This is a genomic window from Longimonas halophila, from assembly GCF_002554705.1.
GTDB classification, from domain to species: domain Bacteria; phylum Bacteroidota; class Rhodothermia; order Rhodothermales; family Salinibacteraceae; genus Longimonas; species Longimonas halophila.
Genome location: NZ_PDEP01000006.1, coordinates 115,343 through 173,013, shown reverse-complemented (window position 1 = coordinate 173,013; position 57,671 = coordinate 115,343). Strand labels below are relative to the sequence as shown.

Annotated in this window: 45 protein-coding genes and 1 tRNA gene (2 of these 46 running past the window's edge); 16 read left to right on the top strand and 30 right to left on the bottom strand. The window is 59.2% G+C overall.

The window, feature by feature from the left end; genetic code table 11:
• The 6 genes from CRI93_RS07970 to CRI93_RS07945 all read left to right on the top strand — a co-directional run.
• Window positions 1–2,620: the 3' portion of a tetratricopeptide repeat protein gene (locus CRI93_RS07970; protein ID WP_098062095.1), read on the top strand. 353 nt of this gene lie to the left of the window's left edge; the window shows 2,620 of its 2,973 coding nt (coding positions 354–2,973); its start codon lies beyond the left edge, outside the window; the stop codon is at window positions 2,618–2,620.
• A gap of 121 nt (window positions 2,621–2,741) precedes the next feature.
• Window positions 2,742–4,370 (top strand): TonB-dependent receptor, encoded by a 1,629-nt coding sequence (locus tag CRI93_RS07965; protein ID WP_141491623.1) that lies wholly within the window; start codon window positions 2,742–2,744, stop codon window positions 4,368–4,370.
• Between the two features lie 216 nt (window positions 4,371–4,586).
• Window positions 4,587–4,805: an HU family DNA-binding protein gene (locus tag CRI93_RS07960; protein WP_098062093.1), complete on the top strand. Its 219-nt coding sequence runs from the start codon at window positions 4,587–4,589 to the stop codon at window positions 4,803–4,805.
• Between the two features lie 15 nt (window positions 4,806–4,820).
• Window positions 4,821–6,275, top strand: a complete 1,455-nt coding sequence (locus CRI93_RS07955; RefSeq protein ID WP_176521777.1) for an SPOR domain-containing protein — start codon at window positions 4,821–4,823, stop codon at window positions 6,273–6,275.
• A 74-nt stretch (window positions 6,276–6,349) separates the two neighbouring features.
• The gene (locus tag CRI93_RS07950) at window positions 6,350–7,048 is read left to right on the top strand and encodes a MotA/TolQ/ExbB proton channel family protein (RefSeq protein ID WP_098062091.1); all 699 of its coding nucleotides are present in this window, start codon (window positions 6,350–6,352) and stop codon (window positions 7,046–7,048) included.
• A gap of 59 nt (window positions 7,049–7,107) precedes the next feature.
• Window positions 7,108–7,506, top strand: a complete 399-nt coding sequence (locus CRI93_RS07945; protein ID WP_098062090.1) for an ExbD/TolR family protein — start codon at window positions 7,108–7,110, stop codon at window positions 7,504–7,506.
• A 427-nt stretch (window positions 7,507–7,933) separates the two neighbouring features.
• Here the strand turns inward: CRI93_RS07945 and CRI93_RS07940 are convergent, their stop codons facing one another.
• The 8 genes from CRI93_RS07940 to CRI93_RS07905 all read right to left on the bottom strand — a co-directional run bounded on the left by CRI93_RS07940 (window position 7,934) and on the right by CRI93_RS07905 (window position 18,995).
• Window positions 7,934–8,578 (bottom strand): hypothetical protein, encoded by a 645-nt coding sequence (locus tag CRI93_RS07940; protein WP_141491622.1) that lies wholly within the window; start codon window positions 8,576–8,578, stop codon window positions 7,934–7,936.
• 476 nt (window positions 8,579–9,054) lie between these two features.
• Window positions 9,055–10,092 carry a GldM family protein gene (locus CRI93_RS07935; RefSeq protein ID WP_141491621.1) on the bottom strand — a complete coding sequence of 346 codons (1,038 nt, stop codon included), beginning with the start codon at window positions 10,090–10,092 and terminating at the stop codon, window positions 9,055–9,057.
• Window positions 10,093–10,432: 340 nt separating this feature from the next.
• Complete coding sequence (locus tag CRI93_RS07930) at window positions 10,433–11,092, bottom strand: hypothetical protein (RefSeq protein WP_098062087.1); 660 nt, start codon at window positions 11,090–11,092, stop codon at window positions 10,433–10,435.
• A gap of 159 nt (window positions 11,093–11,251) precedes the next feature.
• Window positions 11,252–12,427 carry a formylglycine-generating enzyme family protein gene (locus CRI93_RS07925; RefSeq protein ID WP_098062086.1) on the bottom strand — a complete coding sequence of 392 codons (1,176 nt, stop codon included), beginning with the start codon at window positions 12,425–12,427 and terminating at the stop codon, window positions 11,252–11,254.
• A gap of 117 nt (window positions 12,428–12,544) precedes the next feature.
• A complete protein-coding gene (locus CRI93_RS07920; protein WP_098062085.1) occupies window positions 12,545–14,281 on the bottom strand; it encodes a formylglycine-generating enzyme family protein in 1,737 nt (578 codons plus the stop codon).
• A gap of 178 nt (window positions 14,282–14,459) precedes the next feature.
• Window positions 14,460–15,182 carry a hypothetical protein gene (locus tag CRI93_RS07915; protein WP_098062084.1) on the bottom strand — a complete coding sequence of 241 codons (723 nt, stop codon included), beginning with the start codon at window positions 15,180–15,182 and terminating at the stop codon, window positions 14,460–14,462.
• Between the two features lie 743 nt (window positions 15,183–15,925).
• Window positions 15,926–17,473, bottom strand: coding sequence for a YifB family Mg chelatase-like AAA ATPase (locus tag CRI93_RS07910; protein WP_098062083.1), 1,548 nt, complete (start codon window positions 17,471–17,473; stop codon window positions 15,926–15,928).
• Window positions 17,474–17,726: 253 nt separating this feature from the next.
• Complete coding sequence (locus CRI93_RS07905) at window positions 17,727–18,995, bottom strand: patatin-like phospholipase family protein (RefSeq protein ID WP_098062082.1); 1,269 nt, start codon at window positions 18,993–18,995, stop codon at window positions 17,727–17,729.
• A gap of 195 nt (window positions 18,996–19,190) precedes the next feature.
• On the opposite strand from CRI93_RS07905, the gene CRI93_RS07900 reads away from it, so the two are divergent.
• On the top strand, window positions 19,191–20,147 hold the full coding sequence (locus CRI93_RS07900) for an alkaline phosphatase family protein (protein ID WP_176521776.1): 957 nt from the start codon (window positions 19,191–19,193) through the stop codon (window positions 20,145–20,147).
• Between the two features lie 44 nt (window positions 20,148–20,191).
• Here the strand turns inward: CRI93_RS07900 and CRI93_RS07895 are convergent, their stop codons facing one another.
• Window positions 20,192–22,432: a S46 family peptidase gene (locus CRI93_RS07895; RefSeq protein ID WP_098062080.1), complete on the bottom strand. Its 2,241-nt coding sequence runs from the start codon at window positions 22,430–22,432 to the stop codon at window positions 20,192–20,194.
• 261 nt (window positions 22,433–22,693) lie between these two features.
• Here CRI93_RS07895 and CRI93_RS07890 point away from each other — a divergent pair.
• Window positions 22,694–22,777, top strand: a tRNA-Leu gene (locus tag CRI93_RS07890).
• A 418-nt stretch (window positions 22,778–23,195) separates the two neighbouring features.
• Here CRI93_RS07890 and CRI93_RS07885 read toward each other — a convergent pair.
• Window positions 23,196–23,402, bottom strand: coding sequence for a type II toxin-antitoxin system Phd/YefM family antitoxin (locus tag CRI93_RS07885; protein ID WP_098062079.1), 207 nt, complete (start codon window positions 23,400–23,402; stop codon window positions 23,196–23,198).
• A 650-nt stretch (window positions 23,403–24,052) separates the two neighbouring features.
• On the bottom strand, window positions 24,053–24,943 hold the full coding sequence (gene porD / locus CRI93_RS07880; RefSeq protein ID WP_483869237.1) for a type IX secretion system protein PorD: 891 nt from the start codon (window positions 24,941–24,943) through the stop codon (window positions 24,053–24,055).
• A gap of 329 nt (window positions 24,944–25,272) precedes the next feature.
• Between porD and CRI93_RS07875 the strand changes: the two genes are divergently transcribed.
• The 3 genes from CRI93_RS07875 (at window position 25,273) to CRI93_RS07865 (ending at window position 28,699) form a co-directional block, all read left to right on the top strand.
• Window positions 25,273–26,019 (top strand): hypothetical protein, encoded by a 747-nt coding sequence (locus tag CRI93_RS07875; protein ID WP_141491620.1) that lies wholly within the window; start codon window positions 25,273–25,275, stop codon window positions 26,017–26,019.
• Window positions 26,020–26,149: 130 nt separating this feature from the next.
• The gene (locus CRI93_RS07870) at window positions 26,150–28,180 is read left to right on the top strand and encodes a ComEA family DNA-binding protein (RefSeq protein ID WP_176521774.1); all 2,031 of its coding nucleotides are present in this window, start codon (window positions 26,150–26,152) and stop codon (window positions 28,178–28,180) included.
• 135 nt (window positions 28,181–28,315) lie between these two features.
• Complete coding sequence (locus tag CRI93_RS07865; protein ID WP_098062075.1) at window positions 28,316–28,699, top strand: response regulator; 384 nt, start codon at window positions 28,316–28,318, stop codon at window positions 28,697–28,699.
• Window positions 28,700–28,724: 25 nt separating this feature from the next.
• On the opposite strand, the gene CRI93_RS07860 is transcribed toward CRI93_RS07865, so the two are convergent.
• Window positions 28,725–31,676 carry a TolB-like translocation protein gene (locus CRI93_RS07860; protein WP_141491619.1) on the bottom strand — a complete coding sequence of 984 codons (2,952 nt, stop codon included), beginning with the start codon at window positions 31,674–31,676 and terminating at the stop codon, window positions 28,725–28,727.
• A gap of 129 nt (window positions 31,677–31,805) precedes the next feature.
• Between CRI93_RS07860 and ppk1 the strand changes: the two genes are divergently transcribed.
• On the top strand, window positions 31,806–33,998 hold the full coding sequence (gene ppk1 / locus CRI93_RS07855) for a polyphosphate kinase 1 (RefSeq protein WP_098062073.1): 2,193 nt from the start codon (window positions 31,806–31,808) through the stop codon (window positions 33,996–33,998).
• 41 nt (window positions 33,999–34,039) lie between these two features.
• Window positions 34,040–34,648 (top strand): hypothetical protein, encoded by a 609-nt coding sequence (locus CRI93_RS07850; RefSeq protein ID WP_098062072.1) that lies wholly within the window; start codon window positions 34,040–34,042, stop codon window positions 34,646–34,648.
• 24 nt (window positions 34,649–34,672) lie between these two features.
• Here the strand turns inward: CRI93_RS07850 and CRI93_RS07845 are convergent, their stop codons facing one another.
• The 13 genes from CRI93_RS07845 to CRI93_RS07785 all read right to left on the bottom strand — a co-directional run bounded on the left by CRI93_RS07845 (window position 34,673) and on the right by CRI93_RS07785 (window position 46,867).
• On the bottom strand, window positions 34,673–37,447 hold the full coding sequence (locus tag CRI93_RS07845; RefSeq protein WP_098062071.1) for a PAS domain-containing sensor histidine kinase: 2,775 nt from the start codon (window positions 37,445–37,447) through the stop codon (window positions 34,673–34,675).
• Between the two features lie 27 nt (window positions 37,448–37,474).
• Entirely contained in the window at window positions 37,475–37,990 is a 516-nt protein-coding gene (locus tag CRI93_RS07840) for a GTP-binding protein (RefSeq protein WP_098062070.1), read from the bottom strand.
• 62 nt (window positions 37,991–38,052) lie between these two features.
• Entirely contained in the window at window positions 38,053–38,436 is a 384-nt protein-coding gene (locus CRI93_RS07835) for a roadblock/LC7 domain-containing protein (protein WP_098062069.1), read from the bottom strand.
• A gap of 112 nt (window positions 38,437–38,548) precedes the next feature.
• On the bottom strand, window positions 38,549–39,571 hold the full coding sequence (locus tag CRI93_RS07830; RefSeq protein WP_098062068.1) for a DUF2157 domain-containing protein: 1,023 nt from the start codon (window positions 39,569–39,571) through the stop codon (window positions 38,549–38,551).
• A gap of 15 nt (window positions 39,572–39,586) precedes the next feature.
• Window positions 39,587–40,813 (bottom strand): tyrosine--tRNA ligase, encoded by a 1,227-nt coding sequence (tyrS, locus tag CRI93_RS07825; protein WP_098062067.1) that lies wholly within the window; start codon window positions 40,811–40,813, stop codon window positions 39,587–39,589.
• A 98-nt stretch (window positions 40,814–40,911) separates the two neighbouring features.
• Entirely contained in the window at window positions 40,912–41,376 is a 465-nt protein-coding gene (gene smpB, locus CRI93_RS07820) for an SsrA-binding protein SmpB (protein WP_098062066.1), read from the bottom strand.
• 55 nt (window positions 41,377–41,431) lie between these two features.
• The gene (locus CRI93_RS07815) at window positions 41,432–42,316 is read right to left on the bottom strand and encodes an MqnA/MqnD/SBP family protein (protein ID WP_098062065.1); all 885 of its coding nucleotides are present in this window, start codon (window positions 42,314–42,316) and stop codon (window positions 41,432–41,434) included.
• A gap of 57 nt (window positions 42,317–42,373) precedes the next feature.
• Window positions 42,374–42,727, bottom strand: coding sequence for a 50S ribosomal protein L19 (gene rplS / locus CRI93_RS07810; RefSeq protein WP_098062064.1), 354 nt, complete (start codon window positions 42,725–42,727; stop codon window positions 42,374–42,376).
• Between the two features lie 94 nt (window positions 42,728–42,821).
• Window positions 42,822–43,550: a tRNA (guanosine(37)-N1)-methyltransferase TrmD gene (gene trmD / locus CRI93_RS07805; RefSeq protein WP_098062063.1), complete on the bottom strand. Its 729-nt coding sequence runs from the start codon at window positions 43,548–43,550 to the stop codon at window positions 42,822–42,824.
• Between the two features lie 28 nt (window positions 43,551–43,578).
• Window positions 43,579–44,193: a ribosome maturation factor RimM gene (gene rimM, locus CRI93_RS07800; protein ID WP_176521773.1), complete on the bottom strand. Its 615-nt coding sequence runs from the start codon at window positions 44,191–44,193 to the stop codon at window positions 43,579–43,581.
• Window positions 44,186–44,839 carry a 30S ribosomal protein S16 gene (gene rpsP, locus CRI93_RS15610; protein WP_098062061.1) on the bottom strand — a complete coding sequence of 218 codons (654 nt, stop codon included), beginning with the start codon at window positions 44,837–44,839 and terminating at the stop codon, window positions 44,186–44,188. The genes rimM and rpsP overlap by 8 nt, the downstream gene beginning before the upstream one ends.
• Window positions 44,840–44,980: 141 nt before the next feature.
• Window positions 44,981–46,360 (bottom strand): signal recognition particle protein, encoded by a 1,380-nt coding sequence (gene ffh, locus CRI93_RS07790; RefSeq protein ID WP_098062060.1) that lies wholly within the window; start codon window positions 46,358–46,360, stop codon window positions 44,981–44,983.
• A 105-nt stretch (window positions 46,361–46,465) separates the two neighbouring features.
• Window positions 46,466–46,867 (bottom strand): carboxymuconolactone decarboxylase family protein, encoded by a 402-nt coding sequence (locus CRI93_RS07785; protein WP_098062059.1) that lies wholly within the window; start codon window positions 46,865–46,867, stop codon window positions 46,466–46,468.
• Window positions 46,868–46,969: 102 nt separating this feature from the next.
• Between CRI93_RS07785 and CRI93_RS07780 the strand changes: the two genes are divergently transcribed.
• Genes CRI93_RS07780 through ggt form a run of 3 tightly spaced genes read left to right on the top strand, consistent with a single transcriptional unit; the run spans window position 46,970 to window position 50,137 of the window.
• Entirely contained in the window at window positions 46,970–47,581 is a 612-nt protein-coding gene (locus CRI93_RS07780) for a 5-formyltetrahydrofolate cyclo-ligase (RefSeq protein ID WP_098062058.1), read from the top strand.
• A gap of 57 nt (window positions 47,582–47,638) precedes the next feature.
• On the top strand, window positions 47,639–48,298 hold the full coding sequence (locus CRI93_RS15510; protein WP_245850401.1) for a PspC domain-containing protein: 660 nt from the start codon (window positions 47,639–47,641) through the stop codon (window positions 48,296–48,298).
• A gap of 57 nt (window positions 48,299–48,355) precedes the next feature.
• The gene (gene ggt / locus CRI93_RS07770) at window positions 48,356–50,137 is read left to right on the top strand and encodes a gamma-glutamyltransferase (protein WP_098062057.1); all 1,782 of its coding nucleotides are present in this window, start codon (window positions 48,356–48,358) and stop codon (window positions 50,135–50,137) included.
• A 95-nt stretch (window positions 50,138–50,232) separates the two neighbouring features.
• Here the strand turns inward: ggt and CRI93_RS07765 are convergent, their stop codons facing one another.
• The 5 genes from CRI93_RS07765 to CRI93_RS07745 all read right to left on the bottom strand — a co-directional run.
• Window positions 50,233–52,740, bottom strand: coding sequence for a TonB-dependent receptor (locus tag CRI93_RS07765; protein ID WP_098062056.1), 2,508 nt, complete (start codon window positions 52,738–52,740; stop codon window positions 50,233–50,235).
• 76 nt (window positions 52,741–52,816) lie between these two features.
• Complete coding sequence (locus CRI93_RS07760; protein ID WP_098062055.1) at window positions 52,817–54,217, bottom strand: HTTM domain-containing protein; 1,401 nt, start codon at window positions 54,215–54,217, stop codon at window positions 52,817–52,819.
• A gap of 48 nt (window positions 54,218–54,265) precedes the next feature.
• Window positions 54,266–55,408: an imelysin family protein gene (locus CRI93_RS07755; protein WP_176521772.1), complete on the bottom strand. Its 1,143-nt coding sequence runs from the start codon at window positions 55,406–55,408 to the stop codon at window positions 54,266–54,268.
• Between the two features lie 141 nt (window positions 55,409–55,549).
• Entirely contained in the window at window positions 55,550–56,743 is a 1,194-nt protein-coding gene (locus CRI93_RS07750) for a DUF4856 domain-containing protein (protein WP_098062053.1), read from the bottom strand.
• Between the two features lie 397 nt (window positions 56,744–57,140).
• Window positions 57,141–57,671, bottom strand: partial view of a M16 family metallopeptidase gene (locus CRI93_RS07745; protein WP_098062052.1) — the final stretch only. It continues 765 nt past the right edge of the window; 531 of the gene's 1,296 nt are visible here — the last part of the coding sequence; its start codon lies off the right edge, out of view — the gene reads right to left on this strand; it ends in the stop codon at window positions 57,141–57,143.

The following is a 57,671-nucleotide window of genomic DNA, read 5'->3' as shown; positions in this document are numbered from 1 at the left end:
TGGCGACCGCGCCAGCGCCCGCACCTACCTGACGCGTCTGCGCGACCACAGCGATCCCGATGTGTCGGTGCCTGCCACCATGCTGCTGGCGCAAGAGGCGCATCGCGCTGGCGAGACCAGCAGTGCGCTAAGCGACTACATCGACATTGTGCGGTCGCATCCCGACCGCGATGAGGCGCCCGAGGCGGCGTATCAGGCCGGACGCCTGTACCTTGCGCGCGATCAGCACGAGAACGCGGTGCGGGCGCTGCGGCGCGTGGTCGAGCAATATCCGTCGTCACCCTACGCCCATGATGCTCGCGAGCCGCTTGCCCAGGCGCACATGGCCCTGGATCAGCCCGAACAGGCTGCGGCGGTGCTTGCAGGGGCGCCTGATCTGTCGGGGCGGGCCTACACGCTGCTCGGATTTGCTTATCTGGAGACCGAGCAGTGGACGCAGGCTAATCGGGCGTTCTCGCAGGCCCGGCAAAGCGGCGAGACCTCGCCCGTGCTGGCCTATGGCCTGGGGTGGACCGCGTATCACCAGAGCAATCACACACAGGCAGCAGAGTACTTTGCACACGCAGCCCGCGGCAATCATGCGTTAGCGCGCACCGCTCAGTTTGAGGCGGCGCGCAACTACCAACAGGCCGACCAGCTCGATGCGGCTCGCGAGGCTTATGCGGCATACGTGGACCGCGCCCCCTCAGCCAATCGAGCCGATGAGGCCCTCTTTGAGGTTGGACGTCTGTACTACCAGCGCGGTGCCTACAACGATGCCGGGCAGACGATGGAGCGCTTGCTGAGTTCGTATGCCGAGTCGGAGCAGGCCGGACAGGCGCACCTCGTGCTCGGTAATGTGGCGCTGCAACGCAACGACATGGACCGCGCTCTGGAGGCATTCGACGAAGCCAGCGCGCTTGGCGCAGCCCCCGATTCCATCCGCGACGCCATCGAGTTTCAGCAGGCCTGGTCGCTCTACGAAAGCCGCCAGTACCAAGAGGCTGCCGATGCGTTTATACGGGTGCATGAATCTGGTCGTCTCGACCAGCGCAACGAGGCGCTTTTCTGGGCCGGCGAAAGTCTGTTTCAGGGCGAAAACTATTCTTCGGCACGGGCCCGTCTGCAGCGCTACATTGAAGCCGCGCCCAGCGGTCCCTCGGCGCCTGCCGCGCGCTACACCGTCGCGTGGTCGTACTTTAAGCAAGAGCAGTTTGCTAACGCCGCTACCGCCTTTGAGCGCTTCCTGAATACCTACGATACCGACACTCGCATCCCCTACCGCGCCGATGCGCAGCTCCGCCTGGGCGACAGCTACTTTGCCCAGGGCCGCTACGACGATGCCCTCAGCGCCTACGACGCCGTTCGCGATACCGGACGCGACTACGCGCTCTTTCAGATGGGCGAAACCTACGCGCTGCAGGACCGCTTTGAGGAGGCGATTCAGTCGTTCGATACGCTGGTCGACACCTTTCCTGAAAGCCGATGGCATCCCGAAGCCCTCTACCGGCGCGGTGGGGTCTACTTTCAGGCGCAGGACTACGCTGCGGCCCGCGCCTCCTACGAGCAGCTTCTCGACACCTACCCCGACCATCCGCGCGTCCCCCGCACGCAGTATGGCATCGGAGACGCCTACTTCAACATGGGCGACTTAGAGGCTGCCGTCGATGCCTACCAGACGGTGCTCGAAGACTACCCCAACAGCAGCGTATTTGCGGATGCGGCATCCAGCATCCAATACGCATTTGTGGTGCAAGACAACCCCGACGGTGCCCAGGCGCTCATTGACGACATTGCAAACCGCATTGAGGACCCGGAGCGGAGCGATGCGCTGCGCTTCCGCATTGCCGAAGCCACGTACCAGAGCGGCGACACCGAAGCCGCCATGCAACAGCTACGACAGTTCGTTCGAATCGCCGAAACCGATGCGTATCTCCCCGAAGCATACTTTCTGCTCGGACGCGGCTATGCCGATCAGCAGCAGCGACAGGAAGCGCAGACCTTCTTTGGGCAGTTGATCGATTCGTATCCCGACCACCCGCGCGTACCCGAGGCCGCGCTCCGACTGGGCGAGCTGTACGAGCAGAACGAACGGTACAGTGAAGCGCTTAACGCCTTCATGCGTGCTGGCGACCACCCCGAAGCCCCCACCGACGTGGTGGCCCGCGCCCGCTACGGCGAGGCCATGGCGCTCCTTCAGCAGGGTCGCGCCGACGACGCCGAGCAGCTACTGCGCCAGATTGTGCGTACGCAGGACAGCGAGCGCCTTACCGCTTCTGCCCGCCTGGGTCTGGCCCGCATCGCCGAAGAGGACGGCGCGCTCGACGAGGCCCAACGCCTCTATCGCCAGGTGGTCGAGTCCGGGGCCGACGATGAAACCGAGGCCGAGGCGCGCTTTCGGCTGGGGCGCCTGCTGCGCCAGAGCGGTAACCCGAACCAGGCCATCACCGAACTGGAGCGTATCCCGGCCCTCTTCTCGGGCTATCCAAGCTGGATTGCGCGCAGCTATCTCGAACAAGCACGCGCCTACGAGCAGCTCGACCAAAACGGTGAAGCGCAGCGTCTGTACGACCGCGTCATTAATCGGTATGGCGATACGCCTTTTGCCGAAGAAGCCCGCGCGGCTCGCGACGCGCTGTAAGCTGTAAAACGCAGGCCGGTGATGCATGCCGCTGCCTCTCGTTGCTACTCCCTGACTTTGCGAACCCTGTTTACTTCCTATGATGCGTTTTGCTGTGCTTTCGTTGGCGCTTCTCCTTGCTATGCCTGGCCTGACTCAGGCCCAAGACCCCGGGTCAGACCCCACGCTTCCCGAGATTACGCCCCGCGAAATCGAGATTCGTGGCGAATACCGTGTGGTGTTTCCTTCGCTGGAACGGCCCACCCTACAAGAGCTCCAGCCGCGCACTCGCGTACAAGCACTGCCACTTGAAGGACTGCCTGCCGCTTCTCCCATTGGCTTTCGCATCGACGCTCTGCCGCCCCTTAATCTGGACCCGCCCGAGGCCAACTACGAAGACCGCTCGCCGCTGGCTCCCCTTCTTAACGGAATGAACGGCTCGCTCGAAGTGGCTGGTGGACGCTTTACCGAACGCCGCGCGGCTGCCGATGTGCAGCTGCCCATCTCTGCGCGTACGGACCTGCGCCTGCATGGCGACTACGAAGGGATGAACGGCGCTCAGCCTTTTGACCAGCGCGACGTACGTACCGCTTTTGAAACCGGCTCGGGTACGCTCGACCTGTCATATCGAGGCACATCGTGGCGCCTGGTATCCAACGTCGACGGTGCATACCGCCAGTACGATCTGTATGGCTTACAGGACGCTCCTGAACGCACCGTGGCTCGCATTGGCACCGAGCACACACTTCGGGTGTACGACGGGCTGCCGCTTACGTGGACCGTGGGATACGAGGGGCATGATCTGGAAACCAGAGCGTTTAGCTTCTCCACGCAACGCTTTCACAGCAACCTGGAGGCTACTGTCGGACTCTCGGCTATCGATCTACGCATCGAGGGCGCTGCCGAGTTAGCCGGACACCTGGGCAATGCCGCATTCTCGGGCGACAGCCGCTCGGGTACGCTCCATGGCATCGTTCGCCTCGTAGACCGCCCCGACTTACAGGTTGAAGGCGGCGCCAGCATCATAAGCATGACAACCAACCTGGCGCGTCCGGGCACGCCGAGCGGCCACACTTACGGCGCCCCGTATGCCCTTGTCGAGTGGCGTCCCGACACGCGATGGATGCTCTACGCCGAGCAGCGTCCGTCCCTTGCGCTGCACACGCCCATTGATCTTGCCGAAACCAATCCGTACCTGAGCGGGATTCCTGACCTGGGAGGTACAGCTCACACGCTCGATGCCACTGCAGGCGTACAATGGAGTGCAGGAACCGCACAGATTGATGCGCATGCCGGTGTTACACACAGCCCGACCCGCCGCTTCTTTGCGCAGGACAATACCAGTCTGTTCACCCTTCAGTATCTGGAAGCCACAACGTGGATGCTTGGTGCTGATGCCACCTTACAAGCCCTTACCCCTTGGTTTGGCACGGTGTCGCTGCAGTATACCGGCGGTAGCGTAGCCGAAGGCGACGGCCTTCCGCTCGTGGCCCGAACCACGGGCGAAGCTACCATGGGCTACCAGTTTTCCGAACGACAGGCCCGTTTGCAACTGCACCTGCGTGGCCAGAGCGCTCGCGATCTTTCATCTGCGGGCACGGCGACCGCGCCCGGGTTTGTCGCAGTTGGCGTTTCGGGGGATGTGCAGATCACACCCAACATTGAAATTACGGCGTACGTACAAGATATTGGATCGAACGACGCGACTGAGTGGCCCGGCTATCCGCAGCCAGTGGCCCGCGTAGGCGGAGGGCTGCGCCTCCTGTGGTAACCCTGCCTTGTAGAACCGTGTAGCCCTCTTGATTGCGACAGTACCCGTTGTCGCTTTGTGATCGCGATAACTGCTCAGTGCAGCGGATGCCCAGGCTGCTGACTTCATGCTGATTCGCACTGTATCCCCATAAACAGTGAGATTGCATTGAAGATGGTCGTCAAATGTGGTAAGCTACAGTGCCTCGTGTTCATCATACCCTAAGCCCCCCACAATATGGCCCGTCCGTCTCCGAAAGAAGTGCTTAAAGCTTTCTGTGCTGTAGTGCGCGATGAGCTCGCCAACGGCCACGACGTAGACCTACCCGGCCTGGGTACAATTCAGGTAGAGCACGACGCCAGCACGGTGCAAGGTCACGATGACGACGCTATGTGGTCGCCCCCAAAGCGTACAATTACCTTCGTTCCGCACGACGACTCATCCTCTCCTTCATAAATGCCTCGCCGCATTATGTCTGATCGCCTTTTATCTCAACTGGCTGACCGCCTGGGGCTGGATGAGTCGGACGTTGCACCCATGCTCAACGCCCTGCTCAAGCAAGTCCGACAGCGGGCTGGACAAGGCTCAAGGGCCCGCATTCCTACCCTGGGTACATTCACGACCGATGCCAACGGCACGCTTCAGTTTGCCCCCGACGATGATCTCGTCGATGCGGTGAACGAGGACTTCGCTGGCTTGGAAGACGAGCCTGTACCCACCCCAAAGCGTGCCCCAGATACGTCAACATCGCTTGCCGAGGTCCCACCGGCCCCCTCGTCTTCCAAAGAGTCTGCTGCCGATCGGGCGTCTGCCATGCCGACGTCTGACTCATCAGCAACCGAGCAAAAGGCAGAAGATGCAGCCTCCTCTTCGTTTTCTTCCGATGACGACGACGCGACCGAAGAACTGCCTGCATCGGACCCAGCATCATCAACATCGTCTGACACAGGCTCGCTGTGGCCCTCAGAGGCGAACGCACCGACTTCCCCTGATACAGCAGAAACCACAGCAGAAACCGACCCTGACGGTGACGTAGACGACGATGTGGACGACGACTTTTGGAGTCGAGATCGCGAATGGGACTTGTCGAGTGTTGCTTTTGGGGATGTGAATGACCCCGATCCCGAGACAGATGAAGACGCCGCGTCGGCCTCCGCGCCACCTGCCTCCTCATTCACATCGTCGCATGCAGAGGACGTGCCCACAGACTCAGAAGATCGCTCACAAGAAGATGGCGAGGCCGTTCCGTCTCCCGATGTCCCTCCTCAGGATGCTGCGCATAACCAGGCTACGAAACGATCTGGACTCCGTACAACAATCGGAGTATTCGTTGTGCTGGCTGCCCTGATAGGAGGCTGGATTGTTCTTGGCGCACAGGGCACCGTTCCCAGTCCGCGTTCAGTTATCGAAAACGTGCGCACCTCGTTCTCTGGCGATGCAGATGTTCCTGAAGTCACGCCGTCAGATTCCGATCCTTCTTTGGCCTCAGACCCGTCCAGCGAAGCATCTGATCCCTCCGCCCCTGATGAGTCAGCAACAGACGCTACGGACGAACCGACAGCTGAGGAATCCGCAGACAATTCTGCAGGCGATCCCTCTGCCGACACCGACACGCCGAGCACTGCAGAAGCTCCCACAACGAACGATACTCCTTCTACAGCGCCCATTGCTCCTGAAGAGGGCGGGTGGACGCTGGTTGTGGCATCGCGCACAAGTGAGCAAGAAGCTGAAGCAATCCGCGCACAATTTGCAACTGCCCTGCAATCAGCTGGCGTTCCAGTTGACATACTGCCCAGTGAGGGCGGCGATGGAACAACGCGATACCGTGTCATTGTAGGGCAGTTCTCATCGCAGGATGCCGCTCGTCGCCTTCAGCAAGAATACAGCGAATTGGTTCCTGGCGATGCTTGGCCGCTTCGTCTGTAGCACGAATTTTTCGCTGTACGAAGTCAGACCTGTGCTCCGTTTGTATTCTTTTGTACCCACGTATTTCCTCGCTTATGTACCTCCGCCTTCAAGCCGCCCTTTCTCAAGACGCTGCTGAGGATTCACTGACTACTGCTGCAGCCGACGAGGGCGCGCTGTCGGTGCTCGACCTCTTAATTCAGGGCGGCTGGGTGATGATTCCTATCCTGCTGCTTTCATTTGTTGCTGTGTATCTGTTCGTAGAGCGCTTGCTCACAATTCGGCAAGCTGCCAGCAACCCTGACGCAATTACCGATCAAGTGCGCGACTACATCCGCGCGAACGACATTGATGGAGCTCTTGCGTACTGTCAGCGCAAAGACGTTCCCATTACTCGCATCTTGCATTATGGGCTTGAACGTCTCGGGCGGCCTATTTCGGAAATCCAAGATGCAGTCCGTGCAGCGGGTAAACATGAGACATTCTTACTTGAGAAGCGGACCAACATGCTGGCAAGTATTGCAAGTGTAGCCCCCATGCTGGGTTTTTTCGGAACGGTGCTCGGCATGATTCGCGCCTTCCAGGACATTCAGAGTCTGCAGGGCAACGTAAACCCAAGTGTGCTGGCCGGAGGCATCTGGGAAGCCCTCATTACAACGGCAGCAGGCCTACTGGTCGGCATTATTGCTTCGTTGGCATACAACTACCTGCTTGACCGCATTAAACGTCTCACGAACGATATGGAGCGCTCGGCTACCGACTTCATCGATCTGCTGCAAGAGCCGGTGTCGTAGGCACCTGGTTATTGTGGCGTTCGAGCTGCGCTCTTCTATCTTTCCAGATCCTGTACACTATGAGTTTTGATTTTGAGCCCTCGCGTGCTCCTGTCTCGTCAATTAGTTTGGCGGGAATGACGGATGTCGTCCTCTTACTGCTTGTGTTCTTTCTGCTCACATCGAGCTTTGTCCCGCAACTTGGCATTGAGGTAACCCTTCCGCAAGTAGACGCCTCTGCCCCTGTTGAACAGCAATACATCACCGTGTCGGTTACAGAAGACGGGAGCTACTTTGTTGACGGCACACCTGCGTCCGAGGGCCAACTCACCCAGCAGATTCGCGATGCACGCCGGACTGAAACAACAACTGTTGTGTTACGCGCCGACGAGGGGGCCACAATTCGTCAATTTGCAACGGTTGCCTCCGCAGCTCAGGCGCTAAACCTGCGCGTGCTTATGGCTACCGAGCGACGGTGAGTGCTCCATCACCACCAAGCACACACTGCTAAACCAGGACAGACGAAGACTGGATCAGCAAGCACAGACGTCTCCGGCTATAGGCCCATTCCTCCCATCACTTAGCATTGAACCGCCACCTGATTTCTTAACTTGGGCCCCAGGAATACTTCTTCTACCGGCAGCCGTCGGTATCGGGGTGGAAGGGCCCCGAAGGATCATGCTTGTAGTGCCCTTGAACGGGCCAGCCCCGCGACGAGATGACGGGTGTGCATCACAACTGCGTACGCCCTCACCGCAATGTTGCAACCGGATTCGGCATCAGACCCTTCCGAATGTAAAAAGGGCTACCCTCAAAGTGAGGGTAACCCTTTTCTTTGCTGTCGTTTTTGTTGAGAGAGCCGTTGTGTCGCTTGTTACAGCGTCTCTCCGCTTCAGCATTCAAGTGTTAACGAGAAGCGAGGGAGATTTCAATGATCCGATCAACAACCTGCTTTGTACGAAGAGTAACCTCGTCCGCATTAACCGCCTGCCCGTTTACCGCCGTCACGATGGATTGATCTTGCTGGCGCATCAAGCGGCCAAAGAGCAGAATGTCGCGGAAGGGCTGCTGGTGGGCAATGTTTCCTCCCAGACCACCCTGAACGCCTTCACGACGAATGAAATTGCTGAAGAACTGCGAGTTCTCCGTGTCCATGTAGAAGACAGGCACGTCAGGACCTTCGCCATCCTGCTGACGCAAGAAGTTGACCGAAGTAATCTGTTCACGGAATCCGTTACGGCCTTCAGCAAACGTATAGCTGATATACAGCGTGTTGGCGATACTGAGACCGCCCCATCCTTCACTGATCAGTTCAGACTCGATCGAGCTCAGATCTTGCGTCTCCTGATCGCGGCTGCGCCGCTTGATGGCAAGCTCTTGAGCATCTTCGCTCTCTGATTGCTCTCGAACCTCCTCGATGAGAGCGTCTCGGAACGCACTGATGGCGCTTCCACGCTCGACAGGAACTCGAATCTCAATATTTTGCTGCCAGACTGCTTGCGCATTCACCGACTGCATTCCAGCCAAGCTGAGCAGGGCAATCGCAAACACAGCGATCGACTGATGTACGTATGATCTGTGCATAACCGAGTGTATGTATTGTCGAAGGTGTAGTAAACAAAAGCACAGGAGCTCGTAGAAACGCGCCTCCTGAATGCATAGTTACCTCTCGCAAGAACCAAACCAAGCATTGCAAGGTGCCCGTTCGTTCCCCTGCGGTTTCATAACAACGTATTCTGTCCACCATTATAATCAGGCAGTGCCCACCATCACACACTGCCCGATCTTTTCCAAGTTAGAGCTATCACGAGCCGGGCTCAAGCGGTACGAAGCTGTAGGCACATTGCGAGCATGATACAGACACAGTTGTGCCAAACTTCGATCCTCACGATAGAAACCTTGAGGGGTAGCTCTTCGGCTTGTATAGTGCCAGTGGGTCGGAACAGAAGAAGAGGCTAACCGCTTCTCTTTCCACTTTTTGCTGGCTTTCTCTCTGAAGTAGGAAGCCAAAGCCGACCCAGTACACGTTATCCACCGAGTGAAAAGGAGAACGTTTGGCTTGCGCTTCCCAAGTCATTGTCAATCGGAATGCGTTGGCCTGCGTGGTTTACACGTGCTACGTTTTCGAGCTCAAGAAAGATTGTGTCATCCGGCTGGAGTCCTGTGAGCTGTCCAGCAAGATTCAGCTGGTTATTGCTTCCCAGGTCAAAGGTACCCAACTCTTGACTTGCGCCGAGTCCACGGCGGTAGCTCACACGGACCTGCCCAATGCTATAGCGAGCATCTTGCGCATAGCGCGATGCGAACTCTGGATCGGGCTCAAAGTCGAAGCGAACGTTCGGGCGTGCGAGTGAGACGCGGTCGCTCGCTTGCAGCTCATCACCTCCTGCATTCAATACGCGAATGCTCGGAAGCGGAGGCTGAATGACATTAAAGGTGCGTGTGCCTAAGAAGACGTCGTCGCTCCCCTCCTGGATGAGATACGCTTCGACCGACACTTCCTCACCCGACGGGCTCAGTGAGAGCGTCCGCCCTTCTTGACTCTGGCCACCTGAAACCAGCCGCAGCGGCTGCTCCTCAAGGCCGGGCACATCAATCCGAATTTCGTTCAGCGTTTGACGATACAGGGCGTCAGTTGCTACGCTTTGCGCAATGACTTCTGGACGCCGCACTGTGAACTGGCCTGTGACAGGACGCGAAGCGGTCTCTCCGTTGACTTGCTCAAACGTAAGCTCTGCTGTGTATTCGACGACCTGCTCATCTTCTCCTTCGGGGAGCAAACTTCCAGTTTGCATGCTAAGGCGCTCACCATCAATCTGGAGTCTGTCATCGCTTGTCTGGACCCCAATTTCGGTATCTCCAGAGGCCGCGAGGTAGGCTGTTGCCTCATAAGGCTGACCCAAAACTACGTTTTCTTGCCCCACGACGATTGGCTCAACGTCGCGAATGTAGGCTGTGTCTTCTTCGACATCAAAGGTACTGAATGCATAAAGCAGGACAGGAAGATACAGGGCCAGCATAATCTGGTACCTGAGTGTCTTAATCCTGATTGTTGAGTCTTTCATAGAGCGGTCGTCTCGACAAGTATAGACGGTTATTCAGAACGTTCAGCAGCGGCTTCCTTGATGTTCAGAAATCAAGGGTCCCATACTTTCAAAAGCCGAACTTGTACAGACACAAGTTTTAAGAGGCTGAACGATGGTGTGTGACGCACAGGATCGTCTTTCAGAAGACCCGAATTGGATTCCGCACCATCTGCGGTATATCAGTCACAATGCGGTTTTGATTCTGACTTGCACACAGCTTAATTCGTGCGTAGTCAGAGAAGAGAGGCATGAATATACGATCACACCTGCTATCAATCAAAACCGAAGTGAAACAGCCTTCATACAGGAGAGCTTATTTTTAAGAAGCTCCGTTTCCTGCTCCTGGATTATTGAAGGTACGGAAGCGAGAGAGCATCTCGTCCAGATCGCTCCGCATCTCTTCAACCGTTGACCCAGCCCCTTCCATTTCATTTCCGAGGGTACGCATTCCTTCGCCCAAGCGGCCCGCATCTTCGGCGAGTTCTCCACTTGCTACTTCAGAAAGCTTTGTGCGCATGTCCTTCACGGCAACACGGGCACGTTTCATTTCACCTGCCATGTCGTGAATCTCACCCCCAAACTGCTTAATCTCTTTTCCAAGTGCGCTCATCATGACGTTGAGGTCGTCGTTGACCTTTTTTTCCATCATCTTTCGCGCAGAGGCACTCGGAGCCGGACCTTGTGCAGACTGCACGACAGCTGCACCCCCTCCACTTGCAGCGGGTTCACCATCAGCTTCATCTGGGGCATCCATAAAGAAGGCCTGGACTAACTCCAGGATCCCCATGATAATAAATGCTCCAGCCTCTCCAAGGAAGCCAATGATCATAAACGGCTCGGAATACTCGGCAGCCACTGGGTTATCCCAGATCTTGAAGAACACACCAAGGATTGCTGCCGCCCCGAAGACCCCAATGAAGAACCCGAGCACTTTTGTAGTGAACGAGAGAATGTACTCTTTGCGATTGCTGGAAGCCATGAGACTAAAGTTGTTGGTACAAGGTTGATACTCGTAAAAGCATTGCTCTCCTGGTTACCTGGAGAGGCTACGGTATACCGCGCTGCTTGTTATTCTCTACTTACAACACCGCAAACAGGATGCCGCTTAGAGCAGCTACGATCTACTTAAAGGGTTCTGCTACTGCTGCGGCGGCTCATTCTCTGAGCCTTCCTCAGGTTCTTCCGACCCACCTTCTTCAGAAGGGTCAGGGAACATCGGCTCCTCATCGGGAGGCGTTGGTTGACCTTCTTCGCCGGTTTCTTCCTCGCCTTCAGGAGAAGGTGGATTCTCACTCTCGGCAGGAGGGACTACATCCATTGCATCAGGGCCAACATTTCCACTGCTTTCAACCTGGATTGGGTCGGCAGCACACCGGATTCCTATCTGTGTACTTGCCTCATCTTTCTGAGCATAGTCACGCACTCCAACGCCAATCTCAAATCCAGACGAGGCCCACGACCCACCACGCACTACGCGACGGGTATTGCTGGAGTCTCCTCGGACAACGGGCGTTTCTGTTGTCACAGGGAAGTCATCATAGGTCGGCGTATAAGCATCCTCGACCCATTCTGCTACGTTTCCAGCTATGTCATGAATTCCCCATCGGCTGGGGGGGTAGGACCCAACAGGGGCCGTGAACGCATATCCAGTGCGGGCGCGCCCTTCGCTCGGTGCAAAGTTTGCGAGATAGCGCCCCCGTGCATCACTGGTAGATATTCCACGCCAAGGGTAGATTGCCCCTGTACGACCAGAGCGAGCTGCATACTCCCATTCCGCTTCGGTAGGAAGGCGTCGTCCATTCCACTCACAAAATGCTTTCGCATCATCCCACGTAATGCCAACCACAGGATAGTTGCCCCGAGACGAGCTGTAGAAGTAGTTTTCCATCTGGCTTTCTGCCGACTCCCCACTTCCCCATGCCTCTACGCGCGGGGCATATTGCTCTCCTTGCTCGGATACAAACTCTCGGTACTCTTCATTCGTCACCTCAAAGCGATCGATATAGAACGCTGAAACGGTGATTTCACGTCGGCCAGCGGATTGAGCACCATATGGATCCTCATCGGTCAGACCAATGATATAGGTCTCATCGGGAAGCTGGACCATGTCCCCATAATCTCCGGGGGGAGCTGGCACCACATCGCTATGCGACAGAGCTTCGTTCTCTTGTGAACTCTCGACCAGACCATGCTCCCACGGGGCATCCGTTGCAGCAGAGGCGCCAAGCATCACGACGATGCACAGCACTCCTGCACAAATGCCCAGCAGTTGAGCGGCTGATGCGCCGGTATTTTTATTTTTTCGGCTCGCCATGGGTTATTTCAGTAGTAGTTTAAGACAGACAATATAGGCAGATGCAGCAGTGGAACGCCCCTTGCCAGTAAACCTAACTTTCGGTAAAGGCCGACTGACTTGACGTGACACTATACGCTACTTCATAGGGGGCTGAGGCGGCTCCTCATTTTGTGGCTCGGGAAACTCAGGCTCCTGCTGCTCATCGGGCTCGGGAAACTCAGGCTGCTGATCTGGAGCTGGGTCTCCTTCCTGAGCAGGCGGCTGTCCCTCTCCAGTACCTGTTTCAGGTGCTGGAGCCGGCTCGGCCCGCTCTTCTTCTGCACGATCACCTTCGACTTGGCCAATATCGCCGGCGCAGCGAAATCCGGTTTCGGTGTCAGAGTCGCTTTCTTCTTTCGGGGTGCGCACGCCTACGCTAATGAAGAACACTGGGGAGTTCCACGACCCACCACGCACAACGCGGTCGGAACTGGAGGGGTCGTTGATGACCGGATCAAGACGTGAGTGTCCGGCATACGTCGGCGTGTAGGTGTCTTGAACCCACTCATATACGTTTCCTGACATGTCGTAAATGCCCCAGCGGTTGGGTGGGTAGGACCCTACAGGCGACGTAAACACATACTCCTGTGCTTGTCCTTCAGGAGCATAGTTGGCAAGGTACTGACCGTCCGACGTGCGAGCACGGGTGCCAGGCCACGGGTAAATCTCTCCGATGTGGCCGGCTCGACCCGCATATTCCCATTCTGCTTCTGAGGGGAGGCGGTGTCCTCGCCACTCACAGTAGGCATTGGCCTTCTCCCAATCGACGGCAACGACGGGATAGTCACTGTATGTGGAGCCACGGAAGTACGCCGACCAGTTGGTCGTTCGCGCAGCAGACCCCTCCCATGCCGTAGAGTCTGGAGCATACTGTTCCCGCTCACCCGGCGAAAGGTCCTGAAGGAAAGTACGATAGTCTTCGTTAGTAACGAGATTCCGGTCAATATAGAATCCAGAAACCGAGATGCGCTTCCGCCCGGCAGGCTGTCGTCCAAGCGGATCCTCACCGGTATATCCCATCAGGAAGGACCCGCTGGGGAGACGCATCATGTCGCTATGATCTTCGAACTCCGTGATATTTTCGCGCGTCACCGGGCTGCTGTACGGACGTGCACCTGGGTCGGAAAAGAGTGTCTCCCCTTGTTGCACGGTCTCAGGCTCACCACTTTTCAGCTCGCTTTTTGTGTAATCGATTTCAAATTCTTGAGAGGCCCCTGTCGCGTCCAAGCTTCCGAACGGGTTTCCCTCTTCCTGTGAGGCGACGCCAAGGTCATCTTCATCGTCCATCACGCCCTCGCCCGGAATCTCACGTTCAATACGCTGCAGGCGGTATGTGACGCCGATCAGCGGCATGAAGCTGGACACCAGGTCAGGTTGAACCTGCCCCCCATTTACCTCCTCTGTCCACGACCAACGCCCCGCCAATTCAGCCTTAATCCGCACATTCTGATTCACACCATAGTCAAGCCCTACAGCAAGCGGGAAGACTCCACGCTCAGTTTCATCTCCGAAGACGTAATTCCCATATCCAGCATAAAGATATGGACTTACGTCGCTCTCAAGGCCCAAGATATGAAATTCAACGCCGCCTTCTGCCGAGGTCAGATCCTGATACGTCATTCCGGCCCGCAGACGTGCAACGCTGTTCAAATCCAGCATAAGGCCACCAGAGATAGCAGGGTTAGTGCCTCCCAGGTTTGAAATATCAGTGTCCTGGGAAAGGAGCGCACCACCGGAAAGAAAGAGGCGCTGCGAAAGCACCTCGGTAGGTGCACCGGCAAAAACTGCCACCAGCAGAGCTGCAGTAAGTAAGCGCTTAATTTGCATGATCATCTTGGATAACGAAGGTCAAAAAGCGGTCTGAGCGTGCGTGTTTACACGCGCGTCCAACTGATCTTGTTGGTGTTATTGCTACCAATGCTTGCTCTCTACACTTTAGGGGGGCGTACAACGTCGTAAGGCATACTGTAGAATATACCCCCATCAGGCAGGTAAGCGGGGCATTGTCGATCTACCGAAAGTCAAAGCGGTGTGTGACCCCAAAGAATCCCATGTAGTCTACTCCTTTTGCTCCATCAATACCGACATGACCATCCAGGAAATCAGAGGTTGAGACACGCACACCGATACGGAACGTATCGAACATTGATACACCAGCCACCACAGAACCAACTACTCGACTTCCCAAAGGATCAAACCTTTCATCTTCCTCAGGTTCAGGAAAATTTGAGGAGTACGACGGCGATATAACAAACAGTGGCCCACCACCAAGGAATACCCGGAAGAGCCCTTGCCGAATATAAGGAAGATCATAATCAGCCGTGAAGTCAAGACCAACCAGGTTGTTACTAACCTCAAGCGGCTGACTTCCACCTGAGGTTGTCTTACCTGAAATCCGGTGGTACTGCAACTCTGCGTTCAGGCCAAACTGCTGGAACTGACCAAAACGACGGTCGGCTCTCACCAAAACAGATGGAGTCGCTGAACTGAAGTACTTCAGTACGTTGTTATCCGGATTCCGACTCAGATCGCCTTGATACGTACTCATTCCCACGCCAATGGTCAGGCCGTGGACAAAAGGCGTACTCTCCTCCTCAGTCTGGCTTCCCGGAGCGCCTTCCCCCTGAAACGGCTCCCCGAACCCTTGCCCTGCTGCTGAGGCAGGCATGAGGAACAGCACAGAAAGTGCGACGGCAATGGTGGCGAGTGCAATATTGTGTGATGCTTTAGGCATGTACCCAACGCCGTGATAGTTTCAAGAATCGAGTGCTGTGGCTGTGCTCATCGCTCAGTCAGGAGTGCAGGTGTATACTGCATACCCATGGTACGTGTCAGCGTGCTAAGTGACAAACAAAACCAGAGGGATAATGAGAATTTTCCAAACAAGAACGTTTTCCCGCTGCGCTGCACGGCTATGTTTTGAAGAAGCAAACGGTTCTCAGAAGCTCTTTCGTCTGCTTCTCTCACAAACTCGCTTCTAAGAACTAACGTGTCTATAACGTCTCTCCTACACGTTAACCATTTTTAGATTGGTATGCAAAAGGTCTTGCGAACGAAAGCCTTCGCTGGATGCAAGGGATATGCATGTACCTCTCGGACATGTACGGTTCCTTACTGAAGCATCCGGTCTGTCCGGTTTGGACCCTATGTCACCCCTAACTCGCTTTCGTACGATTTGTTACACAGATCGAATGCTCTCGGTACTTCTTCGATCTCTTCTGCGCTATCAATTCGTGTCGTTTGTCTCTTGACTTTCCAGCAAGCAAGCCTGCAGAGGTGGCGGCCCACACTCTGTCAGATCTACTCTCTATGCCAGACAGTCTGTAGCTTCACAGTTGGAGGCACGGTTCATTATCTCGAACTGGCGATTGTCTGCGCATCGTGCCCCCCATTCGACCATGTGGCCTCTTCTGATCCATCGTAGCCCTGAGGCGCTTCAGTGTTCTTAAGTTCACCTGTGACTCACACAAGCCCGGATTAACCGTTCCACCAGTCTCGATCCAGCGTGCGATACTGGATCGCTTCTGATATGTGAGCAGAGCGGATTGACGCTGCCTGGTCGAGGTCGGCAATCGTCCGTGCAACTTTCAGAACGCGCGTGTAGGCTCTCGCACTCAACCCCAGGCGATCAATCGCCATTTTGAGTAGAGCCGTGCCCTCAGAGTCAAGTCCGCAGTGCTCCTGAACAGCGCGTGCGCCCATCTGGGCATTGGCATGCAAACCCTCTCGTCCCGAAAATCGCCCCGATTGCGTGTCTCGAGCGCTCATGACGCGCCCCCGGATGTCTTTTGAACGTTCTGCCCCTCTCGAATCTGACTGTAACTCGTCAAAATCGACAGGTGCTACCTCTATGTGGAGATCAATGCGATCCATAAGCGGACCGCTAATCTTTCCCAAGTAGCGTTGAATCTGAGCCGGACGGCATACACACTCTCGTTTCGGATCGTTGAGGTAGCCACAAGGGCATGGGTTCATACTGGCTACGAGCATAAACCGGGCCGGATATGTAACCGTGGTGCGTGCCCGGCTAATTGTGATACGTCCTTCTTCAATGGGCTGGCGCATGACCTCCAGCACGCGCCGCTGAAACTCGGGAAGCTCGTCCAAGAACAGGACCCCGTTGTGAGCCAGAGAAATTTCACCAGGTGTCGGGTTGGCTCCGCCGCCGCAGAGCCCGGCATCCGAAATGGTATGATGTGGAGAGCGGAAGGGACGCTGTGTCACCAGGCCTTTGGAGGCGTCGAGCGTACCGTGCACCGAATAGATTTTCGTTGTCTCAAGTGCCTCTGACGTCGACAACGGCGGCAATATGCCAGGCATGCGCCGGGCAAGCATTGTCTTTCCCGACCCAGGTGGCCCAACCATAAGTACATTGTGTCCGCCAGCCGCGGCGACTTCAAGCGCACGCTTTACATTGTCTTGCCCGCGCACATCAGCAAAGTCGATGCTTTGCGGGGTGCCGTTTGCTGAGGCTTCAGAAAGTGCATTGTGGCACAATGTCATTCCGTCTGGCCCCTCAACCAGAAAGCGCATGGCATCCTCAACCGTTTCGACCGGGACTGCGGAAAGTCCATCGACCACGGCCGCTTCACGAGCATTTTCTTTCGGCACGATTACATAATCACATCCCTGCGCCCAGGCCTTAATCGCCATAGGCAGCACCCCACGTACCGGTCGCACACTACCATCCAGGGCAAGCTCTCCCATCACCCACGTGCTATGGAGGCGCATTGTATCGATCCGATCGGTGTAGGCCGCCAGCAGGCCCACGGCAAGTGGCAAGTCGAATGCTGCGCCCTCTTTGGGCACATCAGCCGGGGCCAGGTTAATTGTAATACGTCCACGGGGCACCGGCAAACTGCTGTTCTTTAACGCCGAAAGAATGCGGTCCCGGCTCTCACGCACGGCCCCATGCGGCAGCCCCACTACGGTGTACTTGGGCAACCCCGAGTCGATATGTGTCTCCACTTCGATAGGTAACGCATCAACGCCAATGGTGGTGCTACTCCAGACACGGCTGAGCATGGACAAGTCGGAGGATGGTGCAACGAACAAATGCTTCTACATCCTGCTGTACAGCGCTCTGGAAGGAATGGAGCAGGCTGGACGTAACAGGCTGGATAGGAAGGCCCCCAATTGATGCATTTCGTAACGTTGCCCGTTCTTAGACCTTCTATTTCGGGCATCCGCGCCGGAGGCGCTCCCAATTTCCAATCACGGTGCGTTTTCTCTATCGCTACGCCTTCGACCACGTCCCTATATTGTACTGCTCTCTATGCTATGCCGTGTTTGCACCACCTGCCTCAACACGCTCCTCATGAAGGAAAGTAGCGATGCGGTCGTGCTGGCGACGCGCATCATGATATCCGATTTCGAGGACCCGGTCGATATATCCGCGTGCAAAGAGGAGCACGCTGCTCCAGTCATTGCTGCGCATTTCGTGCCCGCCGGTGCTGCTAACCAGATAACGAATGGCTGTGGGCAGTTCGTCGATATATTCATGGGCAAACGTGCTTAAACTTACAGAGGGGCGAATCTGAAGCAAGTCAATCACCCGCTCGCGGGGGCGGGCCGCACCAGCTGTGGGGGTGGACTGCCCGTTGTGGGCGGCACGCTGACGCACCAGCCGGTTGATACGTCGCAAGTTTTCAGCGTCTTGTTCCAGCGCATCCGTAAAAACTGCATTCACGAGCACGCCCATCACTTGCGCAAGCGGAGGGTGCCCCTGCACAGAAGGGCGCTCAGCCTCTTCCTGACTGGGTTTGTATCGATTTGCAATCACCATAATGCGGTTCGCTCCCATGTGCACCGCCGGAGCCAGCGGTGCCATGAGCCGCACACCGCCATCCCCGTACCACGCATCGCCGATACGCACGGGCGGAAACACCAGCGGCAGCGCGGTAGATGCCATCACATGCTCCACAGAAAGCTCGGCTTCGCGCCCAATACGATCCGGCCGCTCCCACTCATCGAACGTGCCGCCCTGCACCCAGGTTACGGTCTGGCCGGTGGTATAACTGGTCGTAACGACGGCTACGCCTTTTAGCCAGCCCGTACGTACGTTCTGATTGATGCCGCGAAGGCTGTTATCGTGCGCAGCCATCTTTTCATATAGAAAAGTTCGCAGCGGGCTGGGGTCGAGCACACCGCGCTGCCGCGCCGCCGCAGCCGAGCGTCCTACTGGTTCGCGGTCAGCAAACAGTTGGCGCATCACAGCAAAACCAGAGTTTACGTCAAACACCCGATCGGCGGTGAGCTCCTCCCAGTTGCTCACCAAGCTGCTGGCGGCCTGCCGAAACGTGCCCACATGATTGGCCAGGTGCGTCGTGTTGATGGCTCCAGCCGAAACGCCCGTGAGTAGCGAGAAGCGAAAGTCAGGAAATGCCTCGGCGATGTAGTTCAACACCCCCACCTGATACGCAGCACGAGCCCCGCCGCCCCCCAGCATAAGCGCAATGGTTGGACGGGTGTCGTCTTCGTTGGACGGCGATTCAGCATCAGCGCCCAGCAGCGTGCGAGGCAAAATGCGACGATACCATGAGGTCATAGGCGTGCGAAGGCTGTTCAGTGGAACATGACCGGCGTGTGTGTCGGATACGGAAGACAACATGCCACCAGATGCCAAACCTACCCAAGCGGCCCTGTTAATGTTGTCCGCCGGTTTCACCTGCAATGGTTGCCCGAAGGCTCTGTGAATGCTTCGGGGTTCTGTCTCTCCTGTTTTCTTGTGTACCGCCGCTTTATGCCTCCCTCGCCTGCACATGTGCTTTTTTTATTCATCGACGGCATTGGGCTGGGCCCCGATAGCTCCACCAATCCGATGGCCGATCTGGGCCCCCACTGGGGCCGGTTGGCCCGCCACACAGGGTGGACCACCCGTACACCTTGCGTTGACCGCGACCGCCATGTGTTTCGTGCCGTTGATGCTACGCTGGGAGTAGATGGCTTACCACAGAGTGGCACTGGGCAGGCGTCGCTCTTTAGCGGAGTCAACTGCGCCAAGCATGCCGGACGACACTTCGGTCCTTTCCCACACTCCTCATCGAAGCCCATACTGGCCACGAACAATCTGTTTCAGCGCGTACACGCAGCTACCCAGAACGCGGAGGCCTGTGCGTTTGCCAACGCCTATCCGCCTGTTTTCTTCGAGAAACGGGCGCGCCGTAACCGGTGGACCGTCACCACACTGTGCAGTCGGCAGGCAGGGGTGCGCCTTCGTTCTACACCCGACGTGCATGCAGGCCATGCGCTTCCTGCTGACTTGGTGGGCGCGGCCTGGAACGAGCATCTGAACATTGCTATCCCCCAGCAAACTGCTGCGGCGGCAGGGCGCACGCTCTATCGCATCATGCAGCGCTATCGGCTTACGCTATTCGAGTACTACGAAACCGACAAAGCCGGTCATGGGCGCTCCCATCTCTCTATTTCCACTATTTTGAGTCGGTTGGATGCGCTGCTTGGCGGTGTTTTGGACAATTTTTCGGCAACGCGCGACCTGCTGCTCATATGCAGCGACCACGGCAATCTGGAAGTTCCTCATCAGAAACCGCACACGCACCACCCGGTGCCGCTGGTGGCCTACGGATGCGGAGCCGCCGCCTTTCGGTCAGCAACCACCCTCACCGATGTTACGCCTGCCCTGGCCGGTCTTTTCGGCGCCTCAACGCCCTCGCCGCTGGACATTCCGTCATCTGGATAACCTTGTTGCACAGCACTATTGCGTAGCGTTTCCTACGCATGCAGTTACGGGCGCGCTGCCACATTTGTATATCCGTCTACCAGTTCTTGCACCAGCGCTTCAGCGTTATACACGTGGCGGAGCGCCGCGATGATGCCGCGGCTGTCTACCGCAATGGCGCGCGCCTGCTCGGTGCGGTATAGAAAGCGATTGGGAAGTGCAGGCTGATTGCTATCAAAGACAACGCCCACCAGCTCCAGATCGGCGTTGACCAGGGGCGAGCCTGAGCTTCCCCCCGAAATGTCGACCGTCGACACCAAGTTAAGCGGAGCAGCCCGCAATGTGCTGTCGGATGCCGCTGCCTGCCAGCGCTCGGGGAGGTCCCAGGGCGCTGCGTTTTTGGTGCGTGCTCGCTCATACATGCCCCCGAACGTTGTATACGCTGGCACCTCGGTGCTGTCGGTAGTGTAGCCGCGCACCCGTCCGTCGCTGATGCGGAGCGTAGACGCAGCGTCTGGAGCTATGTGCTCGGTGCCGAACACGGCCAGGCGAGCCTGATTCAGCCGCGCATTGATGGACTGCTCGGAGGCACGAAAGTCCTGTAGCTGCTCTACGACGCTAAAGTACAACGGGGCAATCGCCTCAACAAGCGATACCGAAGGGTCGTCGCTGTCGCGGTAGCCTTGGCTATACAGGCGCTGCGCGCCGTCTTGGGTACGCAGGCGGCTCTCGCTGGCCAGTTCTTCGGCCCATTCCTCGGGTGTTTTGTCGTCGAACAGGCGCTGCATGGTAGGATCGTTCGGTCCGTATGCTGCCCGTACGTCGGCAAGCCGCTGCGCAATGAGGGTACGCTCTACCTGGACGGGCCAGTCGGCAATGCTGTCGGCTTCGCGACGGGCGGCATCCAGCTGCGCACCAACGCCGCGACTGCTGTTGAGTTGGTCGATGTAGTATCCGTACATAGCCCGCGTGAGCACCCGCGAGCCAACCTGTGTGTTCGCGAATCCATTAAATGCCCGAGCTCGCTGCTCGACCCCACTTTTTGCATTCTGTATCTGTTCCATGTCACGCGTAAGGCCGCGGTAGTGCTGCCGCAACGTGTCAACCGACCGAATCGAGTCCTGCAGTGCTCGTTCGTTGGCTGTGCGGCGTGCAAGCAGATACGCATCGATGCCGTTGAGTTGGCCCTGGAGGCTCTTCTGTGAGTTTTTGAGCGACAGCGCCGTGTTACGCAGCTCAGGCCAGTCGCCCGCATCCGCGTTGGTTAGAAACTGCTCCATCGCCTCAATGCGCGGTTCGATAAACGCCAGCCGGTTCGGAATGCCGTGGTCGCGTTCATACTTAACCTGACTTACCGTTGTAAGGCGGCTGGTTGAACCGGGCGTCCCCACAGCAAAGACTGCACTTCCAGCCTCGCTCCCCTGTGTGCTACTCCACTCAAAATAGTGCTCAGGCGTTACGGGCTCGCCGTCTTCGTAGGCCCGGTAGAACGCCACATCCATGTTGTAACGGGGATACGTAAAGTTATCAGCGTCGCCCCCAAAGAATCCAACCTGCTGCTCAGGCGCCATCACAAGGCGCACATCGGTGTAGCGGCGGTACGTGTATGCCTTGTATCGCGCGCCCTGGTATAGCGCCTCTACGGTTACGCGAAGCGCACTGTCTTCCGATTTTGCCTCTTCGTTCAGGCGCTCCTCCAAGTCGTTTACCCGCTCGGTGCGCACATACGAACGGAGCCGCCGCACGCCTTCGTAGATCTCATCGGTCACGTCGCGCACCTCAACAAGCTGATCAATAAACAGGTTGGGGGTAGTACGCTCTTGGCCTGGGGTAGACGCTACAAACCCACGCTGCCCCAGCGACTCGCCTTCTTCTTCAACGGCTGTGATATGCTCACGGGCGCAGTGGTGGTTGGTGACGACCAGGCCCGTGTTGGAGACAAAGCCCCCTGAGCACGTATCGCTGAAGCGCACGGCGGCATACTGCGCGTGCTCACGCCACTCTTCCGAAGCTGCCACGTCGTATTCATCCTGGAAATAGCTTGTGGGCACGCGGTCAATACTCCACATTTTGCCCAGATCAAATGGGCGTACGCGCACCGTGTCGTATCCAGCCGGAAACGCCGTCAGTGGAAGCGTGGGGAGTTCTGTCTCGGCACTTGCGCCTCCTTCGGTTGAATCGGGCCGCTCCGTGACGGACACGACCTCGCCCGATGGCGTGCAGCCTCCCATCATCGCAGCAATCAGCATTGCTACAATGGCATAGGTGGATAACAACGAATAGCGCCCTACAGAACGTGCATACATACAGCGTTGTGGTCTACCTCTATGATACAAACAGGTGTCTGCCCGAGCATCGCCCCTGTATGGCGGGTGCGCCTTGTTGTGTACGAGCAGACGCTTTGGTACGGATTCTGTACTTCTTACGAATCACCAACGCAGACGTTGTACTTACGCTCCGCCACCCCAGCGCCGCTAATCTTCTATCGCACTACGATCGTTAGTCGCTTGTGAAGTCAGGAGCGCCGGGAACTCCCCAATTTGAAATCGGATATAGGGTTCTCGCTTGCGAAAGTGGCGGAATTGGTAGACGCGCGAGGTTTAGGACCTCGTGCCCACTTGGGCGTGGGGGTTCGAGTCCCCCCTTTCGCACTGATTCATAGCTCCAAGGTCTTCCTACATCTCTACGTCGTACTGGCCAAGTCTCAACCAGTCCGTCTTATCTTATACAGATCCGTCTTATGCAGGCTGACTACCGCATCGCTTTTTCCCGCAAAGCCTGTGCCTTCAGAAAAGTCAGTCTCTTTGGGGAGGCCGCAGCGGCATTTATCCTGTCCAAAGTAGAGATGCGAATTTCTGCACGGCCCGCCATATAAATAAGCAGGAAGCGCGATGCTCCAGCTTGGGTCATTAAACAGAGAAGGCCAGTGCTTAAAACGCACTGGCCCTTTCATTTTCGTCAATCACACTTGTTGCTGTCGGCAACAGCTATCTGACGTGAACCCGATTACAGGCGAGCGATGGCGTCGCCATGCGCCGCCATGCGCACAAGGTGTCTTTTATCTTCCGACTACGCCAGCTCGCGCAACTCGTCGATCCCCAGCTTCTCTTTGATCTTCTTGTATGTCTCCCAGTCAATGAGCACCGCATAGGGGTCGTTGTTTTTCTGGATAAGCACGCCGTTCTGCGTCTTACGGACGTGCTCAATCAGCTCCGAGGTTTCAGAACGCAACTCTGTGATTGTTGCGATCGCATCAACGCCTTCCGTATTGTACATAAACTTCGATGGACTATTGGTAGATGACTTCGTTCTCATGCTGCGTATTGCATTCGGTACGCATTATACAGAACGGAACGCATGTTCATTTTCGTACGACGCTCCGCTGTTGCAGCTTTTGATTGTCGTGTCTGTGACGAAATCATGGTAGGATAGTTACTACCTATGCAATTTTTTTAAACATATGTAGCATGTGTGCAAATAAGTATAGGCTTATTTTAATTACCTTAACTATCGATTCACATTAAAGGAGACTTGCAGACGCTTGAGTTAGCTCCTATCACGTATCGTATTAGCGGATGCCAAACGGAGCGATATCAGCCCCGGCATCCCTTTGCAAAACCCCTCTGTACTTAGTCCCAAAAGGGGCGGGTCTCTCGCAGTACCAGATAGAAACGAGTGATCGCACTGCGGTGGCCCGTAGGGGCGACTTGTTTTGTACTGGGCATCAAACAGTATCTGAAAAGCAAGCGGATACGTAGAAAACCCTTTCGGGTAGCGGTTCAGCGCTAAGTGATGGAAGAAATACACCGGTAGCCGGAGTCTGGAAGCGCCGCCCGGCGCGGACGTCTCTGGCGCGGCTGACGGGAGCGAACGGGGGACCGTTCGCCCCAGGAAAGATTTTTATCAGGCGAGTTTTCAGACGGTGCCTAATTCAGGGTGCTGTTATAGGTCGAAGAGTGAGACGGGTCGACCTGGGTGAGCACACGTCGGGCTTCTTGCTGCATCGCACTACCCTGAAAAAGAGCGGCAAGCTCCTGGTACTTGGAGGAAAAGAAGTGATCGATCACATACGTACGTCCTGCCCGATCGGCAAACGTCTGTATTTCGCGCAGCAGTGCAATAGCCTGCTCACGTGCTGCCTCAGGGTCCTCAATGAATTGGTCAAGCACCTCATAATGATACCGAAACATCATTTCTCGAAATGCACGATGCTGACTATTGAGCAGCGCTTCAATGAAATCGGACCGACTACGATCGGTACCAAACGATTCCCACCCTGAGCTGCTCGGGTCCGAGCGGGCCTGGTCAGAGATTGTGCGACTTTGCTCCAGATAGGCGGTTCCTCCACGCTCGCCGAAGGTGTCGAAGTCCATGCCCAGAATCAGAAACGCATAGAAGTCGAGCACCGACGTGAGTGGATCGTAACGGTTCAGGTTGTACACAAGGCTTTCGCCCCGACTGTAGCTGAACGTCCATTCTGGATCGTTGAGGCGCAGCACCGATGTAGACTGCGCTGTGCCGTAGATAGGTCGCCGTGCTGATACGACCAGGCGGGCCTCGTACTCTCCTGTCGTAGGCTCTCCCTGGACAATGATCTGAAAACTACACCCAATTCGCTCGCTATCTGCCACGCGGTGGGGCGTCCAGTTCTGCCTGTTGAGGTACGTCTGAATGCGGTCTTCGAGTTCGTCGAGCGTTGAGGTATCGGTGCCTGACACTTGCGAGTAGTCAATCTGCACGCGGCAACTGAGCTCTTGGGCCATGCTCAGGATAGGGGTGCTTCCCCAGACTACACACAGCGCCACGAGGCTCAGCATCCCATAAACAATACCCCCTCTGCCAGGCCTGTTGATACGCTGTACGATACTACTCCACACGGTAGTCCCCCACATGGCTCTCGACTGCAGACCAGTTTTTTTGCCAGACGCTTGCATGTATTTTTAACGATACGTAGTATAATACTGCATACCCATTTCACAGAGCGTGCTTTCAGCGCTCTCACATCCGCTTCCGAATCGTGTTCGACTCAATTATGAATTGGTTACTATGCCTGAAGGCGCGTCGTATGCGTGCTCCATACGCATGTATCATACTCGCCTGGATGATCATGCTTCCCCGTTGGGGGCACACCCAATCTCTATTCGACATGCGGGGTTCCACACAAAGCACAGGACTCGCCCACGCAACGACCGCCCGTATCGGATTGACTGGTGTGCACGTAAACCCGGCCTCGTGGGCCGCGCTGGATTCGCGCGCCGCGTCTGTCTACGGCGGGCAGATGTACGGCCTGCCTGAACTGCGCCACGGTGCACTCAGCATACATTGGCCCCAATGGGGCCATACCTTCTCCGCAGGGAGCAGTACATTTGGGTTCGAAGATTACCGCGAAACCTATCTGTCGGTAGGCGTAGCGCGCGCAATTCGCCTGGGCACAACGCGCCGGCTTCATGTGGGAGCCACGGCGCGTTACTATCACGTAGGGGTCAGCCGCTTCGGAAGCGCCCAGACGGTAGGCGTACACCTTGGTGCTATTATGCAAGTGCTGCCGCTTATCCATGTCGGCGCGCATGCCACAAATGTCAATCAACCTGCCTGGACAACCGATGCGCCGCTTCCACGCACATTGAGCATAGGTGCGGCGTACGACGTGTCGGAGCGTGTTGACCTGAGCGCTGACCTATTCAAGGACCTGGACTTCCCCCTTCGCTTTCGATCGGGCATTGAGGCGAACGTGCTGCCCATTCTGGTCTTTCGTGGCGGGATGCAAACGGCTCCATCGGAGTTCGCACTTGGGCTGGAACTGCAGCGCGGTGCCCTGCACCTGGGCGTGGCCGCAGAGCAGCACTGGGAGCTTGGATGGTCGCCTGCTGCTGACATCCGCGTGCTCTGGTAGATTTTGCCTCCGAGCTGTCCGCTTCCGTCACTGCTCCTCTCTTCTCATGCCTGTTTACGACCTCTTTTCTCCTATCCGCTCGTCTCTCCAATGCTGCTGCGCCCTGTTGTTGGCCGCACTGCTTTCCAGCATGAGCATGCGCTCTACCATAGCTCGCCCTACACCTCGACTGCCTGCAGCCGATACTACCGACGCATGGGCGCACCTGCTTCCATATCTGGACGACGAGCCCAACGCTGATGTCCTGGCTCGCTGGCAGGCCTGGATGGATGCTCCGCTCAACCTCAACACAACAACCGCCGATCAACTCATGCAGTTGCCTGGGCTTACGCTGCGCCAGGCGCTCCGCATTGTGTCGTACCGAGGCGAGCACGGCCCATTCGAGCGCGTCGACGAGCTTCAACGCGTGCCAGAACTCTCTGGGGTCACCTACCGCATGATCGCTCCCTTCGTACAGGTGCGTCAACATGAATCAGACGCATCCCGCTCGGCGGGTTCGGCATGGTGGCGTGCCAACTGGCAGATGCGCGGGCTGCTGCGTGCCGGGCGGCGCATTGAGCAGGCTCGTGGATACACCGGCGAGACCTCCGTACCGTATCTCGGCTCTCCCTACCGGTCGGTGCTCCGCCTGCGGGCCTGGAACGACAACTTCGACACGGGCCTCACAACCGACAAGCGTCCGGGCGAGCCCCTTGAATGGGATCCGGGGGCACGCCAGTACGGTGCCGATCACCTCATTGGGTATGTCCAGATGCAGAATCGCGGGCGGCTCCGGCAACTGGTCATCGGAAGCTATCAGGCTGCGTTTGGACATGGCCTGGCGCTGTGGACCGGCACCCGGTTTACCTCGGCCTACGGCACCCCGCACGTTCTCATTCGGCAGGGCAGCGGGCTCCGTCCGTATCGTGGCACAAATCCCCACACGTATTTTCGGGGCGTGGGTGCTACAGTCCGTATCATGCCTCAGGTGGATGCAACGGCCTTCGTATCCCACCGCAACCGCGATGCCACCCTCGACACCTTGCAGCAAGGTGCCGTTGTAGCGCGGTCGCTGCGTAGCACTTCGCTACGGCGTACAACGACGGAGCGGCAGTACCGGCGTGTGCTCCCCACCACGCACGTGGGAGGACATGTGCAATGGAGCAGCCCGCGGTTGCGTGTTGGGCTGCTGGGCCTGTACGCACAGTTTGCCCATCCGCTGCTCCCCGAACCTCGCCCCGACACGCGTTTTCAGTTTGCCGGTCGATGGACGACTCACTGGAGCCTGGCCGCCCACTATGCCCCCACCGCACGCCTCACCCTTGTAGGCGAGGGCGCACTGACTGGATTGCAGGGGCGTACCGCCGTGCTGGGGCTACATGCCGACATGGGACGCGGCGCCACGCTCACGGTACGCGGATACGCAGGCAATCGCCACTACGACCCGCTCGACCTGGGCGGCCTCGATGGCGCAAGCATTGCAGGCACGCAGGGCGCGGAGGCTCGGCTGGCCCTGACGGTGCATCCGCACTGGACGCTCTACGGTGCCCTCCGCCAGACGCACACCCGGGTCCCTCAGTTTCGCACAACACGCCCCGAAACGGCCACCCGGGCTTCGGCATCGATCCACTACGACCCGCATGAACGCTTGCACGTGCGCCTGCAAGGACAATGGCGTACGCACGATCAGCGCGTGTCCGTTACGCGTCCGTATGGACCCACGGTGCCGCAGCATCGCTCGCGCATCCAACACAAGGCGCGTCTCCATATGCGCTATGCCTTCACCAACACCCTGCGGTTGAGCGCACGCACAGCGTGGACACAGGTGCAGCTGTATGACGGCCCAGAAACGGGCACCCTGCTCTGGATCGAAACGGATTACGCCCCCCGTTCGTGGGTATCGGCCAACATGAGGTGGACGCTCTTTGGCACCGATGGATTCGAAAGCCGTCTGTTCGCGTATGAACCCGATGTCCGCTATGGGTTTAGCGTACCTGCGCTTTTCGAACACGGACAACGCGCCCACGCTCTCATCGGCGTGGATCTAACCCAAGCCCTGCATCTTGAAGCAAAGTACAGCGTTATGGCGTTCACTAATCGCGATACCATTGGACAAGGCCGCGCTCAGATCCAGAGCTCCCGCGTGCGCAACTGGCGCGTGCAGTTGCGCTGGACCCTATAACCGGTCGTTTTCGTGGCGCCCGCTTTACAGAAGCCGGTTGATGTACAGGCACCCGCACTCCGTAACACCACCATCGGTTGTAGACCGAACGATGATAGAGCGCTACCCGCTTTTGCTACGTTTTCCCTTGTTGCCATGACCCATACTGCTCCATCGGTCCTCGTCGTTGAGGACAACGCCGAAACCCAGTTGCTTCTGGATCACATTTTGGCTACCAAGTACGACACTACCATCGCAACGTCGGTAGATGCTGCAATTCAAGCCTGCAGTACCACGACGTTTCAGCTGCTTGTCATGGACATTAACTTGGGTGAGCAGCGCACTGGAACTGAACTCCTGCACATCCTGCGAGACCCACCGCATAACGTTACCGCCCCCGCCATTGCCCTTACCGCGTATGCCATGCCAGGCGACCAACAACGCTTTGAGCAAGAAGGGTTCGATGCATACGTGAGCAAGCCGTTCTCGCAAGACGACCTGCTTGGCACCATGGAGACCTGCCTGGCTGCATCCACATGACCGGCTCCAGCGCGATGGGCACCGCCTACCGAAAGGTGCCCCGCCACTCGTCGTCGCGGAAGCGATATGAAGCCCCCACGCGCACGTCAACGGGCAGGTTGTACCCCAAACGCAAGCGGGCGCCCAGCCCCACCGTGGCGCTGGATAACGCGGGCACCTCGCTGTGCACATCACGCAGTGTTTGCGCTGTGCCATACACATAAAACGCATGGGCCATGACGCCAAGCAGCGTGCTGCCCCGGTCTGGATACGCAATGGGCTGCACCACATCGAGGTCGAAGCGGGCGTAGGTGCCCTGCGGCAGCGCCACATCGCTGTACCCTCGGGGCACAAAGGTATCCAGGTCGAAGATCGCGCTGCGGTTCTGGCTCAGCGTCTGTATCCCCACGCGCAGCCCCGTGTTGAATCGGCCGAGCCACGGCAGGTACACGCTGCTGCCCAGGTTAAGCGCCCGCCCCGCCGTAATGCCATCGGTCCACGCATCCACAAAGGGACTGGCCGACACCACCCACCCAGTACGCGGAATGAGATCACGGGTATTCTGCTGGAGGCGATAGGCGTACAGCAGTTGCGGACGCAAGGTGACACGGCTCCGAAGCGGCTGCTCTTCGATGAAGTCCGCAAACAGACGCGTCTGCCGAAACTCGCTGCGCCACTGCACCTGCACCAGCGACCGATGCACGTTTGAGCGCAGCGTGTATGGCTGCCAGAACGCCAACTCAACACCACGCTCCTCTACTCCAGCTTGCCGAGGTACGACGGCGGTAGGATTTTCTTGCCGCACGCTCACTGTGGTGGTGTACGGACGACGGTATGCGCTCAGGCTGGGCTGCCCCCACCAACGACCCGTCTGCAGGCGGGCCTCGCCCCACACATCGCCTGCCTGGTAATACATCTTAGCGCGGTAGGCCCACCGCTGCAGCGGATCGGCCCCGGCTACGCCCATCCCAATGCCCAGTCCCAACTGCGTGCCCGGCGGCGGCGATTCGAGTTCGTCCAGGTCGAACGGGGCCGTGGGGTACACCATACGCGGACGCATATGTCGCCGGGCCCGATACGGTTGATCGTCGGCACGAGCAATATCGTCGTCAATCGCGGATGGCTCTGCCTTTACAGACGCTGCATGTTCAGGGGGATGCGCAGGGGCGTCGTCGTTCCAGAATCCGCCCGACCATTGCGTCCACTCGGTGGGCGCCACCGGCACCGTTACCAGGTCGTGGCGCTGATAGGCATAGCGCACATAGGCAAGGCGCTGTCCAGCAGGATCAAGGGCAGGCTCCAGTGCGCCGTACGGCTCGTTGGTGACACGATGAGCGGTTTCGGTATCCAGTTCGAGCACAAACACGTTAGGCACGCCGGTCGGATCGGCACTGATCGCCAGCCGGTCGCCCTCGGGACCCCAACTCACGTCATAAATCGCCGCATCCTCGAATCGAAACAGCGGCTCAATGTCAATGCGTCGAGCCTCTGCATCATACGTCACGGTGTGGAGTGCATGGTCTCCGGCGTGATTGAGAAGCGCTACGGTCTGGTTTGTCGTGGGATGCGTAGCCACCTGCTGGATGCGCGTGCGCGGTGACAACTCCACGGTGGCAATGGGCTCCGCCTCGGCCTTACTACCAGCGGGCCAGCGCACAAGGCGATGCACCGGCCCGTCAACCTGCGCGGCCCAGAACGCCTCTTCCGAAGTAGGCGCCGGCGCGAACAGACGCGCCCGTTCGGACTGTGACGTGCGTGTGCCCGTGTGCAGATTGATCGTCTCGGCATCTGCTATCGACTGTGTGGGGACGGTGCGGGCCGGGCGCAGCCGACTCATCCACACCGCCTGGCTGTCGGGGGATAGGTGAAGGTGGGCATCGGCGGTGCGGGCGTGGGCGGCCACGCGCTCGGCTCGGCCCGAGGGCACGTGCACACGGTACACGCCTGGCACCGTGCGGTAGCCCGACCGGTAGGCCACAAGCGTATCCGGATGGGTCCACAGCGGACGACGATGGTTCAGCCCGCGCCGCGATGCAGTAACCGGCGTGGCTTGGGTAAGCGTGCCCAGTGCGGCCACGCGCTCGGCCTCGCGGTCTTGCTCCGCCGCAATGAACTCGTCCGACAGACGGCTGATGGGCGTTTTCGTGCCGTACCAGATGGCCGCTCCATATCCCAACAATGGAAACCGGTAGTTCCAGGCCAGCGCGCGGTGGAAGAATGCGTACGGCTCGTCCGGATTGTCGGCGTGCTCCACCAGATGCTGAAAGACCTGTCCGCCGCCCAGATAGTGGCGGTCGAACGGCTGCGTGTAACGGGGCGGATGCAGCGCATGGGCCATCTTCCACGGATCATCGCTTCCCATGGCGGCGCGGTACGGCATAAGCGCCGCGGGCAGCCTCAAACGGCCTGCGCCGCTTCCGTTCTGGCTCTCACGATACACCGCAGCGCCCTCCACCCAGCCACGAGGGGCACTCAAATTCAGCGCACGTGTCACATCCGGGGCAAACCAGTCGATGACACGCCCTACACCAAACCCGCCCCGGTATTCGGCCTGCAGCGCGTGCGTAAGTTCATGAGGGCCCACGGCCTCGAACCAGGATGCATACCGCGCAGTGAGAGACGGCGTGCGCGTGCTCGGAATCTCGATCTCTTGCTTAAACGGCAGCGGACGCACAAATCCGTTGGCGCGGTCGTTGTATCCGTTCAGCACAATGGGCATGGGACGCCGCGGCTCCGCCTGCCCGACAATGTCGTGCGTGGTGGCGGTGCTATCGCGCAGGATCTGTGCCATCTGTTCGGCTTCGTTGCGGGCATCGGCAGGGTAGATGAGCTGGTAGTCGCCTGTTGAAAACGTACGATACGACGCCGAATCGGGCCGCGTAACAACATCGTACACGCCGGGGATGCGCCCAATCTGCTGGCCGTAGCTGGTCTGCACTGCGCCTCCCACAAGCACGGCAACGATGAGGACAGCACAACAGGGGATGCGAGGGCGCATGCGCTTCGAGCAGGTCAGAACGCGCATCACAAGAAAACTGATCATTAAAAGGAACCTTGCTGACAAACGAGCCGCTTTATCTCATACAACAAGATACAAACTGCGTCTCCCAATGTGAACTCACGGCTTATGAACACCGCACCTCAGACGGACCAGACCGACGCCCGCACGTTTCCGCCGTCGGTGGCCCCGCGTGCGGTTTCGCCCGACACGTCTCTCGACGATCCCGCGCTCTTTTTTAACCGCGAGCTAAGCACGCTCGACTTTCATCAGCGCGTGCTGCACCAGGCGCTCGATGAGCGCATCCCCCTGCTGGAGCGCGTGTTCTTCTGTGCCATCACCGGCAGCAACCTCGACGAGTTTTTCCGCAAGCGCGTGGGCGGTCTCAAGCGGCAGCAGGCTGCAGGGGTGTCCTCGCTCTCGACCGACGGACGCACACCCACCGAGCAACTGGCGCTGGTGCACACCGCAGCGCGGCGCCTGTACGACGCACTGGCGCACTGCTGGGAGGACACACTGCGCCCGCTCTTGCGCACCGAGGCTGGCGTGCATGTACACGACTACGACGACCTTACCGACACGGAACAGGCACATGCCGATGCCTACTTCGAAGAGCATGTGTTTCCGGTCCTTACGCCACTCGCGGTAGACCCCGGGCACCCCTTTCCGTTCTTGTCGAACCTGAGCCTGTCGCTGGCCGTGCGCCTGCTTCATCCGGCTACGGGCGAGGACCGCTTTGCGCGCCTGAAGGTGCCCGATAATCAGCCGCGCTGGGTCGAGTTGCCGACGCCGCATCATTACGTGCCGCTGGAGCAGGTCATTGCCCACAACGCCGATGCGCTCTTCAAGGGCATGCAGGTGCAAGGCGTGCACGCCTTTCGCGTGACGCGCAACGCCGACATCCGCCGCGACGAAGAGGAGGCCAACGACCTGCTCAAACTCATCTCCGAAGAGCTGCGCGAGCGCCGCTTTGCTCCCGTCGTACGGCTGGAGGTACAGACCGACATGCCCGAGGCGATGCGCTCGTTCTTAGCGAGCGAGCTTTCGCTGAGCGACGACGCCCTCTACACCGCGCCCGCCCTGCTCGGCCACACCGATCTGATGGCTCTGAGCAGCATAGACGCTCCTGCGCATCATTATCCGACGTGGACGCCCGTTACGCCGCCGCGCCTGCACACCCCGGCCCAGCGCCCATCGCTGCTTCAGGATGACAACTCCTCGGGAAACGACGACATATTCGACATTATTCGGGAGGCGGATGTACTCGTGCATCACCCGTACGAGTCGTTCGATGCAAGCGTGCAGCGCTTCGTCGAAGAAGCCGCCGACGACCCCAATGTGCTGGCGATCAAACAGACGCTCTATCGCACCTCCGACGACTCGCCGATTGTAGCCTCGCTGGTACGCGCTGCCGAACAGGGCAAGCAGGTGGCCGTGCTCGTGGAGGTAAAAGCGCGCTTCGACGAGGCCAACAACATTGAGTGGGGGCGTACGCTCGAAGAATCGGGCGTGCACGTAGCGTATGGCCTGGTCGGACTCAAAACGCACACCAAGGTTACGCTGGTCGTGCGTGAAGAAGGCGAAGCGTTGCGCCTCTATTGTCACATTGGCACGGGCAACTACAACGCAAAAACGGCTCGTGCCTACACCGATCTGGGCCTGTTTACGTGCGCCCCGGCCCTTGGCGAAGACGTGATGAACCTGTTCCACTATCTTACCGGATACGCTCCCGAGCAGTCGTATAACGAACTGCTGATAGCACCGCACACCATGCGGCGCCGCTTTGAAGCGCTCATCGACCAGGAAATTGCGCATCAGCAGGAGCATGGCACTGGGCGCATCGTCGCCAAGATGAATGCGCTGAACGATGCCGACATGATCAGCAAGCTCTATGCGGCTTCACAAGCGGGCGTCTCCATCGATCTGATTGTACGAGGACACTGCCGTCTGCGGCCGGATCTCGACGGCATTAGCGAGAACATTCGTGTGATCAGTATTCTGGATCGCTTTCTGGAGCACACGCGCATCTACTACTTCGGCAATAACGGCAGCCCGCGCATCTTCATGGGCAGCGCCGACTGGATGAGCCGTAACCTGAATCGGCGCGTAGAAGCCATTGTCGAGATTCACGACGAGGCGCTGCGCGAGCGCACCACCCGCATTCTTGATTATGCCTGTAGCGATCAGTATGCTGCGTGGGAGTTGCACGCTGATGGACGCTACGTGCAGCGCACGCCTCCGCCTGACACACCGCGCAAGGCCTCGGCTCTGCAGTGGCGCCTGATGCACGATGCTACACAGCGCACCTCATCCGGCGCGTAGCACCGTCCTTTCTCTTTCTTGATCCCTGTTCCTTTGCTCTTATGGATCGCACGCTGGAACTTCGCTGGTTCATCGACGCAGCCCCTCCCGATGCCGCCCAGGACTGGTTCGACACGCTGGGCAACGCTTCGACCAAGGAGCGGAACGACATGTACCTGCTCACCGAGTCGCCCGCCTGCAACGTAAAGTGGCGCAGCGGCAAGATTCAAACCAAGCGCCGCACGCGTCCCCCTGCACGTGCTCACACCCCTACGGGCTTCGGGGGCTGGCAGGAGTGCTGGCACAAGTGGAGCTTTGGTACCGGTGATGCCCCTCCTGAACGCGACGACAATCTGTGGGTCCCCGTACACAAGACGCGTCAGCAAATCGAACGTGATCTGCCCAACGACATCGTCGTCAAAATTGAGCTGACGCGGGTGGAGGCCTGTGGCGAAGCAGGGTGGAGCGTATGCATTGAGGCAGAATCGGAGTCGCCCACCCAGCCTCTGCAGGATGCGCTCGGCCACGCCAAGTACATGTGGATGGCCCAGGTCCCCGATCTGCCCTTCTCGCATGATACGTCGATGGGATACAGCCGCTGGCTGCACGACGTGGCAGGGCATCCGCTTCCCCCCGTAGCCCCCTCTCCGGCAGATGCGGTCTCGAGCTGACTCGGGAGCAAGCGCCCCCCTCTCCTACAATGCACGCGGTAGAAACACCGCGATGCGCGTACCCTGCCCACGGGTTGACTCGACCTCAATGGCTCCCTCCATGAGGTCCACAAGCTCGCGCACAATGGCGAGGCCAAGCCCGCTACCTTCATGCTCACGCGCAAGCCCCTCCGACTCCTGGGTAAACGCTTTGAACATGCGTGCCTGAAAGTCTTGTGTCATGCCGATACCCGTGTCCGTCACCTCAAGCAGCACAGCCTTCGGCCCCTGGGCAAGATGGATGTCAACGATGCCTCCATGCGTGGTAAACTTAATCGCGTTACTCAGCAGATTATACACGACACGCTGCATTGCTCCACGTCCGCCGTGTGCATGCACTGCTGGCGCGTAGCATGTAAGCTGAAGGGCGATATCTTTTTGGGACGCTTGCTGCTTCTTTTCCTGCACGATGTTTTCCACAAGCTCCTTCACTTTCACGACTTCGAGGGAAAGAACCTCGGTCCCGGCTTCGAGCTTGGCAAGGCGTAACACCGAGTCGAGCGTGGTAAGCAGGCGATCTGCGCTTTTTGTAATGAGATCAGCAAAGCGCCGAGGCTGGCCAGTGGTCTCTTCAGTCAGAATCTCTGCGAACCCCATGATGGAGGTGAGCGGCGTGCGCACCTCATGACTCATATTGGCCAGCATCGCCGTTTTGAGACGCGCTGCCGACTCGGCCTCACGTTTGGCGGTACGCAGCTCCTGCTCTGCCTCTACACGATCGGTGATGTCGGTGACCGTGAACACACCGCCCGCAAATTCTCCATCTTTATCGCGCAGGGGCGCCCCGTTGATGGACACCACCCGCCGCGTGCCATCCGGCCAACGCAGGGCATGCTGCACATCATAGATGGGCTCGCCCTCGGCCTTGATGCGGCGAAATGGCAATCGATTTTCGGGAAAGAGCTCTCCACTGACTGATTCGATCTGCCACGCAGGAGCGTTGTACCTGCGTCCTCGCAGCGTACAAACAGAGAGCCCCAATACCTCTTCGGCCCGCTCGTTCGCCTCTACAATCGTACCACTCGCATCGGCGACGGTGATAGCGGCAGCGCTCGTGTTGAAAATGCGCTCCAGCAGGTCCCGCTCGGCCCGGAGCGTCTGCTCAACCTCGCGTCGGCGCGTGATGTCGCGTACGATCGTCTGCGCAGCCGCCTCGTTATTGTACGTGATAGGCACCGACCGTACCTCAACCGTGCGAGGTGCCTGATCTTTCCACTGAATCACGTACTCAGTGGGCAAGGAGGAACTGGTGCCTTTGTAGACCCGGCGAAGTTGCTCAGCGGCCCGCGTGCGCTTTTCGTCATCAACCACAAACTCGAACAGTTCGCTCCCAATGAGTTGGTCTGCATGAGACGCGCCAAGCACTTGTACCCCTGCCGGATTGATGTACCGAATGCGCCCCTGAGTACTTACCACAATCGGATCGGGGTGGGCTTCCACGAGACGCTCCCACCGTTCGGCGCTGCGCAGGCGGGCCTCTTTAGCTGCGCGATGCTCGGTTACATTGGCAGCCATACCTACGCATCCGACTACCGTGTCCCCATCGTTATACAGCGGCGAATACCACACGTCGAACACATACTCGTTGATGTGAAGCGTGTCGCGCACCTCCTCGCCATTCAGCACCCGCTTCAAACCACGAAGCAACTTCGGGAAGTCCGCATAGCGCTCGAAGATTGAAGTGCCAACCGCGCGATCAGGGTCGAGCCCGATAACAACGCGGTCGCGCCCCTCGGCAAGGAGGATTGTGCCGTCGGCATCCAGCACAAACACAACAGGTTGTGCATTCTCGGCCAGGATGCGAAACAACTCCTCCTGGCGCCGTAGTGCTTGCTCGGTCGCCTGCTGCTTGGTGACATCGCTCACGACCCCGTCGTAGTAGCGCACGTCTCCTTCCGCATCCCGTTTGATTGTACTGCTGATGTGAGCGGTGAAGGTCGTCCCATCGCGACGGCGCAACTCCACTCGGAACTGATTCAGTCCGTTGCCTGCCTGCTCTGCACGTAGCAGGTGCTCTTGCTCTGCAGGGGTGGCATAAAGCGCCGCTGCTGGAAGGGCCAGGATCTCGTCGAGGGTATCGTAGCCGAAGAGGTCGACAAATGCCTGATTGGCGTAGATAATGCCATCTTCGGGTGTGCTTCGATAGAGTCCGCTGTTGAGGTTTGCCGCAACCTGCTGCAGGTGCTCCTCGGTTTGCGTATAGCGAAGCGCATTGTAGCGATGCTGCAGTTCGGTTACAACAAGCGCAGCGCAGTCGTCCAACTGCATAGACAGGCGCCGCTCGCGCGCGGCACTGCTGGAGGCTGCAGCGGAACGGGAAGTCGACGGATTGTTCTTGGAGACGGGCACCATCGCTTCAATAACGCCCAGCGGGGGGACTTCATTGGAAGATGCGATGGGGGCTGCAGCGTGGCGCCAGCGGGCCGTTTCTGAGGTACTCGTGGCATCCATGGTAGCCCGAGTAATTGTCGTTACTGCAACGGGCCGGTATGGCGGTGCCAATACCTGTTGCGTGATAGGTAGAGCACTCGGAGGCGCAACCACGCCAGACGGCGCCGAACCTGCGCGGGCAACAGGGGCCAGTGCATCTCTCTTGACCAGACTGATACGCACGTATGCGTTTCCACACAGCTCTGCGGCCATGCGTGCAATGCGCGTAAGCGCTTCGTCGCCCAATGGCGCCACCGCTTCGTGCCGCCACAGCACATCGAGCGTTAGGTCTGCGGGTAGAAGGGTAGAGGAGGGCGAGCTGGCAGACATCCGTACAGAAAGCAGGCAACGAATCAGCTATTGAATGCCCCATGCATCAACCAGGGCGTGGATGAGCGCCTGTCCATCGCGTTCCGTACGCACATCGGCGGTGAGCACGGCAGCGGCACGCTGTGCAAACGACGCCTCGCGCAGCGCCTCGGGATGCGTGCCTGCTTCATCGCTATGGGTGATTCCCACGACGAACGGCACATCGGCAGCTTCCTTTGCGCGCAGAGTATCCAGCAAATGCTCCGTATCGGTCTCAGCAGTATCATGTCCGGCATGCACCAGCACGATCATCCCGTCAACACCTTCGCCGAGCATCTGCCACATGTAGTCGAAGCGCTCCTGACCCGGCGTCCCAAAGAGCCGCACCGAGCGCTCTTTCAGTGTCATGCGTCCATAGTCAAGCCCAACAGTGGTCTGGTTTTTCCCGATAGCTTCCTGACTATCCACATCGGTCGTAAGGGGCTCGATCTCTGAAATCGTGGATACCAGTGTAGTTTTTCCAGCACCAACGGCTCCTGTAATTAGCACTTTAAGAGGCAACATATGTAACCTGATGGTCCATGGTACGAGAAGCGAACGATGCGACAGGTGGTACGCCACAGGCGCTACGGGTTGGTGTCGCGCAGCAATGGCTCGGCGGATTTGACGACCTTCCGTGCCTGAATATTGATGAGGGCGACATTTGCATCAGCGGCTGTAACGACAGCAAGTGCCCCCTCACTTCCGATCAGATACATCTGAATGCGCCGTTCAGTCGCTGAAATTGCGGTTTCGTTGAGCACACCGGCCCCGAGCCGACGGGCCATGCGTCGACTTACGCCAAGTGTGGTAGCCACCATTGCTGCAATGCGTTCGGCTTCCTCGCTATCGCTGAGGGTTTCGGTGATGAGCAGCCCGTCACGCGAGGCTATGAGACTGCCATGAATCTGTCCTGGAACAGCATCGCTAAGTTCGTACAGCAGATCGTGAAGCGCGTCAGAGGTAGCCATAGCAAAGGAAAAATGTTCATTGGAACACAAGGATACAAAAAAAGACCGGTTGATACCAACCGGTTTTCTGGGCTTTTCAGGCGTGCGGAGCACAGAGTACTGCAACGTTGAACTACGATCCCGCACCTATGAGGCATTTTCCAGCGTCACGGAGTCGTTGACGTACGGCACCCGCGTGACGTTGCCAGGCAATGCCGAGTGCAATGATGCCCAGTCCCAGACACGCAAGCACAAACGGGAACCACATGCTCCCCGCAAACACATCGTAGGCCAGATACGCCAGGTAGCCTGTTAGACCAAGTGCTCCGGTAATGACAAACACATGGCGCTGCATGGCCGCTCCGCTCAAAAGTGCCCCAGCGTTCAATGCCGCGTAGGCAGCGGGCGGAAGCGACTCGTGCAGCGTAAGCATTGAAAGGCTCCCCCACAACAGGAGTCCACCCACAATGTAGGGCCAGAAAGCAAATGCGCTGCGTCCGTACCCGCTGAGCGCAGCAGCGCCGGCTGCAATCAGTGCTCCGAGCCCTGCTGAGGTCCACAGGTAGAACACGTCGGATGCGTTCTCTGCCCCCACTGCAACCGTGGCGCCACTCATCCCAATGTACCAGCCCAGCACCGTGAGAGGAAGCATCAAGAACGAAAGCCGGTAACGCACAAAGGCCGCACCAGCCGTACCAAGGGCAGCCCCTTGCAACGTGAGTGCTCGCTTGTCGAATCCGGCAAAGAACGGGCGGTGTGCCGTCTCGGCGGGCCACCAGCCTGCAAGCAGTTGCACGCCGTACACCGCCAGCGGCACCAGTACCACCGTGAGGGTGGCTGTAAGGCCCGCTGGAACGCGGTAGCCGGTGCGGTAGAGCGCCTCGGTGAGTCCGGCACTAATTGCGGCGTACGCAACGGCAATACTCAGCAAGCCCCACGCGCCAAACGCCTCCCAGCCCAGCGTCATAAAGACTGACATAGCCCCAATGGCCATGCATCCGCCCAGGTAGTACAATAGATGCGTAAGCCGCAGCGAACTGGCACCGGAGGCGGACGGTTTCTGCTCAGCAGCAAGCGCTTTGACTTGCTTAGCCTGCGCACGGGTTATGATACCGCGCTCTATTGCCTCGTTGAGCACTACGCGCAGGCGGTCCATGGGCGTTCAATTTGACTATGCAGATGTGGGCGCTTCGACGCGGGCGTACCGCCGCTTGCCCACCTGCAGCACGAACGGCAGATCGGCATCCAAGTCGACCGAGTGGCGCCAGTTATCGACCGTTTCGTCGTCAATGGTAACGGCGCCCTGCTTGATGAGGCGGCGGGCTTCGCTGTTGGATTCGGTCAGTCCTGCCTCGGTCATCAGGTTTAGCAGCCCCATGGTGCCGTTGCCCGACTCGGGCGTGAAAACGGGGATGTCGTCGGGCGTGTCGCCCTGCACCACCGTTTTCTCAAAATGATCGCGCGCTGCGTCGGCAGCATCTTCGCCGTGGTACATGCGCACGATGGCGTGGGCCAGGTTGTGCTTTGCATCGCGCGGATTCGCCTTGGCCTGCGCCTTTACGTCGGGCAGGGCGTCGAGCGGTGTATCCGTAACGAGTTCGGTGTAGCGGTAGATCAGCGCATCCGGTACGGACATGACCTTGCCGTACATTTCTTCGGGCGCTTCGGTGATGCCAATGGCATTGTCGAGCGACTTCGACATCTTCTCGTGGCCGTCGGTGCCTTCGAGCAGCGGCACCATCAGGCAGACCTGCGGGTCCTGGCCCTCCGCTTGTTGGATATGACGCCCCACGAGCAGGTTAAAGCGCTGGTCGGTGCCGCCAAGCTCTACATCCGACTGGATTTCGACGGAGTCTTGGGCCTGCGCCAGTGGGTACAAGAATTCGTGCACGCTAATCGGCTGCCCGGCTTCGTAGCGCGTCTTGAAGTCTTCGCGTTCCAGCATCCGCGCAACGGTGTGCTGCGCCGCCAGCTCGATGACTTCGCTGAACGACATCTCGTCGAGCCACTCCGAGTTGTAGCGGATCTCGGTGCGGTCGGGGTCGAGCACGTTCGCGGCTTGCTCGAAGTAGGATCTGCCGTGCTCGCGGGTCTCCTTGAGCGTGAGCGCAGGGCGTGTCTTGGACCGGCCCGTGGGATCGCCAATCATGCCGGTGAAGTCGCCCACAATGAGCACCGCCTGGTGCCCCAGATCCTGAAACTGACGCAGCTTGCGCAGCACCACGGTGTGTCCCAAGTGCAAGTCGGGGCGGCTCGGGTCGCAGCCCAGCTTTACGCGCAGCGGCGTGTCGGTTTTGCGGGAGTGCTCCAGCTTCTCGCGGAGCGCGTCTTCAGGAACGAGGTCGGCAACACCGCGCATGAGCACGGCGAGTTGGTCGTCTACAGGGGGGAAGCCCATGGGGAAGGGACAGGCAGGTGGGTAGGATGCGGCAGTGCAACGCGCCTCGGGCATCCGCACGCCCGATGTGGGCGGATGCGCCGGACAGGCGCTATCGGTTAACGGTTAAACTCATGTTTGATGTCACGTAGCTTGCGCTTCGACTCGCGCTCCTTCACAGTCTGGCGCTTGTCGCGCACGTCTTTGCCCTTGGCCAGCCCGATCTTGACCTTGATCCAGCCGTCGCGCACGTACAGCTCCAGCGGCACAATGGTGTAGCCTTTTTGCGCTGCCGCCTCGGCCCAGCGCTCCAGCTCGTGCTGGTGCATCAGCAGCTTGCGCGAGCGACGCGGCTCGTGGTTGAAGTGGCTGGCCTGCTTGTACGGCTTGATGTACGCATTGTGCATCATCATCTCGCCCCGGTTATCGAGCGAGCAGTAGGTCCCGTCGAGGCTGGCCTTGCCGTCTTTGGCCGACTTGACCTCGGAGCCGGTTAGGGCAACGCCGGCTTCGAGCGTATCTTCGATGAAGTACTCGTGCCGGGCTTTCTTATTCCGGTCGAGGGTGCGTACGCCGCTACTCATAAGTGCGAAGGGGTCGAGAGAAGAAGGCAGAACAGGAGCATCGCCCCACGAAGCGTTAGGCCGTAGGAGTTGGGGGATGCGGAGCCCCGTCGCCGCGAGGAGCATCGCCATCGGCCTCTTCGGCATCGTCGTCCTCCTCGCGGGCGCTGTCGGGATCTTCCGACACGAACGGCATATCGGGGATTTCGTCTGCTACGTTGTAGTAAAACAGATACGTGCGGAAGTCGGTGAGGCTGGCGCGTTCGAGACGCCCGATGCCAGTGCGCAGATCGTCGGTGTAGAACTCGCGCAGCGCCTCGGGCGGATTTTCCTGCTCGATCCAGTCGGCCCGATGTGCTTTCGCATGCTTTCCGGCTGCTATCATGGCCTCTACAAGCGCCGTGGTGGCGCGTCCGCGCTTCATGACGAAGAGCCCCCACACCATCGGGTAGTTGGTGAGCTCGTACCACTCGCGGCCCAGGTCCATCGTAAAGGCATCGCCCGCGTCGTAGTGCGCGCCCTGTGGACCGACGATGAGTGCGGCGTCGGCATCGGTCTGATGCAGAGTAGCAGGGTCATCGGTATCCACCGCGATGAACTCGGGGTCTACGCCGTAATGCTCATGCATCACCACGCGGGCTACGAAGCGCTCGGTAACGCGCGACCGCGGGTAGGCGACCGTCTCTGGGAACGCCTGCAGCCCGCCGCTCCACACGAGCCGGGCAAACGGGTACTGCCACGACGACAGCCCCATACCGGGCACCGCGTCGAAGCCGTCGTGGCCCTGCAGCGCCAGATACGTAGGCACAAGCGCGATGTCCACCTCGTCCTGCATCACGCGGGCGGTGCACACCTCGGGCCGATGGCGCTCAATCGCAAAGTTGGCGTCGTCTTGCGCCAGCAGTCCGCCAATGAGGGCGTGAGCGGGCGCGTCGTCCCAAAGGGCAATGCGGGTGGGCATACACCAGAGCTATTGCGTGCAGAAGCTATCGCGGGCCGCGCAGAGGGCGGCGTGCCGTTAGTTCGTTTTGCGGGCACGGATGCGGGCGGACTTGCCGGTGCGTTCGCGCAGGTAGTTGAGGCGGGCGCGGCGCACATGGCCCTGACGCTTCACGTCGATCTGGGCGATGCGCGGCGAGTGCACGGGAAAAATACGCTCTACGCCGATGCCGCTCGAAATCTTGCGCACGGTAAAGGTGGTGTTGGAGCCACTGCCGCGCTTCTGCATCACCACGCCTTCGTACTTCTGGATGCGCTCTTTGTCGCCTTCCACCACGCGCAGGTGCACGACGACCGTGTCGCCGGGCCCAAACTCGGGCAGGTCATCTTTGAGTTGCGTTGCTTCAACAATGTCAAGCAGATTGGTCGCCATGATCTTGGAGTCTTTCAAGGTTAAACAATACGAATGCAGCGGGATGCACCGAGCGCAGTGTGCGCGTGGAGCATCGCTCTGCGGATACAGCAAGTTAGTCGGTAGAAGACGCGGAGGCCTCAGAGGTTGAGGGCGGCGCTTCGGTGTCGTTATTCAGCAAATCGGGACGGCGGGTGCGCGTTTTTTCGAGGCGCTGTTCGTCGTGCCAAGCTTCAATGCGGGCGTGGTTGCCCGAGCGGAGCACGCTTGGCACCTCGTGGCCGCGAAAGACCGCCGGACGCGTGTAGGCCGGGGCATCCAGCAGGCCATCTTGAAACGAATCGGTAAGTGCCGAGGATGCATCGCCCAGTACGCCGGGCACGAGCCGCACCACTGCATCCACCAGAACGAGCGCAGGCAGTTCGCCGCCGCTCAGCACGTAGTCGCCAATCGAAAGTTCGTGGGTGATAAAGTGGTCGCGCACGCGCTGGTCGATACCTTTATAGTGCCCGGCCACCAGAATCAGATGCTCATGCATCGACAGCTGGTTGGCATGGGTCTGCTTCAGCGGCGTGCCGTCGGGCGTCAGGTAGACGACCGCGTCGGCGTTGCCGTCGGGCTGGCACGCTTCGATAGCGCGCACGAGCGGCTCCGGTTTGAGCACCATGCCCGCGCCGCCCCCAAAGGGATAGTCGTCAATCTGGCGGTGTTTGCCTACACCAAAGTCGTGCAGGCTGTGCACCGTGATGCTCACGTGCCCATCATCTTGCGCGCGCCCTACAATGCTGTGCTGCAGCGGCTCGCGCACCAGGTCGGGGATGGCGGCGATGATGTCAATGTGCATGGCAGCAGACCTCGTTCAAAACGCGAGGCTATCGGAGGTCGTCGGGCGGCGTGTTGGGGGCACCGGGCGCATTCGCATCCAGCAGCCCCTCGACGGGGTTCAGGTGGATGCGCTGGGCATCGTCGTCGATGCGGGGCACAAACGCCTCCACAAATGGCACGAGCGCATCGTAGCCCTCAGTCGTTTCAATGACGAGGGCATCGGGCCCAGGGAGCGCCATCACTTCCGTAAGCGTGCCCACGCACTCCTCGCCACTGTAGACGGCATAGCCGACCAGGTCGTGCACAAAGCGCTCTTCACCATCCAGCGCAAAGACCGATTCGGGCACAAACACGTCAAGGCGACGCAGCGCTTCGGCTTCGTTGCGGTCGGTTGCGGTTTCGAGCGAGAGGAGCACCGTGGTGCCCTTCTTGTGCGGTTGAAACCGCACGTCGCGGACCGCATGGGCGGTGGCGCGCTCAGCGTTGCGGCCCACGTACACCGTGTCGAAGGTCGCAAACCGGTCGGGGTCATCCGACAGCGGAATGACCTTCACGGTGCCGTCGAGGCCGTGCGGCTTACCCACGCGACCCACCTGCACGAGCGTGTCGGCAGGCGGTGTGTCGGCAGCAGCGGAATGGTTGGGCGAGGCGGCGTTACGCATCCGACTTCGGGGTGTCATCGCTTTCGTCGGCGGCGTCTTCGTCGGTCGCTTCGGCAGCGTCGGCGTCATCGGCCGCCTCTACTTCAGCGGCGTCGGCATCAGCCGTGTCGGATTCGTCAGCGTCTTCCTCGGCTTCGGCCGCTGCCTTTTCTTCGGCAGCTTTAGCTTCTGCTTCGGCTTTAGCCTTGGCTTCTTCTTCCGCTTTGCGGCGCTCTTCCTCTTCTTTGCGGCGCTGCTCTTCAAGCTCGGCGGCGCGCTCGCGCTCTTCCTCAATGGCCTGGGCGCGGCGCATCTCAGCGGTCATCTTGATGTCTTCGCCCTTCTCTTCCAGGCGCTGGATGTGCTCATCCACCGCTTCGGCAATCTGTTCGGGCGATTTGCCCTTCTTCTTGAGGTGATGATGCAGCATCAGGCCGCGCTTGCTAATGAGGCTACGCACCGTATCGCTCGGCTGCGCACCATTTTCGAGCCAGTAGAGCACGCGCTCTTCGTCCACCTGCACGGTGGCGGGCTGCTCCAGCGGGTAGTAGCGCCCAAGGTCTTCAATGTACCGGCCATCACGCGCATTGCGCGAGTCGGTGGCTACAATGGAAAACACGGGGATCTTTTTGCGCCCCATTCGGCGCATGCGAAGTTTAACGGACACAGGTACGTATCGGGGTTAATCGAAAAGAATAACGGGTGATCAGGAGGCGTTCGCGCCTCCCAACGTAACAGTAATTGGTCATGTAGCCTCGCGAACGCTCTCTTTACTGGAGAGACGAAGCACGGGGATGCCGCGATTGGATCAGCCTGGAAACGGATTGCTTCCGCCTCCGCCAAACCGGCCCATCAGCTTTTTCAGGTTCATGGAACGGCCCTGCCCAGTCAGCTTCGACATGGTCTTCATCATCTTCTTCATGTCGCGGAACTGCTTGATGAGCTGGTTCACATCGCGCACTTCTACGCCGCTGCCTTTGGCAATGCGACGACGGCGCGTGCCGTTCAGAATCTGTGGGTTGGATCGCTCTTCGGGCGTCATGGAGAGAATCATCGCCTCAATGTGCTTGAATGCATCCTCGTCCAAGTCCAGGTCTTTCATCTGCGATCCCACGCCCGGAATCATGCCAATGAGGTCTTTCATCGACCCCATGTTCTGGATGCGCTGCAGCTGGTCGTAGAAGTCTTGCAGATCAAAGTCGTCGGACTTGATCTTCTGCTTGAGCTGCTGAGCCTGCTCTTCGTCGTACTGCTCTTGCGCGCGCTCTACAAACGAAACGACATCGCCCATGCCCAGAATGCGCTGGGCCATGCGGTCGGGGTAGAACTCCGAGAGCGCGTCGAGCTTCTCGCCGGTGGAGGCAAACTTAATTGGCTTCTCGACCACCGTGCGAATCGAGAGGGCAGCACCGCCTCGCGTATCGCCGTCGAGCTTGGTGAGCACCACACCGTCGAAGTCGAGCTGCTCGTTGAACTCCTTGGCGGTGTTGACCGCGTCTTGGCCGGTCATGCTGTCCACAACGAAAAGGATTTCGTTGGGATCAACGGCGCCTTTGATGTCGGCAACCTCTTTCATCATGGCCTCGTCGACATGCATCCGGCCCGCCGTGTCGATAATGACGACATCGCGCGCTTTCTGCTTGGCGTGCGCCACGGCTTCATCGGCCACGCGAACGGCGTCTTGCACGATCTGGCCGTCGTCTTCGACCGAGTAGACCGGCACGCCGACCTGATCGGCCAGGGTACGGAGCTGGTCGACCGCCGCCGGGCGGTAGACATCGGCCGCTGCCAGGAGGGGCGCATGGCCCTTGGAGCGCAAGTGCTTGGCCAGCTTTGCCACAAACGTAGTCTTGCCCGAGCCCTGCAGCCCAGCCACCAGAATAACGGTGGGCGGGTGGTCGGCCATGTTGAGCCCGACATGCTCGCCGCCCAGCACGCGCGTAAGCTCGTCGTACACGATCTTGGTAAGCTGCTCGCCCGGCGTAACCGACTGCAGCACCTCGTCGCCGGTGGCTTTCTCCTTTACGCGGTCGGTGATGTCGCGCGCCACCTTGTAGTTGACATCAGCGTTGAGCAACGCGCGGCGAATCTCGCGCATTGTCTCGGCGATGTTCAGCTCGTTGATACGCCCTTGCCCTGTAACGGACTTCAGGGCGCTATCTAATTTGTCGGACAGACTTTCAAACATACGTCGGGGCGCGGTCTGGGATACATTCGCAGGCCGAATGGAGCGCGGTACAGCACATTTTACGCGGCACCTGCTCCAGTATTGCAAGCATCGGGTAAGAATGCGTTAGCTGTCTGCTTGTTCACGGCTACGCAGTAAATCAATCGTTTCCACCGCGTGGCGCAGGTGCGGGATCACGATGGAGCCGCCTACGACAAGCGCCACGTTCAAGGCATCGAGCAGTTCTTCGTCGCTCCATCCAGCGTTTACGCACTGTTGCAGGTGGTAGTCGATGCAGTCGTTGCACCGCAGCACCGTCGAGGCCACCAGCCCAAGCAGCTCTTTCGTGTCGCCCGGCAGCGCGCCGTCGTCATAGGCGGCATCATCGAGGCGAAAAAAGCGTTTGATACCCAAGTGGTCGGTGCCCTCCAGAATCCGCTCGTTCATCTGATCGCGATACGCGTTAAACGCATCCAACCGTGTTTCGGAGGCGGCGGCATCGGACGCGCTGGAGGACGTGCTGGACATGGTGACTGGGGCTACGTTTTACAACGGGAAAATAGGTAGACTCGTAACAAAAGACATAGCATGGACGTTTAGCTTAGCCCGTGAAATTGTGATTTGAATGCTATGCCTTCTGTTTCTAAAACCACGCTCCGCCAGGCCTTCGACGCGTACCGACGGGCTCTTGCTCCTGTGGCTCACAGCAGGCGCAGTCGACGCATCTGCGCTCGTACCCGGGCGCACCCAGCGCTGCACCGCGCCGATGTTGTGCATCTGTACTGGCCCGCGCTCGATCGCGGCGAAGTCGACACGCGTCCGCTCATTGGGTGGTGCCAGGCCGCAGGCAAGACCGTCGTGCTGCCGGTGGTCACAAGTTTCGCAGCCGGGCAGCCCGATATGGAGGCCCGCACCTTTACCAACACCGATGCCCTGGTCGAAAATCGGTGGGGATTGCACGAGCCGGTGCACGGCACCCGCATTGCTCCCCATGCCATTGACCTGGTGATTGTACCCGCCTTCGGTGTAGGTCGGCGCGGCCACCGCATCGGACACGGCGGCGGGTTCTACGATCGCTTTCTGGCCGACCTTGACGCCGACACCCTCGCGCTTGCATTCGACGCCTGCCTGGTCGATACCGTGCCGTCGGATGATCACGATGTACCGGTGCAATACGTCGTCACCGAAACGGAAACCGTAGGGCCGCTTCTTCGCGAACCGAAGCAGCCACGCCTGTCATAGTATTCGTATTTCGCCTGTATCTGCGCTCGCTGTTTTTCCACACGCGCTCTGCCTCCCATGCCAACCCGTAACCGCCCCCGCTCGTCCTCGCGCTCCCATGCAGACGACCGCCCCTCCGACACATCGTTCTCGCCGCTCGACGATGCCGAGCTTAGCGACTTCACCGACGAGGAGCTCGACCACCTGCTGGACGCGCCTGCAGGCGGATCCTCTGACCGCTTTGGGCGCATTGCCACCGCTACTGGCGTGGGCATGCTGCTCGTGCTGGCGCTCTACCTCATTGCCGAGTTCACGTCGATGGGATTCCTGAGCTCCACCCTGGGTATTGGTATGGTAGGGATGATGATGGCCCTCATTGGATTCGGGGTATTTTCTGGACGCAAAAAGAACAAAAAGAAAACCACCAGCTCAACGTCTTCTACTTCGGATTCGGGCGCATCTTCTGAGTCGGTCGAGGAAAAGGTGCAAGCTAAACTGCGTGAGGCCCGCGCAGCGCTCGACGCCGAACAGACCGACCCGTCGTCCTCGGCCAATAAGCTACGTCGCTCCTCCGAGAAGAAGCTCTTTGGCGTGTGCGCCGGGCTCGCTGAGTACTTTGGGCTCGATGTTACGCTGGTGCGCGCTGCCTTTCTGGTGGGCTTGTTCATCTCGGGAGGTAACCTTGCTCTCATCTATTTTGGGATGGCTTACATCATGCCGAAACCCGAAGACGCGTAACCGCGCCTGATGAGCTCTGTCTTTTTTTGCTTTTCTGCCTGATCTCCCGCTGCGCCTATGCCTACCCGTGGTCTCGCTCTGCCTCGCTTGGTCGTCGCTGCTCTCATATCCATAGCACTCGCCTATGTGTCTCCTGCCTACGCCCTACCGGCAGGCGACGAGCCGTTGCGAACAAACAAGCACGAGGCTCCTGTCGCAACGCCCGAGTATGGCGAAGACGGCATGGTCGTGGCCGCGCATCCGGCAGCGGCTGAGGCCGGACGCCAGATCCTGGAGCAGGGCGGCAATGCGGTCGATGCCTCGGTCGCGGTCGGCTTTGCGCTGGCCGTAACGTATCCGCGGGCCGGCAACTTGGGCGGCGGCGGGTTCCTGGTGCTGCGCCAGCCCGACGGCACCGCGACCACGATTGATCACCGCGAAACCGCTCCTGCCGCAGCTACTCCTGATGTCTATCTGGATGCCCGCGGCAACGCTGTGCGCGCCCGAAGTCGGCGCGGCCACCTGGCGTCGGGCGTACCCGGCACCGTGGACGGGCTCTTGCATGCGCTTGAGAAGTACGGCACGCTCTCTCGCTCCGAAGTCATGGCTCCAGCTATCGAGCTGGCTATCAACGGATTCGAGCTGCTCCCCACCCAGGCTGAAGCGCTCAACAGCGCGCAGGACGACTTTAACCAGTTTGCCAGCACGCGCCGCTACTTTGGTGCTGAAGGCGATCAGGGCGGACGCTACGAGCCGGGGCAGACGCTACGCCAGCCCGATCTGGCGAACGTGCTCATTCGCATCCGCGAAAACGGACGCGCTGGCTTTTACACGGGCCCGACCGCCAATCTTATCGTATCCGAGATGCAGCGTGGCGACGGGCTCATTACCCATGAGGATCTGGCATCGTACACCGCGGTCGAGCGCGAGCCGGTCGTATCCACCTACCGCGACCACCGCGTCATTTCGATGGGCCCGCCCTCTTCAGGCGGTGTTGCGCTGGCCCAGCTCTTGAACGCTGCCGAAAACTACGACGTCGCCGGTAATGGACTCAACGCCAGCGCGACGGTCCACCACTTGGGTGAGGCCATGCGCCGCGTCTTTGCCGATCGCGCGAAGTGGATGGGCGATACCGACTTCGTAGACGTCCCGATCGACGCACTGATGGATCCGGCGTACATGCGCACCCGCATGGACGATGTGCAGCCCAATCGCATCACACCGACCGACTCGGTATCGCACGGCACGCCGCCCGGGGCCGAGTCGATGGAGACCACGCACTACTCGGTCGTGGATGCCGACGGCCAAGCCGTAAGCGTAACGACGACGATCAACAGTTCGTATGGCTCCAAGGTCGTGGTGGATGGCGCGGGGTTCTTCCTAAACAACGAGATGAACGACTTCAGCCTAAAGCCGGGGGTGCCCAACCAGTTTGGGCTGGTGGGATCCGAACGCAATGCGGTGGCCCCGCAAAAACGGATGCTATCCTCCATGACGCCGACCATTGTAGAGGACCCGGACGGGCGCTTGCATCTGGTGATTGGCTCGCCGGGTGGACCCACCATCATCACGACGGTGTTTCAGGTGATCATGAACGTGATCGACCACGGCATGGACATCGAGCAGGCGATTACGACGCCGCGGTTTCATCACCAGTGGAAGCCGCGGTCGATCTGGCTGGAACGCCATGGCTTCCCGCAAGACGTGCAGGAGAATCTGGACGCGCGCGGCTGGCCGCTCAACGTACGCAGCCGCTGGGGGCGTGCGCACGGCGTCCGCGTTCGGTACGATAGCACCGGCAGCGCTACCTACCACGGCAGCGCCGACCCGCGACGTGAGGGGGTTGCGGTGGGGCTGTAGGTCGCCCTCGCCTCCAGTGCTAAAGCAAAAAAAACGAGTTCGGACGCCGGGGCAACGTAACGAGCGATAGCACGGATTTTGCCTCCAGCAGCTGCCTACAGCGTCAGCCCCAGCGATACGTAGAAGTTGCGCGCCGTGGCCGGGATGATGCCGGGGCCCGGATAGCCGGTGGCGCGGCGGGTGAAGTAGCGCTCATCCGTCAGGTTGTTGACACCTGCGCCGAGCTGATATCGCCCGGTGCTGTACTTGGCCGACAGGTCCATTACGTGATACGACGGAATGATGCCTTCGATGGCCGTAGGCGTGCGCTGCGCGTTCGAGGCATCTGAGAACTGATCGCTCACGTAGGTAAACTGGTACGTGGCCTCCAATCCGCCAAGGCCCAGCGTCAGCCCTGTTTTGGCATTGACCGTCGGCACGAGCTCCACCTCATTGCCTTCGATGCCGGGCTCCTCCGAATCGGTGTAGGTGGCCGAGATAAGCGCCACGTTCGAGAAGACCGAAAGACGCGTGTCGCTGTTGCGATCGACCAGCGCTTTGTAGAGATCGAGCTCGCCGAACGATTCGAGGCCCACAATACGCGCATCCGCGATATTGGTGCGGAAGCGGAAGGTGCGATCCACCAGGTTGTTGAAGCGCGGATTGGGCTCGGTCCGCAAGACCGTGCCGATGCGGTCTTTGTAGGCGAGGTGGAAGAGCGTGGCATCGTAGCTGAAGAGGCGATCCAGCGTTCCACGCATGCCCAGGTCGAGGTTATAGCCCCGCTCGTCTTGCAGGTCAGGATCGACCTCCAGACTGCCCAGACTCACGCGGATGTCGTTGAATGTGATCGCACGGTAGTTCTGCGACGCGTTGGCATAGATCTCCAGTGCATCCGAATGCTTGTAGCTGGCCCCGAGTCCGAAGAAGACGAACGAGCGGGCCCGGTCGCGCTCCTCCTGGATCTGCTCGTCGACCAGCGTGTTGCCTGCCAGATCCTCAACCAGATTGCGGTAATACCCATCGGCCTGCGTGCGGATATACTCGAAGCGCACGCCCGGCGTCAGGCTAAAGCGCGGCGTGATATTGAAGATGTTCTCGGCGAAGACGGCCATATTACGGCTCGGCAGGTCGAAGTCCGAGCCTTCGAGGTTGTCGGGCGTACGGTAGGCAAACTCGGGGTCGTCGCCTGCCGGGCCCAGTCCCTGGCGACGGTGGGTGAAGCCCTGGTAGTAGCGCGTGCCGGCGAGCAGCACCGAGATGCCGTCGCGTAGCGGATAACGGTGGATGAGCCGCGTTTCGTTGCCGAAATTGCGAAAATCGTCTTTGAGCAGGTCGCGCGGCCCGCCCTGGTCCAGCCGGTCGATGCGTTGGAGGTTGCCCAGCGCATCCCGCCCGGCCACGAGGCCAAAGAACCGCGTGTTCAGGGTGGTAACGCCCGAAAGCGCATAATCGGCCTGGAGCGCAAAGAGATTCCAGTTCACCCGAAACCAGTTGCGCTCCCGATTCGACTGACTCGGGTCGCGATCGAACTGCGTATCCGTGAGGCCGCCGGGCTGCTGCGCGAGGTAGCGCATGAACGTGTACTCGGGACGGATGGTGAGCTTGTCGGTCACCTCGAAGTCAACCGACGCATGCGCCTGGTGCTGCTGCAGATTGGCGTTGGGCCGCCAGCCATCGGAGCGTTTGTACTGGTAGTAGCCGTAGTACTGCGCGGGTCCGGCCGTGCCCCCCACGCTGTTAAATGAGTTGAGCAGTCCAAAGGAGCCAGCCGATTGCGTGGTAGCGAGTTGCGCTGGCTCATCTTCAGGACCGTTCTTGAAGACAAAATTGACGAGTCCGCCAAACTGCGTGCCGTACTGCAGCGAGGAGGCCCCGCGCACGATCTCAACGCGCTCCAGGGCCTGTGGAGGCGGCGTGTAGTAGCTTTCCGGATAGCCCAGCGCATCGGCGGCAATGTCGTAGCCGTTCTGGCGCGTATTGAAGTTGGAGTTACGATTCGGGCTGAGTCCGCGCCCGCCCAGGCCCAGCTGTACGCCTGCGGCATCGCTCTGCCAGATGTTGAGGCCCGCCACCTTGCTATAGATCTGCCGACTGTTGCCCGTGGCCAGGTTCGCTGCCATCTCATCCACAAGCACCACTTCGTTCTTCTTGGCCTCGTAGATGGCTGCGCCCTCGGTATCTACTGCGCGAAGCCGCGTCATCCCAAAGGCATCGCTGCTCTCGTCGCGGACGGTGACCTCGTCGAGTTCGTCTTCCAGAATCGTAAGCGTGAAGTCGACCCGCTGGTCGCCGTCGGTAATGGCAACCTGCTGGGTGGCCAGTTGCTTACCCGAGAAGAACGCACGCACGACGTATCGACCTGCTGCAAGGTCATCAATCGCGTAGCGCCCGTCCGAGCCGGTCGTCTGGGTGCGGGCATCCGTTACGGTGAAGAGGCTGTCGGCGGCAGACCCGGTTTCTGCCGCATCTGCCGCAAAGACGATCGCCCCGGGTACGGGCGCGCCGGATTCATCGGTCACGGTGCCGAAGATGGAGACGGATTGCGCCGCAGCCGGGGTCTGTAGTATCCCCAAAAGACAGGCCAGAGCGGCAATAACGATGCGGCGGGGTATAGCGGTCATTCCAGGAACAGACAATGCAAAAGTACTACAAATGAAACATACGGGAGCGGGTCAGTGCAGGTAGCGACGGATACCATCAGCCTCCGCCAATCCAGCGCTGATCGTTGCCGGGGAAGGGGCGCAGCCAGTCTTTGTGGTGGAAGCCGGGCTCGATCTCGGTTAGATCCACATCAGGATCTACCAGCAGGGCGCCCCGGCGGCCGTTGAGGGTAACGTGCGCCTCAACGGTGATCTCGACATCGCCAAGGCCCTGCTCCTGGTAGGTGTCTTCGAGGTGGTGCGCGAACTGCAAGATCATGTCGGGCTGGGTGGACATCATCTTCTCCTGGTTGGGCGTCAGATGCTCCCAGTTGCCCACCTGCCACTGGCGTCCGGTGTCTGGGTCGTGTACGTGGAAGACCGCGTGGCCGGTTTTTTCCATCAGCATGACGCGCCATGAGAAGCGGTATCCTTGCTCCGTCCAGAAGAGGTTGCCCGGATACGCCATAAAGCGCAGTGGTACGAGAACCTGCAGCAGGAAGTACACGCCCAGCATCCCGCCCAGCGCCCACGAGGCCAGTTTTGAGAACCGATAGCGCGTGAGCCCGCCCGATGATCCGATCCCTGCCATTTCGCGCGGGGCCGACCGGGTGATCCAGCGCCAAGTCTGCTTCGCCCAGCGGATGACCGTGTTGTGGAAGGACGGCGAGAAGTAGATCAGCGTGCTCAAGATCATGATGTAGGGAAACATCCCGATCTGGAAGAGCAGCGCTGTCGCCAGGTGGAAGCCGATCACCGCCACATAAGCCAGCGGACGCGTACGCTTCCACAGCAGGAAGAACACGATGGTGAGGTCGTAGAGCGCACCACCCCAGCTAAACAGATACGCTGTTTCCGGCATCTCCAAGAGCGGCCCGATGACGGGCCAGTGCCCGTGCGCCGGGAGCCAGAGCCGGAGCGGCATGGCGTCCAAAAGCCAGTCGGGATGTAGCTTGGCGAGACCGGCGTAGACATACACCAGGCCCAGTTGCAGCTTGAAGATGTTGACGGTCCACGCCGGTACCAGATCGGCCCGCATGCTGGCGTCGCGCCATGCATCGAGCGAGAAGCGGCGGTTTGCCGGGACCCAGATCAGCAGGAAGCTGATGATGCTGACGAAATAGTAGTGGTTCAGGTAGTTCGTCTTGTCGATCAGTTCCACGTACGTGAACGACAGGAAGAACAGCACCGCTGCGATTCGGTAGCGCCACCCCAACATCAATGCGAGCGCAGAGAGGCCAATAACCGCAAAGAGCGCGTACATCCCCGTAGCGCCCAGCGGCTGGACCCACTCGAATCCGTAGAACGTGAAGTGATACGACGGCTGAACGTACAACTCGTGGATCCACCCGTTGGCGGCGAACCGGACGATGCTCACGGCCATGATGAAGCCGAAGAGCGCCCGAAACACCGCCAGTGGGGCAACGGAGGTGGAGCCAGTGACGTATTTCTTCCACATAGCGCGTTACGGCAAACAGCTTGAAGAAGGACCCAACGTGGCGCGCGATCAGTCGCCGTCGTTATCCTGGAACGTGATGGTAATGCCCAGCACAGATGTCATATCCGCCTTCATCAATGCCACCACGCTCTGCATCTCCTGAAAAGCTGTGAGCACCGGCTCGTTGTTCGTCTCGATCTGATTCGCCAGCGGATCGTTCAGGTCCTGCAGGGCGCTGATGGTTGCGTCGAGCGCACTCACGATTTCAGTGTCCAGATCGCCCGCGCCACGCGCTTCCAGATTATCGTCGATGCCGGGGCCATCCTGGCCCTCCACGGTTTCACCAAGATACAGACGCTTAAACGCCCGCACGTTGGCGATGGCCAGTTCGAGCGAGTAGCCGCTGTGGGCCGCCTCGGTAGAGGACGGGCGCGGCACGCCTGCGCTTCGCACTCCTGCCGGAATACCGATCTTTCCGTCACGCAGGAAGCGCTCGTAATGCTTCACGTAGGCATTAATGAGCATGCCCAGCGAGCTGCCCACATCCGTTCCGGCGTTGGCTTCGCTTGTAAACATGCCGAGGTAGTCTTCTCCGTCAGGCGACCACTCGGTAACGACTTGGTCTACGTTCTCCTGAATGAAGTTGATATTTTCCAGCAGATACGTGCCGCGGCTTTCGGCATTCGCTTCGCTCGTGTACGCGGCCACGATCTCTGCATCGGTCGCACCTGTATCATGCAGCAGGTAGCCAAGCGCCGGAAATCCGCCCGCTGCCCGATCGCTGATGGAGCCAAACGTGTACTCGCCCGAGGCGATGTTGCTGTCGATTTGCTCTTCGTCGGTGGGATACGTGTTGAGCGCGCTACGCAACGTGAGCGACTCAGCCGGACCGAACTGGTAGAGGCTTGCGGCCTGCCAGGCCATCCGCGCGGCTTTGAGGTCGGCCTGCACATCCGCCAGCGTTTCTTGCGACGGGGTTGCTACAAATGCTTCTGCGGAGGCATTCAAGTCGGCTACATCCGCCGCCAGAGTTTCATAAGACGGCAGAATGATGTTGCTTCCGTAGTTCTGCAGCAGCGCCACGCGGTCGAAATCCGAATCATCGTCTGAATCGGAGGACCCAACGCTGTCACACGCAGCCACGGTAACCATGGCTACGATAGCAGCCAAGGCAACGGAAAGCCAGCGCGCTCTTGAGAGTACGTGTGTCATAGGAAGAGTGGGGGTCAGAATGAGGCGTGTCACTGCCTGCATCGTAGCAGACAGCGACGCGCGATACTGCGGAATGGATCAGAGCGGCCATAGCGGCAGAGCGAGGGGCACTCACCCTGCCACGCATAGCACATCTCGATTTTAGATAGCGTCCTGCACCGGCTCAAGCTCCGGATACGCCTCTACCAGCGTAGCCTTTGCTTCGTTCAGGCTGGCCGGCGTGACGTTCCAGAAGTTACCGTTTGCGCCAAACTGTTCGCCCTTGATGGTTTCGATCTCTTCAATCGTCAGATTGCGATTCGGGCTGTACTTAATCGCGTTCACAAACGCCCAGGCCTCCGACAGCGCGTGGAAGGCATCGCCCGTCTCGCCTGCATCCAGCGCAGATTGCGTGCTGTTGATGTAATGCACGGCCGTACCGGCGGTGATCAGCTCAAGCTCTTCGTAAAGGGCGTCGCGCGCTGCGTTCTTCGCCTCCGTGTTGCCGTTCACAATGGCCGTACGCCCGTTGATGAAAGCCTCCATCATGGCGTCGTTGGTGCCTTCCAACTGCTGATCGACCGTGTTGGAGTAGTTGGCCCAGTAGCTCAGACTGCCATCGGTGTCTTCCGACCAGCCCGATTCAAAGTCGACGGGCGCGGCCGTGTATCCGAAGGCTTCGTCCCAGTGGTGCTCCATCGCGGTGTAGTTTTCGCCTTCCTCCAGCTCGTCATTCTCGACGTCTGGACCGATGCGGTCGTCGGTGAGGTAGACGTTAAAGATCTGGTTGTAGAAGACCGCGCCCATCAGGCCCTTCTCGACGAGCTGCGTGAACTCACGGCCATTCTCATCCACGAGGATTGTGCTTCCACTTCCTCGTTCAAGGAGTCCAGCGGTGCCGTCGGTTGCCGTGATGCCCTGGGCCCCGTTCTCGCTGGCTGCGGCGGCCTCGGCAAAGAAACCTTCAAACAGGTCGGCGTCGCGATCGGGTGCGAAGGTCTTGTTGCGCAGTTGACGATCCGAGGTAAAGGAAAAGTTTCCGCCGCCGTCGCCGCCTTCATTCGTGAACATGGCGAGCAGGACGTCTTCGGAGATTTCTTCTCCGTCATCGCCCTGGCCGAGGTACGACTTCATCTCGGCGACCATGTTGAGGCGATCCGTCTGACCCGAATAGGAGACAGAGGACTCGCCATCACGCATAAAGGTGTAGGTTTCGGGGGCTTCGATGGTCTCTTCGCCGTCATCCATACCGACGCTGGAGTCGTCGCATCCGGTCAGGACAAAAGCGATGCAGAAAGCAAATAGGCCCGCGAGCAAAGAGAAGCGCCGCGGTAGAATCGTTGAGGACGTTGGCATGCTTGTACGTCAGTAGTGCAATAAAACAGTAGAGTTAGGTTGCTATCCGAGGCGGGCGCCCCGAAAAGTACACCTCTAACGTAAGAGCTAATTTAGACTTTGTCTACACAAGCATAGACTTTCTTGGTGAATTGCTGTTTAACCTTCACCTGGGCAGTATTTCAGAGAGCAGAGAGGGTATTCCGGCGGGAGAGCGTGGCGTAACTGCTACTTGAGCACGTGGCAGTCGTTCGTGCAATGTTGTATCGTTCTAAACTACTTCTGCTGCTCAGTCCTGTACCGAATCCATTCGCGTTTCGTACCGGTCCATGTCGTACGCCCCCATGGGTAGGGGCCCCATGCAATACATGCGGCCCCCATCAGTCGGTAGTACACAGACGTGACACTGCGTGCAAACCTACGCCGCCGCCTCATCGACCGATGCAGGCACGCTCCCCGCCATGGCGGTATGCAGCGCATCAGGATCGAAGTGCGTCTGGATGGCGTCGTTGACCTCCTCAAGCGTGACGGCCTGGATGCGCTCGGGGAATTCGTCGAGGTAGCTCACCGGAAAGCCACGCTCGGCATTGGTCAGGAGCGACTGCGCAACGCTCTTCGTGGTCGCCAGACCCACTTTGTAGGAACCGGTGATCGTGGTCTTTTTGGCATCAAGCTCGTCTTCAGTGACGCCGCCCTCTACAAAGTCGCGCACTACCTGGCGCGTAGCGTCGAGGCCTTGCTGCAGCGCCTCGGTGCTCAGCGTCACGCCAATGGTCCAGCTGCCGTCGTACTCGGTGCTGATGCCCGACAGGCCCGAGCGAATGCCGTACGTGAGGCCCATCTCATCGCGGACGGTGTTCATGAGGCGCGCTGAGAAGTTGCCCCCCAGGATGTAATTGCCCAGGTAGAGCGGCAGGTAGGCGTCGTCGTCGCGGCGGAGAGTGAGCGC

Bases quoted from the DNA above. Each gene is read 5' to 3' on its own strand.
- CRI93_RS07965 (WP_141491623.1), top strand. From the start codon at position 2,742: ATGCCTGGCCTGACTCAGGCCCAAGACCCCGGGTCAGACCCCACGCTT.
- CRI93_RS07960 (WP_098062093.1), top strand. From the start codon at position 4,587: ATGGCCCGTCCGTCTCCGAAAGAAGTGCTTAAAGCTTTCTGTGCTGTA.
- CRI93_RS07955 (WP_176521777.1), top strand. From the start codon at position 4,821: ATGTCTGATCGCCTTTTATCTCAACTGGCTGACCGCCTGGGGCTGGAT.
- CRI93_RS07950 (WP_098062091.1), top strand. From the start codon at position 6,350: ATGTACCTCCGCCTTCAAGCCGCCCTTTCTCAAGACGCTGCTGAGGAT.
- CRI93_RS07945 (WP_098062090.1), top strand. From the start codon at position 7,108: ATGAGTTTTGATTTTGAGCCCTCGCGTGCTCCTGTCTCGTCAATTAGT.
- CRI93_RS07935 (WP_141491621.1), bottom strand. From the start codon at position 10,092: ATGAAAGACTCAACAATCAGGATTAAGACACTCAGGTACCAGATTATG.
- CRI93_RS07930 (WP_098062087.1), bottom strand. From the start codon at position 11,092: ATGGCTTCCAGCAATCGCAAAGAGTACATTCTCTCGTTCACTACAAAA.
- CRI93_RS07925 (WP_098062086.1), bottom strand. From the start codon at position 12,427: ATGGCGAGCCGAAAAAATAAAAATACCGGCGCATCAGCCGCTCAACTG.
- CRI93_RS07920 (WP_098062085.1), bottom strand. From the start codon at position 14,281: ATGATCATGCAAATTAAGCGCTTACTTACTGCAGCTCTGCTGGTGGCA.
- CRI93_RS07915 (WP_098062084.1), bottom strand. From the start codon at position 15,182: ATGCCTAAAGCATCACACAATATTGCACTCGCCACCATTGCCGTCGCA.
- CRI93_RS07910 (WP_098062083.1), bottom strand. From the start codon at position 17,473: ATGCTCAGCCGTGTCTGGAGTAGCACCACCATTGGCGTTGATGCGTTA.
- CRI93_RS07905 (WP_098062082.1), bottom strand. From the start codon at position 18,995: ATGACCTCATGGTATCGTCGCATTTTGCCTCGCACGCTGCTGGGCGCT.
- CRI93_RS07900 (WP_176521776.1), top strand. From the start codon at position 19,191: ATGCCTCCCTCGCCTGCACATGTGCTTTTTTTATTCATCGACGGCATT.
- CRI93_RS07895 (WP_098062080.1), bottom strand. From the start codon at position 22,432: ATGTATGCACGTTCTGTAGGGCGCTATTCGTTGTTATCCACCTATGCC.
- CRI93_RS07885 (WP_098062079.1), bottom strand. From the start codon at position 23,402: ATGTACAATACGGAAGGCGTTGATGCGATCGCAACAATCACAGAGTTG.
- porD (WP_483869237.1), bottom strand. From the start codon at position 24,943: ATGCTGAGCCTCGTGGCGCTGTGTGTAGTCTGGGGAAGCACCCCTATC.
- CRI93_RS07875 (WP_141491620.1), top strand. From the start codon at position 25,273: ATGCGGGGTTCCACACAAAGCACAGGACTCGCCCACGCAACGACCGCC.
- CRI93_RS07870 (WP_176521774.1), top strand. From the start codon at position 26,150: ATGAGCATGCGCTCTACCATAGCTCGCCCTACACCTCGACTGCCTGCA.
- CRI93_RS07865 (WP_098062075.1), top strand. From the start codon at position 28,316: ATGACCCATACTGCTCCATCGGTCCTCGTCGTTGAGGACAACGCCGAA.
- CRI93_RS07860 (WP_141491619.1), bottom strand. From the start codon at position 31,676: ATGCGCCCTCGCATCCCCTGTTGTGCTGTCCTCATCGTTGCCGTGCTT.
- ppk1 (WP_098062073.1), top strand. From the start codon at position 31,806: ATGAACACCGCACCTCAGACGGACCAGACCGACGCCCGCACGTTTCCG.
- CRI93_RS07850 (WP_098062072.1), top strand. From the start codon at position 34,040: ATGGATCGCACGCTGGAACTTCGCTGGTTCATCGACGCAGCCCCTCCC.
- CRI93_RS07845 (WP_098062071.1), bottom strand. From the start codon at position 37,447: ATGTCTGCCAGCTCGCCCTCCTCTACCCTTCTACCCGCAGACCTAACG.
- CRI93_RS07840 (WP_098062070.1), bottom strand. From the start codon at position 37,990: ATGTTGCCTCTTAAAGTGCTAATTACAGGAGCCGTTGGTGCTGGAAAA.
- CRI93_RS07835 (WP_098062069.1), bottom strand. From the start codon at position 38,436: ATGGCTACCTCTGACGCGCTTCACGATCTGCTGTACGAACTTAGCGAT.
- CRI93_RS07830 (WP_098062068.1), bottom strand. From the start codon at position 39,571: ATGGACCGCCTGCGCGTAGTGCTCAACGAGGCAATAGAGCGCGGTATC.
- tyrS (WP_098062067.1), bottom strand. From the start codon at position 40,813: ATGGGCTTCCCCCCTGTAGACGACCAACTCGCCGTGCTCATGCGCGGT.
- smpB (WP_098062066.1), bottom strand. From the start codon at position 41,376: ATGAGTAGCGGCGTACGCACCCTCGACCGGAATAAGAAAGCCCGGCAC.
- CRI93_RS07815 (WP_098062065.1), bottom strand. From the start codon at position 42,316: ATGCCCACCCGCATTGCCCTTTGGGACGACGCGCCCGCTCACGCCCTC.
- rplS (WP_098062064.1), bottom strand. From the start codon at position 42,727: ATGGCGACCAATCTGCTTGACATTGTTGAAGCAACGCAACTCAAAGAT.
- trmD (WP_098062063.1), bottom strand. From the start codon at position 43,550: ATGCACATTGACATCATCGCCGCCATCCCCGACCTGGTGCGCGAGCCG.
- rimM (WP_176521773.1), bottom strand. From the start codon at position 44,193: ATGCGTAACGCCGCCTCGCCCAACCATTCCGCTGCTGCCGACACACCG.
- ffh (WP_098062060.1), bottom strand. From the start codon at position 46,360: ATGTTTGAAAGTCTGTCCGACAAATTAGATAGCGCCCTGAAGTCCGTT.
- CRI93_RS07785 (WP_098062059.1), bottom strand. From the start codon at position 46,867: ATGTCCAGCACGTCCTCCAGCGCGTCCGATGCCGCCGCCTCCGAAACA.
- CRI93_RS07780 (WP_098062058.1), top strand. From the start codon at position 46,970: ATGCCTTCTGTTTCTAAAACCACGCTCCGCCAGGCCTTCGACGCGTAC.
- CRI93_RS15510 (WP_245850401.1), top strand. From the start codon at position 47,639: ATGCCAACCCGTAACCGCCCCCGCTCGTCCTCGCGCTCCCATGCAGAC.
- ggt (WP_098062057.1), top strand. From the start codon at position 48,356: ATGCCTACCCGTGGTCTCGCTCTGCCTCGCTTGGTCGTCGCTGCTCTC.
- CRI93_RS07765 (WP_098062056.1), bottom strand. From the start codon at position 52,740: ATGACCGCTATACCCCGCCGCATCGTTATTGCCGCTCTGGCCTGTCTT.
- CRI93_RS07760 (WP_098062055.1), bottom strand. From the start codon at position 54,217: ATGTGGAAGAAATACGTCACTGGCTCCACCTCCGTTGCCCCACTGGCG.
- CRI93_RS07755 (WP_176521772.1), bottom strand. From the start codon at position 55,408: ATGACACACGTACTCTCAAGAGCGCGCTGGCTTTCCGTTGCCTTGGCT.
- CRI93_RS07750 (WP_098062053.1), bottom strand. From the start codon at position 56,743: ATGCCAACGTCCTCAACGATTCTACCGCGGCGCTTCTCTTTGCTCGCG.